Here is a 56,651-nt window from a genome sequence, read left to right on the forward strand (position 1 = left end):
ACCACCCGGCGGATGCCCTGCTGCCGCGCGGCTTCGAGCACGGTGTAGGTGCCGTTGATGTTGACGTCGAGGATCTGCCCCCACGGCTGTTCGAGGCTGTGCCCGCCGAGGTGGAGCACCGCGTCGACGCCCTCGCAGGCGGCGGACATCGCGGCAGGGTCGGTCACCGAGGCCCTGGTCAGCTCGACCTGCTCGCCCGGCGCGGCAGGCGGCAGGTCGGCGACGTCGAGCAGGCGCAGGACGCGGTCGGGCGCGGCGAGCCTGGGGCGCATCAGCGTCCCCACCCCACCGGCGGCTCCGGTGATCAGGATGCGTTCGGTCACTGGCGGAACCCTCCGGTCGGTGCGGTTGGCGAGGCTGGTGCCGGCGTGCGCTTGGCGCTACCGGCCGAACTGGCGCAGCAGCTCGGTGATCTGGCGGGCGGCGTCCAGCAGCGCGGCGATGACCTGCCGCTCGTGGTCGGCGTCGAGGCGGCCGAGCGGCACCGAGCAGCTCATCGCGTCGATGACGGGACTGCGGTAGGGCAGCGCGACGGCGAAACACCCGAGGCCGGGGGTGTTCTCCTCGCGTTCGTGCGCGTAGCCGACCCCGCGGAAGGAGGCCAGCTGCTCGTGCAGCGCGGCGCGGTCGGTCACGGTGTTGGGGGTCAGCGCGGTCAGCTCGGCGGGCAGCAGCTGGTCGACCTCGGCGGCGCTGCGCTCGGCCAGCAGCGCCTTGCCGAGCGAGGTGGAGTGGGCCGGCAGGCGGCGCCCGACGCGGGAGACCACCCTGAGGTGGTGCTCGGACTCGCGGCTGGCCAGGTAGACGACGTCCGCGCCGTCCAGCCGGGCGAGGTGGACGGTCTCGTTGACCGTGACGCGCACCTGTTCCATCACCCGGATGGCGGCGCGCACGACGGGGTCGTGGTCGAGGTAGGACGTGCCGACCAGCAGGGCGCGCACGCCGATGCCGTAGGTGCCGCGATCCTGGTCGACCTCGACCCAGCCGCGGCCGACCAGCGTCTGCAACAGCATGTACAGGCTGGACTTCGGGTAGCTCAGCTCGCGGTGCAACTCGGTCAGGGTCAGTCGTCGTTCGGAGGAGGACAGCACCTCCAGCAGTTCGACGGTCCGGTCCGCGGACTTCACCGCCGCAGGCCGGCTGGGGGCCGGGTTCTCGCCAACCGCTTCGGCCACCGCGTCCTCCTGGATAGCTCTGGTTTCCTGGCCGGAAGTGGATCTCTCCGGCGGAAATCTGTGCCTGACGTCCTTGACAGCGTGCAGTGGCGATTCTTACAGTCCTGCATCAGGTTCACAAGTACGACCCCCGTTCGCAGATGTGAAAGAACCTGCCGGGTGGGGACAGTGGCGGTGACGGTGCTCGACACCGTCAACACAGACGTGGGATCGGCGGCTAGTGGCGGCGGTGCCGTCGACACCCACACCGTGAGGCGGCGCCGCCGGCGCCGCCTCACGGGCCCGCCCTGCGTCGGCGAAGCCCTTCGTGCGCGGTGTCACCACAGGAGCGATCGAGGGACGATCGCCGGCAACTGATGAGGTCTGCAATGCAACTGGACGGTGTGCTGTTCTTTCCGGTCACGCCCTTCCATCCGGACGGCTCCGTCGCGGAGGACGTGCTTGCCGAGCACATCAAGCACGGGGTGGCGGCGGGTCCAGGCGGGGTGTTCGTCGCATGCGGGACGGGCGAGTTCCACGCCCTGGAACCCGAGGAGTTCGAGCGCTGCGTGCGGGTCGCCGTCGAGGCGACCGCGGGACGCGTGCCGGTGTTCGCCGGCGCGGGCGGCCCGCTGCCCACCGCGATCCGCTACGCGCGCGCGGCCGCGCGGGCCGGCGCGGACGGCGTGCTGCTGCTGCCGCCCTACCTCGTGACGAGCCCGCCGAGCGGCCTGGTGCGGTACGTGCGCGCCGTCGCCGAGTCCACCGACCTGTCGCTGATCGTCTACCAGCGCAACAACGCCGTGTTCACGCCGGAGACCGCGGTCGAGGTCGCCGAGCTGCCCACCGTCGTCGGCTTCAAGGACGGCATCGGCGACGTGGACCTGTTGCAGCGCATCGTGCTCGCCGTGCGGGCCGCGGTGCACAAGCCGTTCCAGTTCTTCAACGGCCTGCCGACCGCCGAGCTGACCGTGCCGGCCTACCGGGGCATCGGCGTCGACCTGTACTCCTCCGCGGTGTTCTGCTTCGCGCCGGACATCTCGCTCGGCTTCTACCGGGCCGTGCGCGACGGCGACGACGAGCTGGTCCGCCGCCTGCTCACCGAGTTCTACCGCCCGCTGGTCGAACTGCGCGACCTGGTGCCCGGCTACGCGGTGTCCCTGGTCAAGGCCGGCGTCCGGCTGACCGGGCTGGACGTCGGCGGCGTCCGGCCGCCGCTGGTCGACCCGACGCCGGAGCACATCGCCGCGCTGGAACGGATCACCTCGGCGGGCCGCGCGGTTCTTGGGGCGACCGCATGAAGATCACCGACATCACGCTGACACCGATCGCGTTCCCGGATCCGCCGCTGCTCAACTCGGCCGGCGTGCACGAACCGTGGGCGCTGCGCACGATCGTCGAGGTGCGCACCGACGACGGGCTGCTTGGGCTCGGCGAGACCTACGGCGACCTCGGCCACCTCGACCGGCTGCGCGCCGTCGTCCCCGGCCTGCTCGGCCTCGACGTGTACGCGCTCAACGCCATGCACCGCAGCGTCGCCGACGCGCTCGGCGGCGCGGTCGGCGCGGACCGGCACGGGCTCACTGGCGACGTCACCCCGGCCGGCACCGTCGACCGCGTCTACTCGCCCTTCGAGGTGGCGTGCCTGGACATCCAGGGCAGGGCGGCCGGCGTGCCCGTGTCGGACCTGCTCGGCGGCGCCGTGCGGGACCGGGTGCCCTACAGCGCCTACCTGTTCTACAAGTGGGCGGGCCACCCCGGTGCCGAGCCCGACGAGTGGGGGGCCGCCCTCGACGCCGACGGCATCGTCGCGCAGGCGCGCACGCTGATCGACCGGCACGGGTTCGGCTCCATCAAGCTCAAGGGCGGGGTTTTCCCGCCGGAGCAGGAGATCGAGGCCGTGCACGCGCTGCGGGCCGCGTTCCCCGGTGTGCCGCTTCGGCTTGACCCCAACGCGGCCTGGACAACGGAGACCTCGCTGCGGGTCGCCGACGAGCTGGCCGGTGTGCTGGAGTACCTGGAGGACCCGACGCCGACCATCGCGGGGATGGCGGAGGTCGCCGCCCGCTCGCCGATGCCGTTGGCCACCAACATGTGCGTGGTTGCCTTCGAGCACCTGCCCGAGTCCGTCGCCCGCGATGCCGTGCAGGTGCTGCTGTCCGACCATCACTACTGGGGCGGGCTGAGCCGGTCGCGCAACCTCGCCGCGATCTGCGACACCTTCGGCATCGGGCTGTCCATGCACTCCAACTCGCACCTTGGCATCAGCCTCGCCGGGATGACCCACCTCGCCGCGGCGACGCCGAACCTCAACTACGCCTGCGACACGCACTATCCGTGGAACGCGGCCGACGACGTCGTTCTGTCCGGCGCACTGTCCTTTGTGGACGGTGCGGTGCCGGTGCCGACCGGGCCGGGCCTCGGCGTCGAGCTGGACCGCGACGCGCTCGCGCGACTCGCGGAGAACTACCGGACCTGCGGCATCACCACCCGCGACGACACCGGCTACATGCGGCGCGTCGAACCGGGCTTCGAGAAGAGGCTGCCACGATGGTGACCAGCGTCGCCTACGCCTACCCGTGGGACCTGGTCGGCGATCCCGCCGCGGCGGAACGGATCGCCGGGATCGGCGCGGACGCCGTCGCGCTCGCGGCGTCCTACCACACCGTCCGGGCGGCGACCCCGTTCCACCCGGCGCGCAGGGTGGTCGACGCGCGGCACGCCGCGCTGTACGTGCCGATCCGGCCGGAAGCCTGGCGGGGCAACCGACTCGTGCCGGCCCCGCCGTCCTGGGTCGACGGCGACGACCCGTTCGGCGCGGCCGCGAGCGCGCTGCGCGCGGTCGGCAGGCCCGTGTACGCCTGGACCGTGCTCACCCACGCCAGCCGCCTCGGCGACGCGCACCCCGAGCTGACCGTGCGCAACGCCTTCGGCGATCGATACCCATACGCCCTGTGCCCGAGCAACCCCGACGTCGTCGAGTACTGCCGGACACTGGTCGCCGAGATCGTCCACTGTGGACAGCCGGACGGCATGGTGCTGGAGGCCTGCGGGCAGCTGGGCTTCGTGCACGGTGGGCACCACGAGAAGACCGACGGCGCGGACTGGACCGCCACCCAGCAACAGCTACTGTCCCTGTGCTTCTGCGCGGCGTGCGAGCGCCGGTATGGCGACGCCGGCATCGACCCGGCGGAACTGCGCGCCGCCGTCCGGGCCGCGGTGACCGACGGACGTGCCGACAGCGTGCCCGAGGCGCTGGGGGAGGAGCTGGCCGCCTCGGTGTCCTCGGTGCGCGCCGAGGTGCTGCGCCACCTGCGCCAGACGCTCATCGGCGAGATCCGCGCGCTCGCGCCGGGAACCAGGATCGTGCTGCACGCCTCGGCCGACGAGTGGGCCACCGGCCCGTTCGCCCCCGTGGCGAGCGACACCGGCGGCGAGGTCGACGCGCTGACGCTGACCTGCTGGCCCGGCCCCGAGCGCAGCGTCCCCGCGATCCGCGCCCTGCGCGAGCTGGTCGGGCCGGACGCGCGGATCGCCGGCTACCTGCTCGCCCTGCCGCCCCGCCCCGTCGACGGCGCGGCCCTACTGGCGGAGCTGCTGCGCTACCGAGCCGAGGGCATGGCCGAGTTCCACCTGTACCACGCAGGCCTCGCCTCGGTGGACCGGCTGGCCGCGATGCGGAACGCGCTCGCCGGACTACGCGATGCAACCTGAATCCGTACGAACCACGTCCTTGGCGCATGAGACGCATAGGAACCGTTGTAGGCGCCGGCATGCTGCTGCTCCTGGCAACCGCCTGCGCGAACCCACAGGCCACGGGGAGCGGCGCCGGATCGGGTCCTGAGCTGACCACGCTGCCCGGCGCGTCAGCCACCTCGACCAGCCCGCCGGCGAGCACGCTGCCGATGCCGGTCGACCCGATCAAGCCCAAGCCGCCCAACGGCGGAAAGCCGGTGCCCGCCGCGCAACTGGACCTGGCCGCGCTGCCGACCGACTACCCGAAGAGCGTGTGGATCGAGGGTGACGGCACCGTGCTCGGCCTCACCGGCCAGGAGGGCGGCTGCTCCAAGGTCAGGGCCGACCTGACCGAGCAGACCGACACGGTCGTCCGCGTGCACCTGGTGGAGACCTCACCCGTCGAGACCCGGCCCTGCACGATGGACCTGCGCTATCCGCCGCTGACGGTGCACCTGGCCGCGCCGCTCGGTGCCAGGACGGTCGCGGTCACCGTGAGCGCCGAGAAGAAGTGACCAGATGTCGAGCAACCCGTTGCCCGTCGAGTTCCGTCCTCGGGGCATGAGACCGTCGCTGAGGTTCGGAATGCTCGGGGCCGCCGTGGCGGCGGGCGTGCTGACGCTGTCCGCCTGCGGGCCGACGACCCAGGTCGGCGGGCCCGCGGTGCCCACGATCTCCAACCCGGCAGGCGGCTCGTCCAGCACCGCGCCGCCCGCCAACAGCCCGGCCCCGCCGACCTCAGGCAGCGTGACCGCGCCGCCCTTCAGCCCGCCGCCGCGCAACACGCTGCCCATCCCCACCACCGAGCCTGCCCCGGCCCCGCCCGCGAGCGGCCCGCCGCCCAACGCGGGCCCGGTGCCGCCCAACGAGGTGGACGCGAGCGGCCTGCCGGCCGGCACCCCGCACGACGTGTACACGGAGAACGGCGGCCGCACGGTCGGCCTGGTCGTCGAGCAGTCCGGCTGCCGCGAGGTGCACGGCGAGCTCGCCGGCGAGTCGGCGGGGAAGATTCAGCTGGTGCTGGTCACCGTGGATCGCAGCGGGCACGGCATGTGCCCCCAGTATGTCCGCTCGGTCCGCGTGAGCGTCGACCTGACCGCGCCGCTCGGTGAGCGCGTCGTGGTCCTCACAGTCCGAACCGACCGCGCCAACTGACCACTGGCGCGATGTAGGGCCCAGGACGGCGGGGCGTCCTGGGCCCTACAACAACGTTTCTGGACTCCGCGCTAGCGGCGGAAGGCGATCTGGAGCGTCGGCGCGGAGGACTCGGCGAAGAAGTCGTTGCCCTTGTCGTCGACCACGACGAACGCGGGGAAGTCCTCCACCTCGATCTTCCAGACGGCCTCCATGCCGAGTTCGGGATACTCCAGCACGTCGACCTTCTTGATGCAGTCCTGCGCGAGCCGCGCCGCGGGACCGCCGATCGAGCCGAGGTAGAACCCGCCGTGGCTCTGGCACGCGTCGGTGACCTGCCGCGACCGGTTTCCCTTCGCCAGCATCACCAGCGAGCCGCCTGCCGCCTGGAACTGCTCGACGTAGGAATCCATCCGGCCTGCCGTGGTCGGGCCGAACGAGCCGGAGGCGTAGCCCTCCGGGGTCTTGGCCGGGCCCGCGTAGTAGACGGGGTGGTCGCGCAGGTACTGCGGCATCGGCTGCCCGGCGTCCAGCAGTTCCTTGATCTTGGCGTGCGCGATGTCGCGCGCCACCACCAGCGGACCGGTCAGCGACACCCGCGTCTTCACCGGCAGCGCGGCCAGCGTCGCCCTGATCTCGTCCATCGGCCGGGTCAGGTCGATGCGCACGACCTCCTCGGACAGCTCCTCGCCGTGCACCTCCGGCAGGAACCTGGCGGGGTCGCGCTCCAGCTGCTCGATGAACACGCCGTCCGCGGTGATCTTCGCCTTGGCCTGGCGGTCCGCCGAGCAGGACACGGCGATGCCCACGGGGCAGGACGCGCCGTGCCTGGGCAGCCGGATCACCCGGACGTCGTGGCAGAAGTACTTGCCGCCGAACTGCGCGCCGATGCCGAACTGCCTGGTCATCTCCAGCACCTGCTGCTCGAGGTCGACATCGCGGAACGCGTGGCCGAGCTCGGAGCCCTCGGTCGGCAGGTTGTCCAGGTACCTGGCCGAGGCCAGCTTCGCCGTCTTGAGGTTGAACTCCGCCGACGTGCCGCCGACCACGATGGCCAGGTGGTAGGGCGGGCAGGCGGCCGTGCCGAGGCTGCGCAGCTTCTCGTCGAGGAACCTCGCCAGCCGCGTCGGGTTCAGCAGCGCCTTGGTCTCCTGGTACAGGAACGTCTTGTTGGCGCTGCCGCCGCCCTTGGCCATGAACAGGAACTCGTACTTGGGCTCGGTGCCCGGCGCCGCGTACAGCTCGATCTGGGCCGGCAGGTTGCTGCCGGTGTTGCGCTCGTCCCAGAAGGTCATCGGGGCCAGCTGCGAGTACCGCAGGTTCAGCTCCTGGTAGGCCTCGAAGATGCCGCGCGACAAGGCTTCCTCGTCCTGGCCGCCGGTGAGCACGGACTCGGTGCGCTTGCCCATCACGATCGCGGTGCCGGTGTCCTGGCACATGGGCAGCACACCGCCCGCCGAGATGCAGGCGTTGCGCAGCAGGTCCATCGCGACGAAGCGGTCGTTGCCGCTCGCCTCGGGGTCGTCCACGATCGCCCGCAGCTGGGCGAGGTGTGAGGACCGCAGCAGGTGCTGGATGTCCTTGACGGCTTCCTTGGCGAGCGCGGTCAGCGCGGCAGGTTCGATCTCGAGGAACCGGCGGCCGGCGGCCTCGACGACCTTGACACCATCCGGCGTGACCAGCCGGTACTCGGTGTGGTTGTCCTGGCCGAGCGGCAACACGTCGGTGTACTGGAACGTGGTGGGCACGTCGCGGGCTCCCTTGCACGCGGTGGGTTCCACCGGACGTTACCGGTACGCCGAGAGACGAAGTCACCGGACGGCTGTGATCCCCATCCGATTTTCCGATCGTCCGCGGAAGGAGCCCGGATATACGGAAGGCCGGGCCCGCCCCCGACGGCCCCGACCTTCCTCAGCGGGCGACTACGGCACTTGGAGCACCGCCCTAGCCGCTTGGCTTCAGTGCGCAGGTTGAGTACGCACAAACTGTCGTGACCTGGGTCACAAGTCAATGCGGCTGTACGGGTGAACCTGGTGGGGCCGCCTGCCCGAGGCGGCCCCGACCCGCGTTCGTCTCCCCGCGTTCGTCCCTGCCGACGTCAGCTCGCGTAGGCGCGCAGCCGCTCGGCGCGGTCCCCCTGCCGGAGCTTGGACATGACCTCGCGCTCGATCTGGCGGACCCGCTCGCGGGACAGCCCGAAGCGCTTGCCGATCTGGTCAAGCGTCCTTGGCTGGCCGTCCTCGAGGCCGTAGCGCAGCCGGATCACCCACTGCTCCCGCTCGTCCAGGGTGGCCAGCACGCGGCGCAGGTCGTCCTGGAGCAGACCGGAGATCACGGCGCTCTCGGCGTCGGTGGCCTCGCCGTCCTCGATGAAGTCACCGAGCGGCGCGTCCTCCTCGGCGCCGACCGGCATGTCCAGGCTTACCGGGTCGCGGGCGTGGTCGAGCAGGTCGGCGACCTTCTCCGGGGTCAGGCCGACCTCCTTGCCGATCTCCTCGTGCGTCGCCTCGCGGCCGAGCTGCTGGTGCAGGTCGCGCTTGATCCTGGAGATCTTGTTGACCTGCTCCACCAGATGAACGGGAAGGCGGATCGTTCGACTCTGATCAGCCATTCCACGCGTGATGGCCTGACGGATCCACCACGTCGCATAGGTCGAGAACTTGAATCCCTTGGCGTAGTCGAACTTCTCCACCGCGCGGATCAGGCCCAGGTTGCCTTCCTGGATCAGATCGAGCAGCGGCATTCCGCGACCGGTGTAACGCTTCGCCAGCGAAACAACGAGTCGAAGATTCGCTTCCAACAGGTGGTTCTTTGCGACGTGGCCATCCCGGATGAGCGCGCTCAGTTCGGAGCGCCGCTTGGGGGCGAGCCGTTTCGCGGTCTCCAGCATGTGTTGGGCGAAGACACCTGCCTCGATCCGCTTGGCGAGCTCGACCTCTTCGGCTGCTGTGAGCAGGGCGGTCCGCCCGATGCCGTTCAGGTAGACTCGAACCAGGTCGGCTGCTGGTCCCTGCGCGTCGAGATCGCCCTCGGCGCTGACCTCGGGGTCATAGGTCTGTGGGACGGTCATGATGCTCCCTCCCCCTTGTCACGGGCTGGCGTGCGGTCGCGTCACACACCTACGCGGCGCTGCGCGGCGTGCCATTCGGCGCTCGGCCATCCCCGTGCGGGATACCCTCGCCGTCTGGCTGGACACTGGGGAAACGAGTTCGAATCACAATTCGTTCCCGTGTCCCCGATCTGGAGACGTCGCAGCGGTCACAGCGGTTGCTCGAGGAATCCTGAGGATTGCCTGAGAGGGACTCGGGTCACAACGTTCCGTGGTCGAGCGGGCTCAAACCTCGATGATCAGAGTGAACGGTCCGTCGTTGACGCTGTGCACCGACATGGCGGCGCGAAACCTCCCGGTTTCCACCCGAGCGCCCCGTTCCCGCAGCTCCCGAACCACCGCGTCAACCAACGGCTGCGCGTCCTCCGGCGGGGCCGCCGCCGTCCACGACGGACGGCGGCCCTTCCTGGTGTCGCCGTACAGCGTGAACTGGCTCACCACCAGTAGCGGGGCGCCGAGTGTGGCGCAGGACTCCTCGTCCCGCATGATCCGCGCCTCGTGCAGCTTGCGGGCCATCGTGGCCGCCTGCGCTGGCGTGTCCTCGCGGTGCACGCCAAGCAGCACCAACAGTCCCGGCTCGGCGATGGCCCCGACCACCTCGTCGTCCACGGTGACGCTCGCCTCGGTGACCCGCGCCGCAACGGCCCTCACAGCTGCCTCCCCATCGCAGTGGTCCGCGTCACGACGCGGCGACCCAGTCCGCCGGCAGCAGCATGCCGTGCCGCACCAGCTCCCGGACCATCGGCACCGCGGCGGCCGCCAACGCGTCCGCCGACTGGTCGTGCGCGAAGGCCAGCAGCGACACCAGGTCGAGCAGCGGCAGCGCGCCCCGACAGCCCGCCAACAGCGCGGCCGCCAACTCGTCGACCTCCTGCTGCCAGCCGGGCCCGTCCGTCCGGTGCAGCCTGCGCACCACCGAGGACCAGCCCTCCGCACCTGGCTCGGACACCTCCTCGAGGAGCACGGTCGGCGGCACGGTGAAACTGGTGGCCAGCAGCTGCTCCGGCGAGCCGTTCGCGCGCAGCCATGCCACCCGGTCCAGCCAGGCGGCCGACTCGGGGCCCAGCGGGTCGTCGTAGGCGTGCCGCAGGTCCTCGCAGACCAGCTCGGGATGCCGCGCGTCGGTGCGGCGCAGCGTCACGAAGCCGAAGCCGATGCCCTCGACGTTGTTGGCGGCGAACCAGTCCAGCCACGCCGACGCCTTCTCCCTGCCCTCGGCGGACCGGGGATCCACCCCGGCGTCGCGCAGCCAGGTGCCCACGTACAGCGCCGGGTCGGCCACGTCCCGCTGCACGAACCAGGCGTCGACGCCGCCCCTTGGCAGCCAGGCGGAGACGCGGTCGGACCAGTCCTGGCCGCGCACGTGCAGCCACGAGGCCAGCAGCTGGCCGACGCCGCCGTCGGCGAGGAACGACGGCAGCTGCCGCACGACGAGCGCGCTGGCGTCGTCGCCCCCGAGGCCGGAGTCGCGGTAGACGTAGTCGACCCTTGGCGGGCCGACCACGAACGGCGGGTTGCACACGATCTGGTCGAAGCGGCGGCCTGCCACCGGCCCGAACCACTCGCCCCTGGCCAGTTCGACGTCCAGCTCGTTGAGCCGGAACGTGCCGGCGGCGAGGGCGAGTGCGCGCTCGGAGACGTCCGTTGCGGTGATCCGGCCCGCGTGCCGGCTCGCGTGCAGGGCCTGCACACCGCAGCCGGTGCCGAGGTCGAGCAGGGTGCCGACGGGCCGCCGCGAGGTCGCCCTGACCAGGCTCAGCGAGGCGTGCCCGACGCCGAGGACGTGATCGGCCGGGACCGGGGCGCCCTGCCTCAGGTCGGCGTCCAGGTCGGAGAACACCCACCAGGAGCCCTCCTCGTCGCCGTGCGGGCGCACGTCCAGCCCGGCGCGCAGGGCGTCGCCGTCGGCCACGACCAGCTCGGCGGCGACGGCGTCCTCGATGGACAGCGGGCCGAGCGCGGCGCGGACCGCCTGCGCAGGCTCGGCGTCGCCGAGCAGGAACAGCCGGATCAGCGTGCCGAGCGGACCGCCGTCCCGGCTCGCCCTGCGGGCGGCCTCCGGCTCGCCCCGGCCGAGCGCGGCGTGCGCCTGGGTGCCGAGCAGGTCGACGACGCCGTCCGCGTCGTAGCCGGTGGAACGGAACGCGTCGCGGAGCCGGTCGCAGAACGCCGGTGAAAGATCAGGAACCACGGTGTTGAATGCTCGCACCTCTCGGCAGAACGGGCTCACCCACACCCCGCCGACCCGTGGGCCCGCCCGACCCGGCGCACGAGCGGCCGCGAGACGCGGTCAGGGGGTGCGGCGCGCGCTGATCGCCAGGGCGATGGCCATGGCCAGCCGCTGGTCCGGGTCGTCAAGGGGCACGGTCGTCACCTCGGCCATCCGCGTCAGCCGATACCGCAACGTGTTCGGGTGCACGGCCAACTCCTTCGCCGCCTGCCGCACATCGCCCTGCGCCGCCAGCCAGGCACGCAACGTGGCCGCGTACTGCGTGCCGTTCTCCCCGTCGTGCAGCAGCAGATCCGCCACCGGCCCGCGCACCGGCAGCCGCCCCGTGTCGGCCGCCGCGGCCAGCCGGTGCAGCAGCACCTGCGCCCACGCCTTGTCGTACACCAGCGGCTCGCCAGCGCCCGAACCCGAGAAACCCGAGAAGCCCGAGAAGCCCGAGCCCGCCGCCTGCAACGCGAGGCACTCGTCGGCCTCCAGCCGGCTGGTCGGCAGCCCGGCCGCGTCCGCGCAGCCGCCGATGCCGGCCAGCACGGTCGCCTCCGCCGGCAGCTCCCTGGCCAGCGACCGCACCCAGTCCATGGCCTGGACCGCCTCCTCGTCGCACGGCACCACGGTGTAGAGCACGTTGCCGAACAGCGCGCTGCGGCCCGGCCGCGACCAGCCGAAACCCGCCGTGGCCCGCTCGAACGCGAGCAGCGCGGCGCCGTGCTCGCCCTCCCCGGCGTGCGCCTGCACGGCGATGACCCGCAGGTCGGTGGTCGGCAGGCCGAGCCGGGTCAACACCGCGGGCGCGCCGACGGTCGACTCCAGCAGGCTGATCACCAGGTCCGCCTCGGCCTGCCGCTCCAGGTCCGCGCTGGCCCTGGCCCGCAGCAGGTGCAGCGCGGCGGTGCGGGCCCCGTCCACCAGGGCCGCCGTCCGCTGCGGGTCGACCGGCCCGTCCACCTCGACCCACACCGAGCCGAGCAGTTCCCGACCGGCCCGCACGGCGGCGACCAGCCTGCTGCCCAACGCCTCGGTCAGCTGCGGCACGAACAGCGGCTCGTCCGAGGTGGCCAGGTGCCCGAACACGCCGTGCTCGTCCTGCACGCGCCGGACCTCGTCGGGCACCCGCCTGCCGAGGATCGTCTGCACCCGCACGGGATCCACGTCCTGCTGCCGATAGGAGTACGCCAGCACCCTGGACTGCTGGTCCTCGATCGTCACCGGCCCGCCGACCACCGCCGCGATGGCGTCCGCCAGCGCGAACAGGTCGCCGGGTCCCTCCGCGCACCCCTGCCGCTGGCCGCCGAGGACGAGCGTCTGCGCGACGTTGACCAGCTGACTCCACGGCACCTCGGGATCCACCAGCAGCACCGCCGCGCCGGAGCGCCTTGCCGCGGCCAGCACGCGCTCGTCCAGCGGCGGGTGGCCGTGCAGCACGACCGCGGCGGCCCTGGTGTTGCCGACCAGCCGCGCGGCGGCGGAGGCCGAGCCGGTGCCGAGCCCGAGCAGGACGTCGTCGTGGGCGGCGGTGGTGGACTCGGCGGGGTCGTGCAGCGCGACGCCGCGCAGCTCGACCTCGCGGCCACGCGGCGCGCACGACAGGTGCGTGCCAAGGCTGCCGAGCACGTCGACAAGCCGATCCAGGGCGACCATTTTCGCTCGCTCACCAGTACTGGGCGGTATCGGGCGAATCGTAACTGCACGCCGGGCGGACCTGGTCGAGATCGACACTCCGGGGCGGTGTTGGATGTAACCCGACGGTGGGATGATGAACGCGGAGGTGGTGTCGTGAAGAACCCCGAGTCGGGCGACACCCCGGTGCTGATCACCGAGGCCGAGCCCTCGTACAACGATCAGCACGCGGCGCGCAAGCGCAAGTACGCGATCATCATGGGCGCGCGCATCCCGTGCCTGGTGCTCGCGTTCGTCTTCATCCAGACCTGGTGGCTGGCTCTGGCGTTCCTGGTCCTCTCCGTGCCGCTGCCGTGGATCGCGGTGCTGATCGCCAACGACCGGCCGCCGCGCAAGTCCGAAGAGGTCAACCGGTTCCGGGCGGACCAGCAGCGCAAGGCGTTGGAGGCTCGCGAGCACCCGGTCATCGACGGCTGACCGAATTCCGTCGACCGCTGACCGAATTCCGCCTGCCGCATTCGGGCAATGACGTTTGCCCGAATGCGGATTCGGTTCGCGAGGGGTCACACAGGGCCGCCCGTTCGCGCAGCACGAGCGCACTCGCTTATGTCCGGCTTATACCGTTCGCGTGTAATATTTGCGCGACCCGCGAACGGAGCAGCCACAGTGCGCGTACTGATAGCCGAGGACGAGGCGATGCTCGCCGACGCGATAGCGGAGGGTCTTCGCCGGATCTCGATGGCCGTCGACGTCTGCCACGACGGCCAGGCAGCGCTGGACCGGCTGTCCGTCAACGACTACGACGTCCTGGTGCTGGACCGCGACCTGCCGACCGTGCACGGCGACGACGTCTGCCGCAGGCTGATCGCCGACAGCCGGGACGTCCGCGTGCTGATGCTCACCGCCGCGGTCGGCATCAGGGATCGGGTCGCGGGCCTCGGCCTCGGCGCGGACGACTACCTCACCAAGCCGTTCGCCTTCGACGAGTTGGTCGCCAGGATCCAGGCGCTGGCCAGGAGGTCGCGGCCCGCGCTGCCGCCGGTGCTCGAACGCGGCGGCGTCACGCTCGACCTGCCACGGCACCAGGCCGCCCGCGACGGACGGTTCCTTCCGTTGTCGCCCAAGGAGTTCGCCGTGCTGACGGTGCTGATGCGGGCCGAAGGCACCGTGGTCAGCGCCGAGCAGCTGCTGGAGAAGGCGTGGGACGAGCACGCGGACCCGTTCACCAACGCGGTCCGGGTGGCCGTGATGACGTTGCGGCGCAAGCTGGGCGACCCGCCGATCATCGAGACGGTGTCCGGCGTCGGCTACCGCTTCGCGCCATGAGGCGCCGTCGCCGGTCCATCCGCGTGCGCGTCGCGGTCCTGATGGCGGTGGTGTTCCTGCTCGGCATCGGTGTCGGCTGCACGCTGCTGGCCGTCATGTTGGCGCCCAGGATCACCGAAGGACTGACCTTCGCCTACACGACGGCCAGCCGCGTCCTGACCTTCAGCCAAGTCTCCTCGGTGGGCTTTCTGGCGGGCGCGCTGCTCGGCGCCGCGCTCGCGGCGTTCCTCGGCTGGCTGTTGGCCGGCGTCCTGCTCCGCCCGCTGTCCCTGATGACCGCCGCGACCGCGCGGCTGAATCCGCAGAGCCTCGGCCAGCGCGTCAGTTTCACCAGTAACAGCAAGGAACTCGGCGAGCTGGCCGGGTCCGTCGACGCGATGCTCGACCGGCTGGCCACCGGCTTCGACAGCCAGAGTCGCTTCGTGGCCAACGCGTCGCACGAGCTGCGCACCCCGCTCGCGGTGCAGCGCACCCTGGTTGAGGTCGCCATGCAGGCGCCGGACGCGAGCCAGGATCTGCGCAGGCTCGGCGCGCAACTCCTGCTGGTCAACGAACGAAGCGAGCGCATGATCGAGGGGCTGCTCGCGCTGGCGGTGAGCGACAGGGGCATCACCGGCAACGCTCCGGTCCGGCTCGATCAACTGGTGCTCGGCGTGCTGAACGACTACCGGGAAAAGCTTGCCGCCCAAGGCATCGAGCTAACCCACGCGCTTGACGAACGGGTCGTCGCTGGCGATTCCGCGCTGCTGGAGCGACTCGTGGTCAACCTCGTCGAGAACGCCATCAAGTACAACGAGCCCGGCGGCTGGATCCACGTCAGGGTCGGCGACGAGCCTGCCCTGATGGTGCACAACTCGGGGCAGCGCGTGCCAGCCGAGGCCGTCTCCCGGCTGTTCGAGCCGTTCCGCAGGCTGACCAACGACCGCACCGACCACGGCGGGGGAGCGGGCCTCGGCCTGTCGATCGCGCGCTCGATCACCGACGCGCACGGCGGCGGCATCGGCGCAGTCCCCGGCGATCACGGCGGACTGCGCGTGGAGGTCATGCTGCCGGCCGCGTCCCTGTGACAAATCTCGCCGCACAAACCTCGCCAAAAAAGTCTGACCGCACTGTCGCCGACGCGTTCCCGCCCTGGCGAAGGCCTTTTTCGGGCCGCCGCATAAGGGCGAGATAAGCGCTTTCGATTATCCGCCCGAAATGCCCACTTCGTTATCACTGTGGGCATGACCATGACGCACGACGAATACCTCGGCATGCGGCGGTTTCCCGCCCTGGACGGCGTGCGCGCGATCGCCGCGCTGCTCGTCGTCTTCTTCCACTACGGCGGCCCGGGCGCGCTGTCGGGCTGGATCGCCGTGCAGGCGTTCTTCGTGCTGTCCGGGTTCCTGATCACCACGCTCGCCCTGCGCGAGGAGTCCCGCACCGGCCGGCTCTCGCTGCGCTCGTTCTACCTGCGCAGGGTGTTCCGCATCCTGCCCGTCTACGCGGTGATCCTCGCCGGCACGACCGTGGTGTTCGCGCTGCGCGGCGAGTACGCCAGCAGCGGCCTCGCCGAGGCCATGCCGCTGCACCTGACGTTCTTCAACGAGCTCGGTGGCGCGAACCCGTTCGGCCAGGCGTGGTCCCTCGGCGTGGAGCAGAAGTTCTACCTGTTCTGGCCGCTGCTCGCCTTCGCGATGCTGCCAACCGTCCCGGCGCGCGCGGTGACGCGCGGCTGGTTCACGGCGGCCGCGCTGGTGCTGTCCCTCGCGCTGGTCCCGGCGACCAACGGCGTGTCGGTGCACTACTTCTCGCTGCTCGCCGGCTGCCTGCTGGCCGTCCTGATGCACCAGCCCAAGGGCTTCGCCCTCGTCCGGCCGCTGACCTCACCGGTCGCCAGGGTCGTCACCCCGCTCGTCTTCGTCGCGGCCCAGCTCGCCGTGCGGCCGGCCGGGGCGTTGTTCGGCAACTGGCAGTCGGTGGTCCCGTTCTACTCGCTGGCCGTGGCGCTGATGCTGCCGGCCCTGCTCACCCCAGGCAGGCTCTCGCGGGCCCTCTCCTGCCGCCCGGTCGCCTTCGTCGGCGAGCGCTCCTACTCGCTCTACCTGATCCAGGCGCTGGCGGCCGTCACCGTCACCACCGTCCTGCCCGAGCTGCGCGGCCTCGCCGAGGCAACCGCCGTCGCCCTGCTGGCGCTGCTCCTCGCGACCCTGCTGCACCGCTCGGTCGAACTGCCGATGATCCGACTGGGCCGCAGGCTGACGGCGGTACGGACCGCCGCGCCCACGTCCGCTCAGCGCGGCTGCGCCCCGACCCCGCGCACCGCGTTCGCCCCAGCGCGCGTCCCGGCCAGCAGTGCGTCGGCGCGCGAGGCGCCGCCGAGCCACGCGGTCAGCAGGCCTGCGTTGAAGGCGTCGCCCGCGCCGGTCGAGTCGATGCACTCGGCCTGCTCGGCCGGCACCGACACCAGGCCGTCCTGATCCACCCAACTGGCGCCGCGCTCGCCGGCCGTGACCGCGACCGCGCCGACGACGCCGAGCAGCCCGGCGGCCGAAGACGGCTCGGTCGAGCCGGTGAGCGCGTGCAGCTCATCAGTGTTGGGCAGCAACAGGTCCACGCCGCGCACCGCGTCGAGGAAGTCCCCGGCGTCGGTGATCAGTCCGGCCGACTGCGGGTCGACCGACGTGGTCAGCCCGGCCGCGCGCGCCGCGGCGAGAACGGCCAGCCCGGCGGGCCGCGAGGACGCGTCCAACAGCACGTAGCCGGACAGGTGCAGGTGGCTCGCCGTGGCGAGCAGGCCGGGATCGAGGTCGGACGGCGAGAAGCGCGCGTTCGCGCCCCGGTCGGGCAGCATGCTGCGCTGCCCGGTGTCGTCGACGAGCACCACCACGCAGCAGGTCGCCGCGTCGGGGTCGACCGCGAACGCGCAGCGGACACCGGCCGAGGTCAGCTCGGCGTGCACCTGGCGGCCCGCGGAGTCCGCGCCGACCCTGGCCACCAGCACCGGGCGCGCCCCGCAGCGCGCCAGCCAGGCCGCGGTGTTCGCGCCAGCGCCGCCCGGCTCGATCGTGACGCTGGCGCGCGAGTCGCCGCCGTGCACGATCGGGCCGGCGTGCCGGGCCACGACGTCCAGCCCGGCGTCGCCGACCACCACGACGGAACCGGGTGTCGTCACCCGCGCAACCCGGCGAGCGCGACCGCCGACTCGGCGGCCAGCTTGGCGTTGCTCAGCACCAGCGCCTCGTTGGCGTCCAGGCTCGCGCCGCCGCTGCCGGAGTGGAAGTGCTCAAGCAGGACCGGGGTGACGTCCTTGCCGTGCACGCCGTCGCGGCGCAGCAGGTCGAGGCCCTCGTCAAGTAGCCGGTCATGCAGCACGCGGTCCACCTCGTGCTCGGCGGGGACCGGGTTGGCCAGCAGCACGCCGGAGGTGCCGGGCACCCGCGCGCGGTGCGCGGCGACCACGGCGGCGACCTGCTCGGGGCTGTCCACCCGCCACGGCACGTCGAACTCGGATTCGCGCAGGTAGAAGGCGGGGAACCGGTCGGCCCGGTAGCCCAGCACCGGCACGGACCTGGTCTCCAGCAGTTCGAGGGTGGCGCCGATGTCGAGCACCGACTTGACCCCGGAGCAGACCACCAGCACCGGGGTGGTGGCCAGCACGTCGAGGTCGGCGGACACGTCCCAGGAGGTCTGCGCGCCCCGGTGGACGCCGCCGACGCCGCCGGTGGCGAACACGCCGATGCCGACCGAGTCGGCCAGCGCAGCCGTGCTGGCGACGGTCGTGGCGCCGTCCAGCCCGAGGGCGAAGGCGGGCCCGAGGTCCCGACGGGACAGCTTCACCAGCCCGGCGTCCGCCGCGCACACCCGGTCCAGCTCGTCGCCGCTGAGCCCGATGGTCGGCGTGCCGGCGAGCACCGCGATCGTGGCCGGCGTCGCGCCGGCGGCGCGCACCACGTCCTCGAGCCGAATCGCCACCTCGCGATTGCGGCCGGGCGGCAACCCGTGCGCGAGCAGCGTGCTCTCCAACGCCACCACCGGCCGGCCCTCGGCCAGGGCGTCGGCTACTTCCTCAGCGATCCTTGTCGTCACAACCGTGCATCATGCATCACCCGACCGGACGAACTGTCCCGCCGGGGGAGGTGATCAGGCATCATGGAACCCGTGAGCACTTCCACCTTGACGAATCCGGACACCGAGACTCGGCCGGAAGGCACGGACACCACCGGGGACGACTCTCCGAAGATGTTCCACTACGTGAAGAAGGCCAAGATCGCCGAGAGCGCGGTCATGGGCACTCACGTGGTCGCGCTGTGCGGCGAGGTCTTCCCGGTGACCAAGTCGCCGAAGCCGGGCTCCCCGGTCTGCCCGAAGTGCAAGAAGATCTACGACAAGCTGCCGTCCGGCGGCGACGCCTGACCTGTGCGGACACCCGCTGATCCGGCTCCTCGCGCCGGATCGGCGTGTGTCGCCGTGTCGCTAGGCGGTCGCGGCGAGCGTCGGCCACACCAGACGAATCTTGGTGCCTCGGCCGAAGAAGCGCTCCGCTCGCTCGACGGAGGGGAAGCTGCACTGCAAGCTCCCATCCGAGGCGATCGTGTGGACCTGCCGCTCGAACGCCATGCCCCAGGCGACGATCGAGGCGTCCTCGAACTCGCCCTCTTCTTCGACCACCGCGAACAGCCGGGGCGCGCAGAAGGTGACCAGTTCCTCCGCCAGCTCGGCGAACCTCTCCTCGGTCAACGACACGCCCGTTGCGCCAGCGCCCCCGTCGCCTTCGCCTGCCGTGTCATTCATGTCGACCTCCCGGTGTCGTGTGGCCCGAACGGGTACTGAGCGCGGGCGATAGGGTCTCGTGACCTTGATCGATGTGCTGCCAGTCACATCATCGGTGATGTAGATGCTAAATTTCGGTTCAACAAGCCGGAAGTCCCTGATCGAGTGACTGCGAGGTCGTGCGTGGTTGAGGCGTCGAGCCCCACGGTGTGGCGGCGATGGCTGGCCTTTGAACTGACCCGGCTGCGGCAGGAAGCCGGTCTGGATCAGAAGGCCGTGTCGAAGGCGCTGCGGTGCACGGTCGGCAAGGTGTCCTACATCGAGACCGCCGAGCGCCCGGTGGTGCTGCGCGATCTCGATGAGGTGTTGCTGCCGCTCTACAACGTGCCCAAGGACCGCTGGCCCACCTACCTGGACGCAGCAAAGCGCTCCAGGCAGAAGGGATGGTGGGAGAGTCACGGGCAGGCAAGCCTGCCGAGCTGGTTTTCCCTGTACGTCGGTCTTGAGCAGGGCGCGGCCCAGATCCGGACGTATGAGGGGCAGTTCGTTCCGGGTCTCTTGCAGACGCGGGACTACACCGAAGCTGTACTTCGTCGCAGCACGGCTGAGCGTGCCGACTCGGAGATAGAGCGACTTGTTCAACTTCGCATGGCCCGGCAAGACGCCTTGGTGCGCGAGCCTGATCCGCTGCGGTTCTGGGTCGTGCTGGACGAAGCGGTTCTTCGACGTGTGGTCGGCAGCCCGTCAGTCATGCGATCTCAGCTTCGACATCTCGTCGATGCAGTACGACATCCGAAGATCACAGTGCAGGTACTGCCGTTCGCGCACGGCGCGCATCCGGGCATGACCGGGTCGTTCTCCATCCTGGGGTTCCAGTGGCCGGCTGATCCTGGAGTCGCGTTCGTTGAGTACCGGTCCGGTGCGCTCTATCTGGAACAGTCCCACGAGATCGAGGCGCACACGGTGGCGTTCGAGCATCTGTGCGCTCTTGCCCTGACACCGGATGACTCTGTGACAATGGTCGAAAACGTCGCGGAGGAGTACTCGTGATCTGGCGTAAGTCGAGCTTCAGCTCAGACCAAGGCGGCAACTGCGTGGAGGTCGCGGCGTTGGCCGACGGCCTCATGGCGGTGCGCGACAGCAAGGCGCCCGAGGCCGGCACGGTGACCTTCACCCGGGCTGGAATGGCGGCCTGGATCGACGGGATCAAGGCCGGGGAGTTCGACGGCCTCACCTGATCCGGGGCTCGGGAATCATCGGCAGGGCGTTGGGGCGGAGGAAGGCCCTCGCCACCTCCCGTACCTGCCGGCCCGGCACCGGCACGAGCCGCCAGCGAGCGCAGACGGTCGCCACGGCGGTCGTCAGCTCGGCCCAGGCGAAGCCGTCGCCGATGCACTTGTGGCCCCCGGCGCCGAAGGGGATGAACCGGGCGCGGCCCCAGTCCTTCGCCTCCGGCGCGAGCCACCGGTCCGGGTCAAAGCGCATCGGGTCGGGGAACAGGTCGGGGTCGCGGTGCAGGGTGGGCAGGCTGATCAGCAACTCGGTGCCCGGCCGGATGGTGACGTCCCCGAGCCGCACCTCCTCGACGGCCCTGCGCATCAGTAACCACACCGGGGTGTGCAGGCGGATGGCCTCGGTCAGAACCCGGTCGACGTAGGGGAGCCTGGCCAGGTCCGACGTGGTGACCGGCCGGCCAGCCAGCACGGTGTCGACCTCCTCGTGCACCCGGCGTTCGGCCTCGGGATGCCGGGCCAGTTCGTGGAACACCCAGGACAGCGCGGTCGCGGTCGTCTCGGTGCCCGCCATCAGGATGTTCATCACCTGCGTGCGGACCTCGGCGTCGCTCATCGCCGGAGCGGCTGGGCCGGCAGCCCCGTCGGCGTCGGGCTCCACATCCCTCGCGGTCACCAGCATCGACAGCAGGTCGCCGTGGTCTGCGCCCGACGCCCGGTACGCGTCGACGACGCCGTCGACGACGGTCGTCAGGCGGTGCAGCGCGGCCTCGAACCGGCGGTTGCACGGCGTGGGCACGCGTTCCAGCAGCTCGCCTGGCAGCATCGAGCGTTTCGTGATCCCGTTGAGCACCGGGCTCAGCGACCGGCGGACCTCCGCCACCGCCGCCTGCCCCAGCTCGGCGCGGAACAGCGCCTTCGTGGTGACCATCAGGGTCAGCCGCGCCATCTCGCGGTCGACCTGCACGGGTCGGCCGGGCCGCCAGCCGGCGACCACCTCGGCGATCTCCTCGCGCATCACCTCGACGTACCCGGCGACGCGGTCGGCGTGGAACGCGGGCTGCATCACCCGCCGCTGCCGCATGTGGCTCGGTTCGTCCGCGGTGGCGAGGCCGTCGCCCAACAACTGGCGCGCCTTGGCGAACACCGCGCCCCGGCTGAACCTGTGCGCGTCGGTGACCAGCACCCGGCGGATGAGGTCGGGGGAGTTGACCTGGCAGACCGGGCGAGTCCCCAGATAGAACGCCACGACGTCGCCGCGCGAACGCAGACTCTGGAGAAACCCAAGGGGATCCCGGCCGAGCGACAGGGTGTGGCCGAGCACCGGCACGCGGCGCGGCGCGATCGGCACGTCCTGGATCGAGGTGGTCACGGCTCGGCCTCCCACTTTCGGTAGCGGAGCGGGCGACCCCGAACGGTCGTCAGGGCCGGCGAGCCACGGCGGCCAGCAGCGAGGCGTGCACCGGTAGGTCGGTGACGAGCCGCAGATGGTTGTCGGGCCGCCACTGCGAGGTGTACACCAAACCGGGCTCCGCCACCTCAAGATCGGCGAGCAGGCCGCCGATCCACTCCCGCGACCGCGCGACACCAGCGCTCGTGGTCGCCTTCGACAACTCGACCAGGCCCCTGACCTCCGAGGAGCCGACGCCCTCGTTGTCGGCGATGTGCGACAGCACCAGATAGCTGTCCGGCACGACCTCGTCGAGGTAACCGGCGACGGTGGCCTCGGCGACCTCCGCGTCCAGCACGTAGTGCAGCGAGGACGCCATGATCACCGCAACGGGCTCGTCGAGATCGAACAGCCGCCGGGTGACCGGATGGCCGAGCACGAGGTCGATGTCGCACATGTCCGCCTCGATGATGCCGGTGCCCTCGATCGTGGACAGGATCAGCTCGCTGTGCGCGACGGCCACCGGCTCCCGTTCCACATAGACCACGCGGCAACTCGGGTCGACCTCGCGGGCGATTTCGTGCACGCTCTTCGCGGTCGGCATGCCCGATCCGAGGTCGAGGAACTGCCGGACGCCTGCCGTGGCGCAGAAGTTCACCGCGCGGCTGAGGAACTGCCGGTTGTACCTGGCGAGGTCGCGGACCCATGGCATGGCGGCGATCGCCTGTTGCGCGACCGCGCGGTCGGCGGCGAAGTTCCAGCCACCGCCGAGAAGATAGTCGTAGATGCGGGCCGGGCTGGCCCGATCGAGGTCGACGTTGGACGGCACCCAACTGGCCTGGCTGCTCACAGCCCACGTCCCATCGGATCGGGGTTCACACCACCGGACAAGACACACCACGCTAGTGCGCGCCGTCGAGGCGGCGACAGGAGTATTACCCGTGTGGCGGACCGCTATCACCCGATCGATATGGTCACTCAGGCGGTTGTAGGGTGCACCCTCCGTGTCACGCTGCCAGTCCCGAGAGGATGCACCGTGCAACCGCTCAGAACCCTTGCCACCGCACTGATCGTCGTGCTGGCCGGTGCGATCGTCGCGTCGCCCCAGGCGATCGCGACCACCACACCGGACACCACCTGTTCCGAGACCAGCCTGCCGGTTTCCCTTGGCCTGCTACCGGAAACCGTGCACGGGCAGCTCTGCCTGCCCGCCGGCGACACACCGAGGACCGTGCAGCTGCTCGTGCACGGCGGCACCTACAACAGCCAGTACTGGGATCTTCCCTACGATTCGGGCAGTTACTCCTACCAGCGCGACATGGCCGCCAACGGGCTCGCGACCTTCGCCGTCGACCTGCTCGGCTCCGGCCGGAGTTCGCAGCCGCTGAGCGCGCTGGTGACCGGAACGAGCCAGGCGTCCGTTGTGCACCAGATCGTCGGAAAGCTCTGTGCCGGCGCGGTTTCCGGCCTTCGGTTCGATCGCGTCGTGCTGGTCGGCCACTCGATGGGCTCGGGGGTCGCGGTGCTGGAGGCCGCCACCTACCACGACGTGGACGGCGTGATCCTCACCGGCATGTCGCACTCGATGAACCTGTTGGCATTGACCAACATCTTCGTGCAGGGCGTCCGGCCCGCGTTGCTGGACCCGGAGTTGTCCCAGCGCGGCGGCGATCCCGGTTACGTGACAACGATGCCGGGCACGCGCGGCCTGTTCCACGATCCCGGTGTGGTTGATCCCGGCGTGCTGGCTGCGGACGAGGCCACCAAGGACCAGGTGCCCGCGACCGTCGTGCCGGACCTGTTGACGCTGGCGTTCGTGAGCCCGTTGTCCCGAGCCATCACCGTGCCGGTGCTCATCGCCAACGGCGACCGCGACGGACTGTTCTGCGCCTTCACCTGTTCGAGCGAGGAGTCGTTCCTGGCAGCGGAGAACCCCTACTTCTCCCCGGACGCCCACCTCGAGGTGCGGCTGGTGCCGCAGGCCGGGCACGCCGTGGCGCTGGCCATCAGCGCGCCCGACTACCGCGCGGACGTCCGCGACTGGCTGAGCATGCACTTCGCCGGCTGACGGCCCGCGTCACCCGCCGCCGGGTTCATCGCGGGCGGACTGCTCACCACTCGACCGCTCCCCGACGGGCTGCCCGCTGCTCGGCCGCCCGTCGGGGAGTGGCGACTCGCGGCGCAACGGCAGGGTCTGCTTGGTGTCGGCGGGGGACGGAGCACCGCCGAGGTCGGCCCCGCTTCGCCCCTTGTGCCGCGTGCGGTGGTGCTCGGTCCTGATCCGCTCGGCCGCCCGCTCCATCTCTAATCGGCGCCACCTGCGGCGCTGCCGCCGGGTCATCCTGGCCGGCCACATGTCCTCGATGGCGCTGTTGAAGTACGCGCCGATGACGATCGCCAGCCCGATGAAGAACGCGAACAGCAGGAACGCGATCGGGGTGGCCAGCGCGCCGTAGGTGTAGCCGGTGGTGGTGATCCACGAGATGTACAGCCGCAGCCCGATGGACGACAGCAGGAACACGACCATGGCGAGCGCCGCGCCCGGTACGCCCCGGTGCCACGGCAGCTTGCGCGGCAGCGCCAGCTTGTACAGCGAGGCCAGCGCGATCACCAGCAGCACGGCGATCGCCGGGTAGTAGAACATCCCGACCCATTGGATCACCGTGGGTTGCCATGAGTCGGGGAAGAACTTGGGCAGCAGGTCGGGACCGAGCGCGAGCACCGGCAGGCCGATCACCGCCAGCACGAGCCCGACCATGTACAGCAGCAGCGAGAAGATCCGCTGCCAGACCTCGTTGCGCACCCCGTACTGGTCGTGCGCGACGGTGATCGCGTCGACGAACGAGGACATCGCGGACGAGCCAGCCCACAGCGAGATCACGAACCCGATCGAGACGATCTCGCCCTTGCCCTTGGTGAGGATGTCGGACACGGTCGGCTCGATGATCCCCTTGACCACTGAGTCGCTGAAGATCGTCCGGCAGAATGCGATGATCTTGGCCTGAACCGCGTGCACGACCTCTGGTCCGAACCAGTCGCCGACGAAGCCGAGGCTGCCAAGCAGGCCGAGCAGCAGCGGCGGCAGCGAGAGGGTCTGCCAGAAGGCCGCCTCGGCCGCCTCGGAGAAGATGTTGCCGCCCCACGCCTTGGACAGCGTGCGCGCGAAAAGCCGCAGCGGTCCCCGGCGCATCGGGGGCGGCCCTTCCTCGGGCGTGCTGCGTTCCGGGTTGTCGGTGTGCGGACCCATCGCGCCCCCAAGCATGCGGCATGCCCGTTCGAACCACGGCACCAACCCGGTCGGGCGGGGTCGTGTCGCGTCGCACACCGCGTCCTGGCCCGCGCCGGCTCCGCGCAACAGGTAGGCTCGTGGCCGCCCTCACCGGGCTCCCGTCGACGTCGCGGGGCCGGGCACACGTGGGGGCATTTGTGTGTTCGCGACCCGGTGATCAGCGGAGGAAGGAGCTTCGAGTCCGTGGCCCAGCCCGACTCCATGCCCCCACCCTCGCGTCCGCTTCGTGCCTGGCAGCGCAGGGCGCTGACCAAGTACCTGGCGGCCAAGCCGAAGAACTTCCTCGCGGTGGCGACCCCCGGAGCAGGCAAGACGACCTTCGGGCTGCGGGTGGCCGCCGAGCTGCTCGCCGACCGGACGGTCGAGGCGATCACCGTGGTGACGCCGACCGAGCACCTCAAGCACCAGTGGGCGGCCGCGGCGCACGAGGTCGGCCTGCCGATCGACTCGAACTTCCGCAACACCGCTGGCGCGACCTCGCGCGACTACCTCGGCGTCGCGGTCACCTACGCGCAGGTCGCCGCGCATCCGACGCTGCACCGGGTGCGGACCGAGAACCGCAAGACGCTCGTGCTGCTCGACGAGATCCACCACGGCGGTGACGCGAAGTCCTGGGGCGACGCGATCAAGGAGGCGTTCACGCCTGCGGTCCGCCGGTTGGCGCTGACCGGGACGCCGTTCCGAAGCGACGACTCGCCGATCCCGTTCATCGACTACGAGCCCGACAGCGCCGGGGCGATGCGCAGCAGGGCCGACCACTCCTACGGCTACTCCGACGCGCTGCGCGACGGCGTGGTGCGGCCCGTGATCTTCCTGGCGTACTCCGGCGAGGCGAGCTGGCGGACCAGCGCGGGCGAGGAGTTCACCGCGCGGCTCGGGGAGCCGCTGACCCAGGAGCAGACGGCCCGGGCGTGGCGCACGGCGTTGGACCCGTCCGGCGAATGGGTCCCTTCGGTGTTGATGGCCGCCGACATGCGGCTGACGCAGCTGCGCAACGACGGCATGCCGGACGCCGGTGGTCTCGTGATCGCGACCGACCACGAGACGGCGAAGGCGTACGCGAGCATCCTGCACCGCACGACCGGGCACGAGCCCGTCGTGGTGCTCTCGGACGACCCGAAGGCGTCGGGCCGCATCGCGGAGTTCGGCGAGTCGCAGGACCGGTGGCTGGTCGCGGTCCGGATGGTGAGCGAGGGCGTCGACGTGCCGAGGTTGGCCGTCGGTGTCTACGCGACGAGCGCGTCGACGCCGCTGTTCTTCGCCCAGGCCGTCGGCCGGTTCGTGCGGCGGCGGAAGGTCGGCGAGACCGCGAGCGTGTTCCTGCCGAGCGTGCCGGTGTTGTTGCAGCTGGCCAGCGAGCTGGAGGCGCAGCGGGACCACGTGCTCGGCAAGCCGCACCGGGAGAAGGACGGCTGGGACGACGAGCTGCTCGCCGACGCCAACCGGACCAAGGACGAGCCCGGCGAGGAGGAGAAGGCGTTCACCTCGCTTGGCGCCTCGGCCGAGCTGGACCAGGTGATCTACGACGGTTCGTCCTTCGGCACGGCGGCGCTCGCCGGGACCGAGGAGGAGCAGGAGTACCTGGGGCTGCCCGGCCTGCTTGAGCCGGACCAGGTGCGGGCGCTGCTGCGGCAGCGGCAGGAGCAGCAGCTGGTCTCGGTGGCCAAGCGCAAGGCGGAGACGAAGCCGGACGCGCCGGCCAAGGCGGCCCGGCCGGCGAGTGTCCAGGAGCAATTGTCGAGCATGCGCCGGGAGCTGAACAGCCTCGTCGCGCTGCACCACCACCGGACCGGCAAGCCGCACGGCAAGATCCACAACGAGTTGCGCGGCTACTGCGGCGGCCCGCCCACCGCGATGGCCAGCGTCGAGCAGCTCGAAGAGCGGATCGCGACCATTCGTTCCTGGTGACTCGTTCCCGGTGACGTGTTCCTGGTGACGCCGTGCGCGGCTCGCCCGGGGCGTCCGCGCGCCGCGCACAGCCGGCTGGTTGCGCCGCTCCCGAAAGGCTGAATCGCGAACGAGTGATCGATGTGTCCGTCGATGCGCCCGGTCGGCGCAACCAGTCACGCACGGTGACTGTCTTACTCAAGCAATGTAAGTAGATGACAGGTCGGTTACCTCGCCGTTGCCGCATTGTGCTGTCAAATTCGAGCTTTATCGATACAGTGTGGTTCCGGTCACCCCGTTCGGAGGCATACGTTGTGCGCCACAACATTTTCCCGGCCTCGGAGCGTGACCCGTGGCCGCTCGGTAGTAGCGAGTAGCGAAAGGGATGGCCATGCGCAGCAAGCCCCTCGCCCTCATCGCCGTAGGCACGGGCCTTGCCCTTGCCATGACGGCGTGCGGCAACAACAGCTCAGGCGGCGGATCCGGTAGCTCGGGCACCAGCTCGGCCGGGTCAAGCGGCGGTGTCAAGGTCGGCGTGATCCTCCCGGAGACGGCGAGTTCTGCCAGGTGGGAGGGCTTCGACAAGCCGCTCCTCCAGAAGGCCATGCAGGCCAAGGGCCTCGACCCGGACATCCAGAACGCCCAGGGTGACGTCCAGAAGTTCACCACCCTGGCCGACGGCATGATCAACAACGGGGTCAAGGTCCTGGTCATCTCCTCGATCAACAGCGAGGTGGGTTCCGCGGTCGCCAAGAAGGCCGAGGCCCAGGGCATCCCGACCATCGACTACGACCGGCTCAACCTCGGCGGCTCGTCGAAGTACTACGTGTCCTTCGACAACGTGAAGGTCGGCGAGCTCCAGGGCCAGGGCTTCGTCGAGGGCATGACCAAGCTCGCCGCCGGCAAGAAGCCGGCCGAGGTCATCGAGATCGAGGGCGCGCCGACGGACAACAACGCGACCCTCTTCCACGACGGCCAGGAGAAGGTCCTCAAGCCCAAGTACGACGCGGGCGACTACAAGCTCGTCCAGAGCAAGCCGATCGACGACTGGGACAACCAGAAGGGCGGCCAGGACTTCGAGCAGATCCTGACCGGCAACGGCCAGAAGGTCGACGGCGTCGTCGCCGCCAACGACGGCCTCGCCGGCGCGGTCATCACCGTCCTGAAGAAGTACGGCCTGAACGGCAAGGTCCCGGTCACCGGTCAGGACGCCACCCCGGACGGCCTCAAGGCCGTGCTCACCGGCGACCAGTACATGACCGTGTTCAAGCCGATCGACCAGGAGGCCAACGCCACGGCCGAGCTGGCCGCCGCGCTCGCCAAGGGTGACACCGCCGCCGCCGACAAGCTGGCGAACGCGACCGTCCACGACCCCAACGGCAACCGCGACGTCAAGTCCGCCCTGTCCACCCCGATCCTGATCACCAAGGACAAGGTCAAGTCCGTCATCGACGCCGCCTTCGTCAAGGCGTCCGACGTCTGCACCGGCGACATCGCCGCGATCTGCACCCAGCTCGGTATCAAGTGACTCGCCGTTCTGCCTGAATAACCCGCCGCGGCGGGGTGCCTGCCCCCGACTCGCACCCCGCCGCGGCATCCACCTGTTCACATCTGGAGGAACGCCGTGAGTGAGCCGATTCTCGAGCTGCGCGGCATCAACAAGAGCTTCGGTCCCGTCCACGTGCTGCACGACGTCGACTTCACCGTCAGGGCCGGTGAGGTGACCGCGCTCGTCGGCGACAACGGCGCCGGCAAGTCGACGCTGGTCAAGTGCATCGCCGGCATCTACCCGACCGACTCGGGCGAGGTGCTGTTCAACGGCGAACAGACGCACATCCACGGTCCGAAGGAAGCGTCCAACCTCGGCATCGAGGTCGTCTACCAGGACCTCGCGCTGTGCGACAACCTCGACATCGTGCAGAACATGTTCCTCGGCAGGGAACGCGGCAGGGCCGGTCTGCTCGACGAGTCCGACATGGAGCAGGCCGCGCGCAAGACGCTGACCTCGCTGTCGGTCCGCACGGTCAAGTCGGTCCGCACCCCCGTCGCCTCGCTCTCCGGCGGCCAGCGGCAGACCGTGGCCATCGCCAAGGCCGTGCTGTGGGACAGCAAGGTCGTGCTGCTCGACGAGCCGACCGCCGCCCTCGGTGTCGCGCAGACCCGCCAGGTCCTCGACCTGGTGCGCCGCCTCGCCGAACAGGGCCTCGGCGTCGTCCTGATCAGCCACAACATGAACGACGTCTTCGAGGTCGCCGACCGCATCGCGACCCTCTACCTGGGGCGCATGGCGGCCGAGCTGCCGACCAAGGACGTCACGCACAGCCAGGTGGTGGAGCTGATCACCGCGGGCCGCTCCGGCGACCTCGGCATCGCCCGCCCCGAGAACGCCGTGGTGTGACCCCGCTCAGGGCCACCACTTGACCGCCGCATCTCCACCAGAGCTTGTTCGACACCCGTGAGGACCCGAGCATGACCGACACACCGACCGGTACGACCACCGGCGAGAAGGCCGCCGACAAGAGCGGCGGCGGCACGGCCCAAGCGGCCATCTCCGACTTCGGCATCGACACCACCTCCCGCTCGACCGGCGAGGCGCTGCGCGACTACGTCGCCCGCGTCAGGGGCGGCGAACTCGGCTCCCTGCCGGCCCTGCTCGGCCTGGTCGTGCTGCTGGTCGTGTTCAGTTCGCTGTCCGACAACTTCCTCACCCTCGGCAACATCGCGAACCTGCTGGCGCAGGGCGCCGGCAAGACGGTCATCGCGATGGGCCTCGTCTTCGTGCTGCTGCTCGGCGAGATCGACCTGTCCGCCGGCACCGCGTCCGGCGTGGCCGCCTCGGTGATGGCGCTGCACCTGGTCAAGAGCGGCAACCTGCTCGGCGGCATGGGCAGCACGGTGTTCTACCTGTTCTGCGGCATCATCGCGCTGGCGATCGTGTTGGCCGCCTGGATGCGGCTGTGGATCGGGGTCGCGCTGTCCGCGGTGGCCCTGCTGATCGCGCTGATCGGCCTGCCGGCCAACCCGTGGACCGAGATGCTGCTCGCGCTGTGCGTCGGCACCGCCATCGGCTGCGTCACCGGCTTCCTCGTCGCGAAGGTGCGGATCCCGTCCTTCGTGGTGACGCTCGCGCTGTTCCTGGCCTGGGGCGGCGTGATCCTCCAGTTCATCGGCCAGGGCGGCACGCTCGGCCTGCGCGACGACACGCTGTTCAAGGTCGCCAACGGGAACCTGAACACTGCGGCGAGCTGGGGCCTGTTCGTCATCGCGGCCGGCGGCTACGCCGCCGTCGTGCTCAGCCGGCACTTCACCCGCCTGCGCAAGGGCCTGGTGGCCCAGCCGACCGCCATGGTCGCCGCGAAGGTCGCCGTCGTGGTGGTGCTCAGCGCCGTGGTGACCTACCTGCTCACGCTCAACCGCTCGCACAGCGACCTCGTGAAGATCTCCGGCGTCCCCTACGTGGTGCCCATCGTGTTGGTGCTGCTGGTGATCGGCACCTTCGTGCTGGACCGCACCCGCTACGGCCGGCACATCTACGCGGTCGGCGGCAACCAGGAGGCCGCGCGCAGGGCCGGCATCGACGTGCCCAAGATCCGGATGAGCGTGTTCGTGATCTGCTCGTCGGTCGCGGCGCTCGGCGCGATCATCTACTCCTCGAAGGTCGGCTCGGTCGACCCGAACGCCGGCGGCGGCAACACCCTGCTCTACGCGGTCGGCGCCGCCGTCATCGGCGGCACGTCGCTGTTCGGCGGCAAGGGCCGGGTCAGCAACGCCGTGATCGGTGGCGCGGTGCTGGCCACCATCGACAACGGCCTCGGCCTGCTCAAGCAGCCCGCCGCGGTGGTGTTCGTCATCACCGGTCTGGTCCTGTTGCTTGCGGCTAGCGTTGACGCACTGTCTCGGCGCCGTGCGGCGGTCGCCAGCCGCTGACCACGAGCGAGGAACAAACCAGGTGACGACCACGCCAACCTCGGGTACCCGACCGGACGAGATCCGCAGGCACAACAGGACGGCGTTGCTGCGCCGTCTGCATGTGGACGGGCCGTGCACCCGGGCGGCGTTGGCCACGGAGCTCGGCCTCAACCGCAGCACGATCAAGGCGCTCGTGGACGGTCTCGCGTCCGCCGGGGTGGTGGCCGAGCGCGTGCCGGCGCAGCGCAGCGGCGCGGGCCGCCCGTCGCTGCTGGTGCTGCCGCAGCCGCACGCGGCCGTGGTGCTGGCCATCGACGTCCGCGTCGAGCAGGTGTCGATGGCGATGGTCGGCATCGGCGGCGAGATCCTCGGCCGGCACAGCTGGAACCTGCACCGCAAGAGCCGCGAGCCGGGCGAGGTGATCACCCACATCGCCGACTCCAGCCAGCTCCTCGCCGACGAGCTGTCCGTCGACGTGGTCGGGGTCGGCGTCTCGGTGCCCGGCGTGGTCCGCAGGGCGGATGGCCAGGTGCACGAGGCGCCGAACCTCCAGTGGACCGACGTGCCGCTCGGCAAGCGGCTCGCGGCCGTGCTCCGCAAACCGGTGCAGGTCGGCAACGACGCCGAGCTCGGCGCGCTGGCCGAGCACGTCAGGGGCGCGGCGCGCGGCGCGGCCGACATGGTCTACGTGTCGGCGGACGTCGGGGTCGGCGGCGGGGTGATCTCCGGCGGCTCGCCGCTGCGCGGCACCGGGGGCTACGTCGGCGAACTCGGCCACATGGTGATCCGGCACGACGGCCGGCAGTGCTACTGCGGCTCCCAGGGCTGCTGGGAGACCGAGGTGGGCGAGCCGGCGCTGTGCAGGGCGCTGGCCCTGCCGGAGGGCTCCCCGCGCGGCGCGGTCGTCGCGGAGCTGCGGTCGCTTGCCGAGGAGCCCGGCGACCCGGCCGGCGTCGAGCACCGCCTCGGCGACTTCACCTACTGGCTGTCGCTCGGGCTGGTCAACGTGGTCAACATGCTCGGGCCCGAGCTGGTGGTGCTCGGCGACCTGTTCGCCTCGCTGCCGACGGAGGTCGTCGAGCGGGCCAGCGCGACGGTGCACCAGCGCAGCCTGGTCAGCAGGGCGGTCGGCGGCACCAGGATCGTCATCTCGACGCTCGGCAGGGACGCCAAGCTGATCGGCGCGGCCGAACTCGCCTTCGAACCCGTCCTCGGCACCGTCTAACCGGCCCCAGACACGCCGCTGGCCGGGTGGGAGAGTCCACCCGGCCAGCGTGTCGTTTGAGGGCTTCGGTTCGCCCGTGTGGCGTCTCAGCCCTGCTGCAGCTCGGCAGCGAGCTCGCGCAGCTTGTTCCCGTGCTCACGGGCGTGGTGCCCACAGAACAGGAGCTCGCCCCCGGAAGGGAGCACGGCGCGAACCTGAGCGGCGGCCCCGCAGCGGTCGCAGCGGTCGGCAGCGGTCAGATCGGGGCGGGTGAGCGTGGTGGTCATGGAAATCTCCCTCCGTCCCAGCACCGGGGATCGGTGCCATTTGACTAGCTGCGACCACAGCGCCCTGGCTGGTCCGCGGTGCTCGCTGCTTCCACTCTTGCAGACGCTTGAGCGTTCGTCAGTGTTCCCGAGGGCGTGGCGATCGCGGTCACGTTTGTTTTACCCACTTGCAGCACATCCGGACCCGACTGCCCGAACGGTTCGGCTTTTCGCCACTACTTTCCGCAGTCATGGCGAGGGCATGGGACGCGCGCGGCCGGGCGTCCGGCGGGCGTCCCGTACCGCCGTCCGGCCGGATTCGGCGGCCGCGTCCGCCGCGTTCCGTTGCCCCGGACGCGGCGAGACATCGAGCGGCCCGGCACCCGGCGCGCGCCGAAAATGGTGTTCTGCCAGGACATTCCGGGTGCGGTGGCACGAGACCGCGGCGCGCGGACGCGCGATCATGGTCGGTGAGCGCGCCGGCCGTGCGCCGTTCGGTCGAACACGGAGCGTGTCGGCGCGAGCGGTGATCGTGATCGCCGGCGACTCCGGCGCGGGCGGGCGCGCGATCGCCGAGTGGATCCGACCGCTGGACCCCGTGGTCACCCATCGTCTCCGTCAAGCCCGTGCAATGTGTGATCCGTCACGTTCTGGACGCCCCGAAGTCACCGCGAATTCAGCTCAACGCGTAACAACGCGAAAGGCCCGTTCCGGACAGAACGGGCCTTTCGCGGATGACCGATTTAGTCGAGGTAGTCGCGCAGGACCTGCGACCGCGACGGGTGCCGCAGCTTCGACATCGTCTTCGACTCGATCTGCCGGATGCGCTCGCGCGTCACGCCGTAGACCTGGCCGATCTCGTCCAGCGTCCTCGGCTGGCCGTCGGTGAGGCCGAAGCGCAGCCGCACCACGCCGGCCTCCCGCTCGGACAGCGTCGCGAGCACGGACTGGAGCTGGTCCTGGAGCAGCGTGAACGACACCGCGTCGACCGCGACGACCGCCTCGGAGTCCTCGATGAAGTCACCGAGCTGGCTGTCGCCCTCGTCGCCGATGGTCTGGTCGAGCGAAATGGGCTCCCGGGCGTACTGCTGGATCTCCAGCACCTTCTCCGGGGTGATGTCCATTTCCTTGGCGAGCTCCTCGGGCGTCGGCTCGCGGCCGAGGTCCTGGAGCAGCTCACGCTGTATGCGGCCGAGCTTGTTGATGACCTCGACCATGTGCACCGGGATGCGGATGGTCCTGGCCTGGTCGGCCATGGCTCGCGTGATCGCCTGCCGAATCCACCAGGTGGCGTACGTGGAGAACTTGTAGCCCTTGGTGTAGTCGAACTTCTCGACCGCGCGGATCAGACCCAGGTTGCCCTCCTGGATCAGGTCGAGGAACGCCATGCCGCGACCGGTGTAGCGCTTGGCCAGCGACACCACGAGACGGAGGTTGGCCTCCAGCAGGTGGTTCTTGGCGCGCTCGCCGTCCCGCACGATCCAGCGCAGGTCGCGCCGCATCTGCGGGGTCAGCTTCTCGTTCTCGTCCTCGGACCGGCGCACCCGCTCCGCCGCGTAGAGGCCGGCCTCGATCCGCTTGGCGAGCTCGACCTCCTCCTCGGCGTTGAGCAGCGCCACCTTGCCGATCTGCTTGAGGTAGGCGCGGACGGAGTCGGCCGACGCGGTGAGCTCGGCGTCCTTGCGGGCCTGCCGCAGGGCCTCCGACTCCTCCTCGTCCCAGACGAAGTCGCCCTCGCCCGGCTTGGCGGTCTCCTCGGCCTCCTCCGGCTCGTCAGCCACCGGCTCGTCGACGAGGTCGACCTCGACGTCGGCGAGATCCTCGGCGCCGGGGGCGTCAAGCTCGTCGGGCTCGTCGCCCTCGGCGGACTTCTTCGCCTTGGCGGGCGCTGCTGCGCCCTTCGCGGCCGGCTTCTTCGGGGAAGCCTTCGCCGTCTTGCCAGCGGCCTTGGCCGCCGTCGCCGGCTTCTTCGCCGCTGCCGGCTTGCGCGCCGAGCTGAGCTCCTCGGCCTCCGCGCTGCCCGGCGTCTGCGTGGTCGTCTTGGCGGCGCTCGCGGCGGCGGGGCTGGAGCGTCGGGTTGCGGTTTCTGCGGCTGCCACGTACGCCCTTTCGCGACTGTCGATCACGGCAAACCGAAGGACGCGAACTTCGGTCGCCAGAGTTCGGGGGGAGAACCCGCTGGCCTTACCGCCGCGGGCACCGTTCCATTGTAACGACGTCAACCGTCAATCGTTGCGCCCCGCAGCCCTTCTGCCCGTCCGGATCTGCATTGTGCCTGCTAGATCGCGTCCGGCAAATTCTGGAACGACCCTGATCAGTGATCAATACCGTGGATCGCGGCGGCTGCGGCGCCGACGATGCCCGCGTCGTTCTTCAGCGTCGCGGCCACCACCTCGGTGCGTACTTCGAGCAACGGGAGCCACTTCTCGGCCTTCTTGCTGACCCCGCCGCCCGCGATCACCAGATCGGGCCAGATGAGGTCCTCCAACGCCTGGATGTAGCGGGACACCCTGGGCGCCCACTCCTCCCAGGACAGGTCCTTGTCCTCCTTCACCGAGGCCGCCGCGCGCTTCTCGGCGTCGTGCCCGTCCACCTCGAGGTGGCCGAACTCGGTGTTCGGGAGGAGCTTGCCGTCCAGGAACACCGCGCTGCCGATGCCGGTGCCGAAGGTGAGCAGAACCACCGTGCCTGACCGGTCGCGACCTGCGCCGAAGCGCACCTCGGCAAGGCCGGCGGCGTCCGCGTCGTTGAGCACCACGACGTCGGTCCGCTCGCGCCCGAGCCGTTCGGCGAACAGCGTGGCGGCGTCAAGGTCGATCCAGTGCTTGTCGATGTTCGCCGCGCTCAGCGCCGTGCCCCGCTTGACCACGCTGGGCAACGTGACGCCGATGGGGCCGTCCCACCCGAACTTCTCGACGATCTCGGCGACCACGTCGGCGACCGCGTCCGGGGTGGAGGGCTGGGGTGTGGCGACGCGCAGCCGCTCGCCGTCCAGCTCACCGGCCGTCAGGTCGACCAGACCACCCTTGATGCCCGAGCCACCGATGTCGATCCCGAACCCGCGGGTATTGCCCATCCCCGTGGTCCCTTCCTACTCGATTCAGTTCCGTGGTTTCGGAGACCCTAGCTTGGTGTGGTCCGATAGTCCCGTGCGAGTGCCTGAAGCGAAACCGGTGGACACCGACCCGCGCGCCCTGCTGGCCGTGGCCGTGCTCGTGGCCACCGAGGCGGCCGTGCTGGCGCGGGACAGCCGGCAGGCAGCGGTGGGCGAGGTGGACACCAAGAGCACCGAGACCGACGTGGTCACGGCCGCGGACAGGGCGGCGGAGCGGCTGGTCCGCACCCGCCTCGCGGAGCTGCGTCCCGGCGAGGCCGTGCTCGGCGAGGAGGAGGGCGGCGGCACCGCGCTCGACGGGCTCCGCTGGGTGGTCGACCCGATCGACGGCACGGTGAACTACCTGTACGGCTTCCCCTGGTACGCGGTGTCCGTCGCCGCCCAGCTCGACGGGGTCTCGGTGGCCGGGGCCGTGGTCGAGCCGGTCAGCGGGCGGGTCTGGACGGCGGCGCGGGGGCACGGCGCGTGGCTGGACGACGCGCCGCTGCACGTGTCGGCGGCGACCCGCCTCGACCTGTCACTGGTCGGCACGGGCTTCGCCTACGCCGCGGAGCGGCGGGCGCGGCAGGCCGGCGCCGTGGCGCGGCTGCTGCCGAGGGTGCGCGACATCCGCCGGGCCGGCGCGGCCTCGCTCGACCTGTGCGCCGTGGCGGCCGGCTGGCTGGACGCCTGCGCCGAGCACGGCCTGAACCGCTGGGACTGGGCGGCCGGCGCGCTGATCGCCGAGGAGGCCGGCGCGGTGGTGTGGCTACCCGGCGACCTGCCCGAACTGGGCGCGGACCTCACGATGGCCGTGACGCCGGGAATCGCGGCCGAGCTGCGCGCGGCCATGCTGGAGTCGGGCTTCGGCCAGGTCTGACCCAAGGCCCGCGTCGAGTGTCCTGAAGGGTCCCTTCAGGACCCCAGCGAGCGCGTTGGCCGGGTCAGCAGTGGACGTCGTGGGCGGCCTGGAGCAGCGACGGCGCCACCGAGGGGTGGCTGCTGGCGTCCGCGAGCTGGCCGCCCTGCTGGTTGGGCTGCTTGGCGGCCTGGCTGGAGAGCTGCTCGAGGACCTGCCGCGCGTTGGTGCTCGCCTTCACCTCGTCGAACTTCTTGCCGACGGCGAGGTCGACCGTGGCGTCCTGACGGTCGTCGCTGATCAGCTCGGTGCACGGCTCGACAAGGCTGAGCGTGCGGGCGGCGGCCGCGCCGTTCGGGCCGAACCGGATCTGGCCGCGGCAGCCGAGGTCGGCGGCCGTGTAGATCGGGTCGTTGTCCGGGTTGGCGGCCTGCTGGAAGCCCAGCTCGGTGAGGGTCGTGGCGGCGAAGGTGGCCGCGTTGCGCTGGGTGCTCGCGTTCAGCACGCGGAAGTGCACGTCGACTGGCGCGGCCGGATCGGTCTTGTCCAGCGCGGTGTGGCCGAGCGCCTGGCCGAGCTTGGGCTGCGGGGTGCCGGGGGCCGCCGGGGTTCCGGAGGGAGCCGCGCTGGCCGGCGCGCTGCCCGGCGTGTTGCACTTGATCGCTTCGTCGACGTTGTTCGCCTTGTCCAGCACCTTGACCCAGACGAAGACCGCGACGACGCCGAGGATGAGGAACACCACCAGGGCAGGCAACGGTCGGCGTCTCCGATACCGAGACTGTCCGCTACTCCCAGTGACGCTCGCGGGACCCACGTCCGCCGTCCTCCCTGGCGTTGCGCCGCTCGTGTGCTGTTTCACGCGTTGTTGTTCTCTTGTGTTCTTCGCCTTGATCAGCCTAGGCGTTCCCGCCGGATCCTGCGGCTCGAGGGGGGCTTGTGTCGCGGTAGCCCCGTGCGATCGGGTGGCTGCGGACAGTCAGTGCCGTCGTTTGCATCGCATCACGTCCCCCGCCTGTCGGGCAAGCCCGTCGACCAGGGTATCGGGCCTGCGTACGTGGGTTGTCTCACCCATTTGCACGCTTAAGGGTGACCCGGTACCCGAGGTCTTGCGCGGTGGGCTACCCTCTCGGCGCTCCAGGCACCGACGAGCCGGCTGGTAGAGGGATTTCCAGGGGGTTGCGGTTCGGCGGTGGGAGCGAGACCTCCATCACTTCGGATGGAGGGCACAAACCGGGGCGCTTGGACGTTGTCCAGCGGCACGAACAGTCTCCGTTGACCGCAGGGGTGAAAGAAGATGGCGACCGACTACGACGCTCCGCGTCGCAGCGAGGCCGATGAGCTCGCTGAGGACTCCCTTGAAGAGCTGAAGGCGCGGCGTAATGAAACGCAGTCCGGCGTGGTCGACGTCGACGAGGACGCGACTGCGGAGAATTTCGAACTACCAGGTGCGGACCTGTCGGGCGAAGAACTCACCTTCAAGGTGTTGCCCAAGCAGGCCGACGAGTTCACCTGCTCCAAGTGCTTCCTGGTGCACCACCGCAGCAGGCTTGCGGAGGAGCACAACGGGCAGTACGTGTGCCGGGACTGCGCCTGAGCAGCCCGTCACGCACCGCACTGCCTCGCTGGGCGGCCACCTGTCAGGTGGGCGCCCAGCGTTGCGCTGTGGCGCGCTCAGGCCGCCGCACGGGCGCCTGAGCGGGTCACAGCCCGATTGACGTCACCGCCGGACGCACTAGTGCCGGCCCGAGTCCCGAACGAGCCCTCAGCGCCGGTTGAGTCAGTGCCGGTTGATCAGGGCCGCCAGCCGGTCCGCGGCCCGGACGCTGAACACCCAGTAGGGCGTCGGGTCGTCCGGGTCGGCGACCTGGACCCGGACGATCGGGCCGACCCAGCCCCGGTGCGAGACGAACGCCGTCGGCTCCAGCTCCGGCCCGAGCGCCTTGCGCTTGTCCTTCGCCGAGATCACCTCGGCCTCGCCGAGCAGCCGCAGCGGCATGTGCGCGTCGCCGACCCGCAGCTCGCCGTCGCGGACCTCCACCTTCTGCCGCCCGAGGCGCAGCAGCACCAGGAGCACCAGCGGCACCGTGACCAGGTATGGCAGCCAGGATCGGACGCCGTGGAAACCCATGTGGATCTCGGCCGCGAGCAGCACGGCGGCCAGCAGCGGCAGCGGCCACGCCCACCACGGCACGTAGAGGCGTTCCGAGAAGTCGGGCTGTGCGTGGTTGGTCGCGCCGCCGCGAGTAGCGGCCGCACCTGCGCTGTCGGTCACGGGGTCAGGGTAATCTCGCGCGCCGTGTCCAGCGTGGAGGTCCTCCTGTCCCGGCTCGATCCGGGCATCCCACTGCCCTCGTACGCCCGACCGGGTGATGCCGGCGCGGATCTGGTGACCACGGTCGACGTGGTGATCGAGCCGGGTGAGCGCGCCGTCGTCGGCACCGGGGTGGCGATCGCGTTGCCCGAGGGCTTCGCCGGCTTCGTGCACCCAAGGTCCGGGCTGGCGGCCAGAGTGGGGCTGAGCGTGGTCAACACGCCGGGAACCATTGACGCCGGGTACCGGGGCGAGATCAAAATCTGTCTGATCAACCATGATCTGCGGGAGCCCGTCGTGCTGACGCGCGGCGACCGGATCGCGCAGCTCGTGGTGCAGCGTGTCGAGCATGCGGTGTTCCGGGAGGTCGGCTCCGTCGCCGAGCTGCCGGAGTCCGAACGCGGCGCGGGTGGGTACGGCTCGACTGGCGGGCACGGTGTGCTCGCGGCCCAGGCACCAGCAGGGGCCCGGCAGGGGACGACGGAGGGGTAGGGGCGATGTTCGGAAGGCGCCGTAAGCGCGGGCGGCACTCCGCGAACAAGGAACTCGGGCGGGCCACCGCGCAGCAGGACGAGTTCGGCGACGACGAGGCCGAGCTGGAGACCGGGGGCGACGGGCCGTACGACGAGCCCGAGGCCCCCAACGACGGGCTGTCCAGGCTGGACCTCGGCTCGATCAGGGTGGCCGTGCCGGAGGGCGCGCAGCTCCAGGTCGAGATGGACCCGTCGGGGGCGGTGCGGGCCGTGCACCTGATCACCACCGGCGGGCAGCTGACGGTGAGCGCGTTCGCCGCGCCGAAGACCGGCGGGCTGTGGCGGGAGGTCAGCGAGGAGCTGGCCACGCAGCTCAGGGACGACGGCGCGAAGGTCGTGCGCGAGCGCGGCGAGTGGGGCGACGAGCTGTCCGCGAGGGCCAACAACGCCGCGCTGCGGTTCGTCGGCGTCGACGGCCCGAGATGGATGCTGCGCGGGGTCGCGGCCGGCCCTGAGGAACTGGCCGACTCGACCGCCGACGCGCTGCGCGACCTGGTCCGCAACACGGTCGTGGTGCGCGGCAACCAGCCCATGCCGGTGCGCACGCCGCTGCCCATCGAGCTGCCGGACGCCATCGCCAAGCACATCGCGCAGGCCCAGGCCGAACAGGGCTGAGCGGGAATGTCATGAAGGGACCCTGCACGACGGTGGGTGTCGTGCAGGGTCCCTTCACGACACCCCGGCGCGGTGCCGGGCTGCGCTGAGCCAGGCGAGGAGGGCCGCGCGGCCGAGGGCTTCGCGGTCTGCGGCCATCGCGGCCAGGGTGGTGCGGCGCGCGACCGCGTTCGGCAGCGCGGCCGCCCAGACGTCCGCCTCCTCGGCCGGGTGCACCGGGTCGTCCGAGCACGCGGCGATGCCGGCCGGCACGTCCAGGCCGCGCAGGTCGGCGAGGTCCGGCCCGGGGTAGGCCGCCGCGGCGCGCAGCGAGGCCGCCAGGCCGTCGCCGTGCCGCGTCCAGGCCCGGTGCAGCTCCGCGCTCAGCCAGCCAGCGACCCCCTCGGTCGACGCGCGCAGCGTCGCGGCGAGGCCGTCCCGCTCGATCGCCGCCGCGCTCGCCCTGGCGGCCCAGGCGGCCGGCGCGTCCGAGGGGGCCGGGCCGTGCCACGCCGGGAGGGCCGCCAGCAGGCCCGCGCACCGGTCCTGGTTGCGCACGGCCCAGTTCGCCGCCACGTGCGCGCCGAGTGAGATCCCGCCGACCAGCACCGGACCGCGCTCGGCCGCCGCGTCCAGCGCGGCGAGGTGGTGCCGGACGAGGTCGACGCCGGGCACCGGGGCCGGCGCGGTCAGCGGCAGCCCGAGCGCCAGCAGCGGCCCGGCGAACACGGCCCGGACGAACACCTCGTCCGAGCCGGTTCCCGGGAGCAGCACGACGTTCTCGACCGCTCGGCGCAAGATCCCGTTGTTCACGTACACGATCCTGCACCGGATGACGACCGGTTTACGCGGACCCGGCTACCCTGGCGAGTGGACGGGCCACGGAGCTGTGGCCCCGAGCGCACAGGAGTCGGGATGGGCAGCACCGGAGGCGGTTACTGGCGCCGCCTCGTTCGCCGGCTTACCAGCGACGTGAACGAGCTGGACGCCGCCGATCTGTCCCGAAAGGCCGAGGCTGTCGGGGCGATGAAGGCGTGTGACTGTCAGTCTGGCGAGGAGGTCACCGTGCTCGGTCGGGTACGCAGCGTCGAGCTGTGCCCGAGGAACGCGGCGGCGACGCTGGAGGCCGAGCTGTACGACGGCACCGAGGGAGTCATGTTGGTCTGGCTCGGTCGGCGCAAGATCGCCGGCATCGAGCCGGGCAGAACGATCAAGGCCCGCGGCCGGATGGCCGTGCGCGAGGGACGCAAGGTGCTCTACAACCCCTACTACGAATTGCAGACGACTTCGTGACCCAGGACGGTCAGAGTGCTGCCGCCGAGGCGGAGGACGCCTCCGCCATCGGTGGCGACAAGAACGACAAGGATGAGCCGCAGCCCACGATGCTGGAGCAGATGGGCGGCATCGGCGGCCTGGTCTACTCCTCGGTCCCGGTGCTCGTCTTCGTGCTGGTCAACTCGCTGACCAGCCTCCAGCCGGCCATCTGGAGCTCGATCGGCAGCGCCGTGGTGATCGTGGCGATCCGGCTGGCACGCAAGGAGTCGTTGCAGCCGGCGATCTCCGGGTTCTTCGGTGTGGCCGTCGCCGCGTTCATCGCCTATCGGACCGGCTCGGCCAAGGGCTTCTTCCTGTTCGGCATCTACGCGAGCCTGATCTACGGCGGCGCGTTCCTGCTGTCGATCGTGGTGCGCTGGCCGCTCGCCGGCACCGTGTGGTCGTTCCTCAACGGCACCGGCACGGCATGGCGACGGGACAAGTTCGCCAGGCTCGGCTACGACCTCGCCACCCTGACCTGGGCGCTGGTCTTCGGCGCCAGGTTCGTGGTGCAGCGGTGGCTCTACGACAGCAACCAGGTCGGCTGGCTAGCCTTCGCCAAGATCGCGATGGGCTACCCGCTGATGGCCGTCGCGCTGCTCGTCACGGTGTGGGCGGTGCGCAGGGCCGACCGGCGGTTGCAGTCGCTCGAGGAGACCGCCGAGGCCGAGAACCGGGCCGCCGAGGCGCGGTTCAGCACGGCCCCAGCGGCCGAACTGCCCGAGGCCCGCTAACCAACGCTGGACACGAGGCCGTCGAGGTAGGCGTCGAGCCGCCCGTCGGTGGCCGTGTCGCCAGCCCAGCCGATGTAGCCGTCCGGCCGGATCAGCAACACCGCGCTCGTGCCGGGCGCGACGCAGTACGCGCGGCCCGCATGGCCCTCGGCGTCCACGACGTCGCCGGACGGCGCGATCACATGCCCCCGCACCAGCTTCGGGTGGCGCGCGGCCACCTCGGCGACCGCGTCGGCGTGCCGGGAGCCGAAGGCCAACAGCGTGAAGTGCGGGCCACGGAAGAGATCGAACAGGCGCAGCGGGCTGCCGTCGGCGGCCAGGCACGGCGCGTCCGGGGCGCGGTCGCCCGCCAGGACGGACCCCGGCTCCGCGCGCTCCTCACGGGCCAGCGGGCCGCCGCGATAGGTCAGGCCGAGCTGTTGCAGCGCGGGGTCGTCGCGGCGGTGCGCGTCGGGCTCGCGGTTGACGGCCTTGTGGTGCAGCGTCGAGCTGATGCCGAGCACGGCCGCGGCCACCGGCAGCCGCTCGGCCTCGTAGCTGTCCAGGAGTTCCGCCGGCGCGCCGGCCAGCACGGCGGCCAGCTTCCAGCCGAGGTTGTAGGCGTCCTGGACACCCGTGTTGAGGCCCTGCCCGCCGGCCGGCGAGTGCACGTGCGCGGCGTCGCCCGCGAGGAACACGCGGCCGACGCGGTAGCGGTCCACCATCCGGATGTTGGCCCGGAACAGCGTGATCCAGGACGAGTCGAGCAGCGTGATGTCGGTGCGGCCGGTGGCCGCGTCGAGGGTCTTCTGTAGCGCGGCCAGGGTCAGCTCGGGGGTGGCCTCGCCGTGCACCGGCGCGGTGAACTGGAAGGAGTCCGTGCCGGGCAACGGGCACAGCCCGACGCGGAAGGTCCGGCTCTCCGTCTCAGGCCAGACGTGCCAGTGCGACCGGCTCAGGCCGTCGACGGTGACGTCGGCGACCAACATCCGGTGCGTGTCAAAGGTTTCGCCCTCGAAACCGACGCCGAGGGTCCTGCGGACCGCGCTGTGTCCGCCGTCCGCGCCGACCAGGTAGCCGACGCGGACCAGCTCGGGCACGCCGTCGTGGACCAGCGTGGCCAGCACGCCGTCCGCGTCCTGCTCGAAGCCGGTCAGCTCGGTGCCGAACTCGACGTGGCTGCCGCCGAACTCGGCCAGCCGGTCCCGCAGCAACTGCGTGGTGCGCCACTGCGGGAGCATCCACGGGTTGGGGTGGGGGACGTCCGGGGTCGGCTCGCGGTGTTCGATCATCCGGCCCTCCCACACGACGTCCTCGCCCCGGTGGGCGCGGATGTCCGGGTAGTCGCCGCCCGCGGCCCGCACGCGCTCGATGATGCCGAGGTCGTCGAACACCTCCTGGGTACGTGGCTGGAGCCCTCGGCCCCGCGAGCCGACGGCCGGCGAGCCGGATCGCTCCACGATGCGGCAGGCGACTCCCCGCCTGGCCAGGTCGCAGGCCAGGGTCAGCCCGGTCGGCCCGGCGCCCACGATCAGCACGGCAACGTCGTTCATCTAGGGTCTCCTAGTGGCTGAATCTAAGTTCAGTGAATTTAGATTCAGTCTTGCTGACTGTTACCGTCCCGTCAAGGAGCGGGGGAGGGCGTGATGACGGGCATCCGGAAGCTGCGGGCCTCGGAGACCGAGGCCGCCCTGAAGGACGCCGCAAGGCGGGTGTTCGCGGCGCGCGGCTACCTGAACACGAAGATCACCGACATCACGGCGGAGGCCGGCCGGGCGGCTGGGTCGTTCTACAACCACTTCGCCGGCAAGGAGGAGCTGCTCGAGGCGCTCCTCGCCGACCTGATCGCCGGCGTCGACGCGACGATCCCCGAGGACCACCCGAGGAACTTCGCCGACCGCGCCGCGGTGCGCTGGCACGTCGAGAACTTCTGGCGGTTCTTCCGGGCGAACCGGTCCGAGATGGTGGCGCTGCGCCAAGCTGCCATGGTGGACGAGCGCTTCGCCGCGCGGGCCAGGCAGTTGCTCGCGGAGGACGTCCGACACCTCGCCGGGCACATCGAGCTGGCCAGGGACTCCGGAGTGGTCCTGCCGGGCGACCCGCTCGTGGTCGCGTCCGCGCTGTCGGGCCTGATGTGGGAGTTCGCCTACACCTGGCTGGTGTCCGGTGGCGCGGAACTGGGCAGGGAGCTGTCGGACGACGAGGCCGTCGAGACGCTGACTTCCCTTGTGCTGCACGGTATCGCCGGCCCCGCCGACGATGTCGCGGGAGGACCCGCGTAGCGCGGTCAGGCCTTGACGGCGGCCAGGAAGGCGCTGAAAGCCTTGGGGGAGAAGAGTAGGAAGGGACCGGGGAAGGCGTCGACAAGCTCGTCGCCACCCTCACCCAGGCACGGCAGCGCGCGCTGGCCCGGACTCAGTAGCCCAGCACGCGGTAGCCCAGAAACCAGTAGCCCAGAACTCGGCAGCCCTGAACTCAGTAGCCCAGCGCGGTCCGGATCTCCTGCTCGACGTCGGCCGCCGCCACGAACAGCAGCTCGTCGCCGGCCTCCAGCGGGTCGTCCGGCTGCGGCACGATCACCCGGCCACCCCTGAGGATGGTCACCAGCGCCGCGTCCCTCGGCAGCGTCAGCTTGCTCACCCGCTCCCCGGCCAACGGGGTGTCGTGCGGCAGCGTGATCTCCACCAGGTTCGCCTGCCCCTGGCGCAGCGTCATCAGCCGAACCAGGTCGCCGACGCTCACCGCCTCCTCGACCATCGCGGCCAGGATCCTCGGCGTGGACACCGCCACGTCCACGCCCCACGACTCGGTGAACAGCCACTCGTTGCTCGGCACGTTCACCCTGGCCACCACGCGGCGCACCGCGAACTCGGTCTTGGCCAGCAGCGACACGACGAGGTTCACCTTGTCGTCGCCGGTGGCCGCGATGACCACCTCGCACAGCTGAAGACCCGCCTCCTCCAGCGAGGACACCTCGCACGCGTCGGCGTGCACCCACTCGGCCTGCTCGACGGTGTGCGGCTCGAAGTGCGCGCGATCCCGCTCGATCAGCATGACCTGGTGCCCGCCGGCGAGCAGCTCCTGGGCGATGGAACGGCCGACCGCACCCGCTCCGGCAATCGCGATCCGCATCAGTGGCTCTCCTCTGGCGCCTGCGCCGCTGCGGCGGTGACCTCGGTGATCGTGCCGGACAGCGCGGCGACGTAGATCATGTCGTCCGCCTGGACCATCGAACCCGGATCGGGCAGCACGCCGGTGCCGAAGCGCATGATGAACGCCACGCGGCAGCCGGTGGCCTCCTGCAACTCCGAGATCGGGCGGCCGACCCAGTCCTCGTGCACCGGCAGGTGGATCACCGCGACCGAGCCGGACGGGTCCCGCCACGCGGCCGCGCCGCCGTCGGGCAGCAGCATCCGCAGGAACCGGTCCGTGGTCCACGGCACCGTCGCGACGGTCGGGATGCCGAGCCGCTCGTACACCTCGGCGCGCTTGTGGTCGTAGATGCGGGCGACCACGTGCTGCACGCCGAAGGTCTCCCTGGCGACCCTGGCCGAGATGATGTTGGAGTTGTCCCCGCTGGAGACCGCCGCGAACGCTCCCGCGCGCTCGATACCCGCCTCGACCAGCACCTGACGGTCGAATCCGTTCCCGACCACCTGCTGCCCGTGGAACTCGCTGCCCAGCCGACGGAACGCCTGGGCGTCCTTGTCGATCACGGACACCTGATGGTCAAGGCGCTCCAGGGACTTGGCCAGGGACGTGCCCACCCGGCCGCAACCCATGATCACCACGTGCACGACATTCCTCCTTGCTGATGCGCGCAGCACCGTACCTGCTGCCGTTCCGCCCGAGGGGGCGGGATCCCGTCAGCGGGTAGGCGTCAGCACTGCCGTGCGCGACCGCCGGATCCGACGTTACAGATCATCGGGGCCGAAACTACAGATCATCTGTCCGAAACGGGGGCCGGACCGCATACCCTCTGCTCTCGTGTCGAAGTTCGCTACCGCGATGAAGCGCCTGCTGGTCGGACAGCCGTTCCGCAGCGACCGGCTGGCCCACACGCTGTTGCCCAAGCGCATCGCGCTGCCGGTCTTCGCCTCCGACGCGCTGTCCTCGGTCGCGTACGCGCCGGAGGAGATCTTCGTGACCCTGTCGATCGCGGGGATCGCGTCGTTCACGCTCGCGCCCTGGGTCGGGCTGGTCATCGTCGTGGTGATGCTGGCGGTGGTCGCGAGCTATCGGCAGAACGTGCACGCCTATCCGAGCGGCGGCGGCGACTACGAGGTCGCCACGGTCAACCTCGGGCGGCACGCGGGGTTAACCGTGGCCAGCGCGCTGCTGGTGGACTACGTGCTCACGGTCGCGGTGTCGATCTCCTCCGCCGCGGCCAACATCGGCGCGGTGGTGCCGTTCATCGCCGAGCACAAGGTCGCCTTCTGCGTGGTCGCGATCGTGCTGATCACGGCGATCAACCTGCGCGGCATCCGCGAGTCGGGCAGCGCGTTCGCGATCCCGACCTACGCGTTCATGATCGGCATCTTCGTCATGGTCGGCTGGGGCTTCTTCCGCTCGTTCGTGCTCGGCGACTCGGTGCGCGCCGCGAGCGCCGGCATCGAGATGCACGCGCAGAACGACCACCTGATGGGCTTCGCCTTCATCTTCCTGGTGCTGCGGGCGTTCACCCAGGGCTGCGCGGCGCTGACCGGCGTCGAGGCGATCAGCAACGGCGTGCCGGCCTTCCGCAAGCCCAAGTCGCGCAACGCCGCGTCCACCCTGCTGATGCTCGGCCTGATCTCCGTGAGCATGTTCATGGGGATGATCTACCTGGCCAAGGCGACCGGCGTGGTGATCGCGGAGAACCCGTCGGAGCAGCTGGTCAACCCGCCTGCGGGTTACCAGCAGAACACCCTGGTCGCGCAGCTCGCCCAGGCCGTCTTCTCGGACTTCCGGCCCGGCTACTTCTTCGTCACGCTGGTGACCGCGCTGATCCTGGTGCTCGCCGCGAACACCGCCTTCAACGGCTTCCCGGTGCTCGGCTCGATCCTGGCCCAGGACCGCTACCTGCCCCGCCAGCTGCACACCAGGGGCGACCGGCTGGCGTTCAGCAACGGCATCCTGTTCCTTGCCGCGTTCGCGGTCGTGCTCGTGGTGGCGTTCGGGGCCGAGGTCAGCAAGCTCATCCCGCTGTACACGGTCGGCGTGTTCGTCTCGTTCACGCTGAGCCAGACCGGCATGATCCGGCACTGGAACCGGCTGCTGCGCACCGAGACCGACCCGTCGGCGCGCAGGCGGATGCGCCGCTCGCAGGCGATCAACGCGTTCGGCCAGATCATGACCGGATCCGTGCTGGTGATCGTGCTGATCACCAAGTTCACCAAGGGCGCGTGGATCGCGATCGCCGCGATGGCCGCGATCTTCGCACTGATGACGGCGATCAGGAAGCACTACGACCGCGTCTCCGCCGAACTCCAGCGGATGGGCGACGAGCCGACCATCCTGCCCTCCCGCAACCACGCGATCGTGCTGGTGTCCACGCTGCACCTGCCGACGCTGCGGGCGCTGGCCTACGCCAAGGCGACCAGGCCGGACGTGCTTGAGGCCGTGACGGTCAACGTCGACGACGCGGACACCAGAAAACTGGTCGCCGAATGGGACAAACAGGACTTCCGTACGCCGCTGAAGGTGATCGAGTCCCCGTACCGGGAGATCACCAAGCCGGTGCTCGACTACGTGAAGCGGGTGCGCTCCAGCAACCCCCGGGATGTGGTCACGGTGTTCATCCCGGAGTATGTGGTTGGCCGTTGGTGGGAGCAGCTGCTGCACAACCAGAGCGCGCTGCGCCTCAAGGGCAGGCTGCTGTTCCAGCCCGGCGTCATGGTGACCAGCGTGCCGTGGCAGCTCGCCTCCTCGGCGAAGGTGCACGACAGGTCGGTCGTCGCGCCCGGCGCGGTGCGGCGGGGCCTGGACACCCAGGCGGACGGCCGCGAGGCGCTGGCGGCGAAGAGTGAAGCAGTGCAGAGCCAGACAGCGAAGACCCAAGCAGAGAAGAGCGACAAGTCTTGACGGATCCGGACACCCTGGACTGGACCGGGCGACGGTTCGAACTCGAGATCGGCGCGGTGGCGCACGGCGGCCACTGCGTCGGCCGGTTCGACGGCAGGGTGGTGTTCGTCCGGCACGCGCTGCCGGGGGAGCGGGTGCTCGTCGAGGTCACCGAGGACCGGGGCGGCTCGTTCTGCCGCGCCGACGCCGTCGAGGTGTTCCAGGCGTCACCCGACCGGGTCGAACCGGCCTGCCCGGTGGCCAGGCCGGGGGAGTGCGGCGGCTGCGACTGGCAGCACGCGTCCTGGCCAGCCCAGCGCGCGCTCAAGGCCACCGTGGTGGCCGAGCAGCTGCGCAGGCTCGCCGGTGTCGAGGTCGACGTGCTGGTCGAGGAGCTGCCCGGCGGGCCGCTCGGCTGGCGCACCAGGACCCGCCTCGCGGTGGACGGGCAGGGGCACGCCGGCTTCCGCGCGCACCGCAGCCACCGCGTCGTGCCGATCGCGGACTGCCCGATCGCCCTGCCAGGCGCGCTGGACGACGTGCTCGCCGCGCAGTGGCCGCCCGGCGCCGAGCTTGAGGTCACCCGCGACGGCGGCGGCGAGGTGCACGTCAGCGAGTTGCCGCAGGTCAGGCCCACCAGACGGCGCGGGGCGCGGGTGCCGGTGAAGCCGAAACCGCACCGGGTGTCCGGCGGCGGGACGGCCGTGGAGCACGCCGCGGGCCGGGACTGGCGGCTGGCCGCGCACGGCTTCTGGCAGGTGCACCCCGCCTCGGCGGACACCCTGGCGTCGGTCGTCGCCGACTGGGCCAAGGCCAGCCCCGGCGCGGACGCCTGGGACCTCTACGGCGGCGTCGGGCTGTTCGCCTCGGTGCTCGCCGAGCAGGTCGGGGTGACCGGCTCGGTGCTCGTGGTCGAGTCCTCCCGGCGGGCCGTGCAGGACGGCTCGGCCGACCTCGCCGACCTGCCGCAGCTGAGCTGGCGCGCCGGCCGCGTCGAGGACGTGCTCGGCTCGCCCGAGCTGGCCGAGCAGCGGCCGGAGGTCGTGGTCCTCGACCCGCCGCGCAAGGGCGCCGGCCGGGCCGTGGTCGACGCGATCGCCGCGCGCGGGCCCGCCAGGGTCGTCTACGTGGCGTGCGACCCGGCCGCGCTGGCCAGGGACGTCGCCGGGTTCGCCGGGCACGGCTACCGGCTCGCCGCGCTGCGCGCCTTCGACGCGTTCCCGATGACCCATCACGTCGAGTGCGTGGCGCTGCTCACCTCGTAGTGCGGTGTCCGGGGACGCCTGTCGGGTCCTTCCGGGCCCAGGTCGCGCCTCGCGGCGTTGCCGCCACGCCCCCATCCAACAACGGGATGAGGACGTGGCGTCGCCTTGCGAGGCACGACCTGGATCCCGGAATCACCCCAACAACATCCCCGGACACCGCACTGGCCAACCTGAACCCCTGCACGGGCGTCTCACCTGTGTGGGTTTCCGGGGCGCGATACCGCGCCAGGGCTCTCAGGATGGTCTCCGTAGACTGTCTGGAATTGGTAAAGCCCGGCATCCCAGGTGAGGTGGAGCGGTGACGCTGCTGGAGTCCGTGCACGGACCGGCTGACCTGAAACGGCTGGAGCACGGCGAGCTGGTGCAGCTCGCCGACGAGATCCGCACGTTCCTGGTGGACAAGGTGGCCCGCACCGGCGGGCACCTTGGTCCGAACCTCGGCGTGGTCGAGCTGACGTTGGCCGTGCACCGGGTGTTCGACTCGCCGCACGACCGCGTGGTGTTCGACACCGGCCACCAGAGCTACGTGCACAAGATCGTCACCGGCCGGCGCGACGGCTTCGACCACCTGCGCCAGCAGGGCGGCATGTCCGGCTACCCGTCGCGCGCCGAGAGCGACCACGACGTCGAGGAGAACAGCCACGCCTCGACCGCGCTGTCCTACGCCGACGGCCTGGCCAAGGCGTTCCAGCTCACCGGGGCCCGCCGGCACGTCGTCGCGGTCGTCGGCGACGGCGCGCTCACCGGCGGCATGTGCTGGGAGGCGCTGAACAACATCGCCGCCGACAAGACCAGGCCCGTGGTGATCGTGGTCAACGACAACGGCCGGTCCTACTCGCCGACCATCGGAGGCCTCGCCAACCACCTCGCGTCGCTGCGGCTGCGGCCCGGCTACGAGCGGGCGTTGGAGAGTGGCAAGCGCGCCCTCCAGCAGACCCCCGTGGTCGGCAAGCCGCTGTACGCGGCGCTGCACGCGGCCAAGCGCGGCATCAAGGACGCGCTCAGCCCGCAGGCCATGTTCGAGGACCTCGGCCTCAAGTACTTCGGCCCGATCGACGGCCACGACCTGCCGGCGCTGGAGTTCGCGCTGCGCAGGGCGAAGCAGTTCGGCGGACCGGTGATCGTGCACGCGGTGACCCGCAAGGGCAACGGCTACGCGCCGGCCGAGAACCACGAGGCCGACCAGATGCACACCACCGACGTGATGGACCCGGCCACCGGCAAGCCCGTCGGCGCCAAGAAGGCCACCTGGACCTCGGTGTTCGCCGACGAGATGGTCAGCATCGGCGGGAAGCGCGACGACGTGGTCGCGATCACCGCGGCCATGCTCGGGCCGACCGGCCTCGAGAAGTTCGCGCGCGCCTACCCGGAGCGCTGCTTCGACGTCGGCATCGCCGAGCAGCACGCGATGACCTCGGCGGCCGGCATGGCCATGGGCGGCCTGCACCCCGTGTTCGCCGTGTACGCGACGTTCCTCAACCGGGCGTTCGACCAGCTGCTGATGGACGTGGCCCTGCACCGCCAGCCGGTCACGGTGGTGCTCGACCGCGCCGGCATCACCGGCCCGGACGGCGCCAGCCACCACGGCATGTGGGACCTGTCGATCCTCGGCGCGATCCCGGGCATCCGGATCGCCGCGCCGCGCGACGCCGGCAGCCTCCGCGAGGAGCTGCGCGAGGCGGTCGCCGTTGACGACGGCCCGACCGTGCTGCGCTACCCGAAGGCGGCCGTCGGGCCGGACCTGCCCGCGCTGGAGCGGCTCGGCGTCGTGGACGTGCTGCGCAGGCCGAGCGTCGGCGAGTACACCGACGTGCTGCTGGTGGCCGTCGGGGCGTTCGGTGAGCTCGGGCTCGCCGCCGCCGACCGGCTGGCCGACCAGGGCATCGGCGTGACCGTGGTGGACCCGCGCTGGATCACCCCGGTGCCGGCCGACCTGGTCGAGCTGGCCGCCGCGCACCGGCTCGTGGTGACCATTGAGGACGGTGGCCGGCACGGCGGTTTCGGGTGGGCGCTCGCGGCCGCGCTGCGCGATGCCGGAGTGGACACTCCGCTGCGTGATCTCGGTGTGCCGCAACGGTTCCTGGACCACGGGACCCGGGAGCAGGTGCTCGCCGAGATCGGCCTGACCGCGCAGGACGTGGCGCGTCGGGTGACCGAGTGGACGGTCGGTTCGCCGGCCGAGCGGGCGACCACGGTGACCCAGGAGGTCGCCGCCGTCGACAAGCAGGACCGGCGTTGACCGGGGTCGGAGTCGACCCTGTGGCACGGTGGTGAGAGTTCCTAACACGGTGGCGTTCGATCAGGGAGCGGCGTCCAGGTGGATGAGCTGCAAGGCGAAGGAGGGAGCCATGACGGAGTCATGGTGACCGACGACAACGCCGCAGATCGTTCGCCTGGGCGTCGCGAGCCGAACAGTCATCGTGTTAGGAGCTCTGAGTGCGGATTTTGGTAGTTGAGGACGAAGAGCCGTTGGCCGACGCGGTCGCGCGGGGCCTGCGGCGTGAGGGCATGGCCGTCGACGTCGCCTACGACGGCGACTCCGGCCACGAGAAGGCGACCATCACCCGGTACGACGTGGTGGTGCTCGACCGCGACCTGCCCGGCATGTCCGGCGACGAGCTGTGCAAGGAGATCGTCCGGTCGGGCGCGCTGACCAGGGTGATCATGCTGACCGCCAGCGGGACGATCGAGGACCGCGTCGAGGGGCTGTCGCTCGGCGCGGACGACTACCTCGCCAAGCCGTTCGCCTTCCCCGAGCTGGTCGCGCGGGTGCGCGCGCTGGCCCGGCGGGCGACGCCGGCGACGCCGCCGGTGCTGGTGGCCCAGGACGTCGAGCTGGACCCGGCCAAGCGCACTGTGCAGCGCGGCGGCGAGCTGGTCGAGCTGACCCGCAAGGAGTTCGGCGTGCTCGAGGTGCTGCTCGCGGCAGGCGGCTCGGTGGTCAGCAGCGAGGAGCTGCTGGAACGGGTCTGGGACGAGAACGCGGACCCGTTCACCACGACGGTCCGGGTGACCGTGATGACCCTGCGCAAGAAGCTCGGCGACCCGGGCATCATCGACACCGTCGTCGGTTCGGGCTACCGGGTCACCAGCGCGGGTCGCCGCGCCGCCACCGACAGCTGACCCGTGCGGATCCGGCGGGGCCCCGGGCTCCGGGCACGCATCACGCTCCTGGCGACCGGCCTCGTCGCCGCCGTCAGCGGGTTGCTGCTGTGGCTGGGCTGGGTGCTGGTCGGCGAGGTCGTCGCCGGCGTGCCGGTGCTGCCGGCCGGCAGCGTGGTCCGGGTCGACGGCGTCGACTACGACGCGGCCAACGTCGGCGCGGCGCTGCGGGACCAGGCGCGGGAGCACGTGCTCCGGTCGGGCTCGGTCGCGTTCCTGTGCGTGGTGCTGGCGGCCGCGGTGCTGGCCTGGACGGTCACCGGCCGGGTGCTGCGCCCGCTGCACGAGGTGACCGGGACGGCCCGCAGGCTGTCCGCCGAGTCGCTGGCCGAGCGCATCGGCATGGCCGGCACCAATGACGAGGTCACCGAGCTGGCCGCCACCTTCGACGCGATGCTGGACCGCCTCCAGGGCGCGTTCGAGTCGCAGCGCAGGTTCGTCGCCAACGCCAGCCACGAGCTGCGCACCCCGCTCGCGGTGATCCGGACCGAGCTGGAGGTGACCCTGGCCGACCCGGACGCGGACGTCGAGGAGCTGCGGCGGATGGCCGGCGTGGTGCGCTCCGCGGCGGAACGGGCCGAGCAGCTGGTCAGCGCGCTGCTGTTGCTGGCCCGCACCGACGGCGTCGGCCTCGCCGTGCGGGAGCCCGTCGACGTGGCCTCCGTGGTCGCCAGCGCGTGGCGCGCGGTGCGGGCCGAGGCCGACGGTCGGGCCCTGCGGGCGGAGTTCCAGGTGCGCCCGGCGCCCGCGGTCGGCGATCCGGCCCTGCTGGAGCGCGTCGCCGGCAACCTGCTGGAGAACGCCGTGCGGCACAACGTCGACGGCGGCTGGATCGATGTGCGCCTCGACAGCGGTCCCGAGTGGACGGTGTTGATGGTCGTGTCGTCCGGTTTTCTGGTTTCACCCGATCGAGTGGATGATCTCTTCGAGCCGTTCCGGCGCGGGGGCGTCGACCGCACCGCGCACTCCGGCACCGGGCTCGGGCTGTCCATCGTGCGGGCCGCCGTGGCTGCCCACGGGGGGAGGGTCCACGCGGAGCCCGTCCCAGGTGGCGGGCTCGCGGTCACTGTGTACCTCCCAACTGTGCCCTAACAGGCAGACTCGTATGCGTGTGGAAAGTTCCCACGTCAGACGTGGCAATCTCACGGTGTGGGCAACTTCTCACCGAATGTTGTCGTAGCTGTCCGACAAGAAACACTTCCGCTGAATGCTGGGAAGTGATGGGCTGAACGGGTATTGGGGAGGTCCAGGGGGGCTTGGACCGCCTGACTACAGGGGGGCAGTGGATGAGAGGCGTCATTGACGAGCAGCCTTCGGGCCGGGGTGCGCGGGTGGGACCGGCCATCGGGTGGTGGGCCGAGGACATCGCCGTGGGCACCGACGTGTTCCCCGGGGGCGCCGCGCAGAGATCCACCGCCGTGTCCCGAACCCCGGTGGGTGGGCAGGCCCTGGATCCGTGCCAAGGTGGTGGGTCCGGTGGCCCGCGAGCAGGAGGGGGCCCGATGACGCTTCCCACGATCAACGAGGTGCCCAGCGCGACGGAGCTGCTGCCAAGCCCGTCGCTGCTGCCCGTCTCGCCGCTCGGCTCCGCCGCCACGAACTCCCGCCCGCACCAGGCCGACGGCGCGGTCGACGCGCTCGTTCGCCGGGTCCTCACGCAGCCGGAGGAGGGCAGGGACGGGCTCGTCGCGCCCGCCGTCGCGGGCGACCAATGGGCGACCGACCGCTTGCTCGGCTCGATCCGTCCCCTGGTGGTGCGCTACTGCCGGGCCCGCGTCGGCCGGCAGGAGCGGTCCTTCGCCTCGGCGGACGACGTGGCCCAGGAGGTGTGTCTCGCGGTGCTGACGGCGCTGCCCAGCTACCGCGACCAGGGCAGGCCGTTCCTGGCGTTCGTGTACGGGATCGCGGCGCACAAGGTGGCCGACGCCCATCGTTCCGCGGCGCGGAACCGGTCCGAGCCGGTGCCCGAGGTGCCGGACGCCCCGGTGCTGGAGGCCGGTCCAGAGCAGCGAGCCATGCAGAGCGAGCTGTCCGAGCGGATGGCGCAGCTGCTGCGGGTGCTGCCGGACAAGCAGCGAGAGATCCTGCTGCTGCGGGTCGTCGTCGGGCTGTCCGCCGAGGAGACCGCCGATGCGGTCGGCTCGACCCCCGGCGCGGTACGCGTCGCGCAGCACCGGGCGTTGACCCGGCTGCGCAAGACGCTGGTGCCGGAGGACATGTTCTAGCGGGTCTTTCCCGGTTACCCGTCGACGTTCTCGCGCCGCCAGGCCGGCTGGACGTCGTCGGGTCGGCCGGTCTTGGCCGGGTCGCGCTCCACGAGATCGCCGAGGACGTCGTCGATCCGCGCGAGCAGCTCCCCGTCGAGGCGGACGCCGGACGCGACGGTGTTGTGGCTGACCTGTTCCGGCCGCGACGCCCCGATGATCGCCGAGGCGACGTTGTCGTTCTGGAGCACCCACGCGACGGCGAGCTGCGCCATGCTCAGGCCCGCGTCGGCCGCGATCGGGCGGAGCCGCTGAACCGTGGCCAGCAGGGTGTCGGACATCGCCCTCGAGATGAACCGGCCGCCCCGCTCGTCGGTGGCGCGCGAGCCTGCGGGGACCGGTGTGGCCGGCAGGTACTTGCCGGTCAGCACGCCCTGGGTGACCGGCGAGAAGACGAGCTGGCCGATGCCGAGGCGTTTGGCGGTAGGCACAACCTGCTGCTCGATCACGCGCCACAGCATCGAGTACTGCGGCTGGTTGGAGACCAGCGGGACGTTCAGCTCGGCGGCGAGCTGGTGCGCCCGGTCGAGCTGGTCGGCCGTCCACTCGGACACTCCGATGTAGAGCGCCTTGCCGGCGCGGACGATGTCGGCGAAGGCCAGCATCGTCTCCTCGAGCCGGACCGAGGGGTCGAAGCGGTGGGCCTGGTAGAGATCGAGGTAGTCGGTGCCGAGGCGGCGCAGCGACTGGTTGATCGACTCCATGATGTGCTTGCGGCCGAGGCCCCGGTCGTTCGGTCCGTCGCCGACCGGGAAGTACACCTTGCTCAACAGCTCGAAGGACTCGCGCCGCAGCCCGCTGAGCGCCCGCCCGAGGACCCGCTCCGCCGCGCCGAGCGCGTAGATGTCGGCGGAGTCGAAGGTGGTGATCCCGGCCTCGATCGCCGCCCGGACGCACTTCACGGCGACGTCCTCCTCGACCTGGCCACCGTGGGTCAACCAGTTGCCGTAGGCGATCTCACTCACCGACAGCCCGCTGTTGCCCAGTCTCCGATGTTCCATGCGTCCCAACCTACTGACAAACCCGCAATCCATTGTCCTGTTTGAATTCTCCGGATGTTCTAGTTCGACTGGAATTGGGCTGGTAGGGGGCTCGCGAAGTCGCCGTGGAGACGTAGATCACGCCAGTCGTGGCATTCGTGCACCGCCCCCAGTGTCCAATCGGGCCGAGAACCACCGGTAGTGGCCGGTGATTCCACGACTGGGGCCAGGAGGGTGAATGTGACACCGTGTCGATAACGCGCTGCCGTCGACGTCCGACCACACCCACGTGGCCACATCGCACAGTCGACAACCGCACGCCGTCGCGCGCTGGTGGTGGCGCGCGCCGACCTGGTCCCGCCTGCTGGTCTCGCTCGGCGGCGGATTCGTGGTGGTGGCGGTGCTGGTCGGGACCCTCGGTCCCACCGTGCCGGTGCGCCGGACGTCAAACCAGGCGCCGGAGGACACGACGGTTGCCGCCGCAACCCCAAGCGCCACAACGGTGAGCGCGCCGACCACCTCGCCACCGCCGGCCACGACAACGACGATGGCACCTCCCGCAGCCACCGCCACCTCCACCACGACGTCGATCCCGCCGCCACCGCAGCCGCCGCCGCGGACCACCGCGTACACACCGCCAGCGCCGCCACCGACCACGGAGGAACCCGCACCGCCGCCCCGGATCGTCGGCGTGCACCCGGGCGCGTTCTGCTCGCCCGACGGCGCTCTCGGCGTCACCTCGGATGGCACGCTGATGGTGTGCGGCACGACCGCGACGGACAAACGCGACAGGTGGCGGCGCGCGTGACCATCCGGCTCCAGGACGGCAGCACGCCGCGCGGCCTGTGTCAGAACGGGATCATTCGGACCACCGGCTGGTTGCAGATCGGTTCGTGGGCCGTCAGTTCCGGGCTGTGGGCGGCGCTCGCCGGTTTCTTCCTGTTCCTGCCCATCAGCTACGACCTGCCCTGGGTGTCCTGGCTGTTCGCGGCCGTGGGTTTCGGGGTGTGGAAGTACTACACGACCGGGCTGCGGCCGTGTTCCAGGGCGGTCAACCTGGCGCCCTGCGCGGCGCCGGAGTTGTTGCCGGGACAGCACTTCCGTCTGTACGGCTCCGCCGGCCCGGTCGGCGAGGTCGAGATGTTCGAACTCCAACCGGACGGCTGGACGCGGATCTGGCTGACCGGCGGCGAACAACTCGTGCTCGCACCGGAACGGCAGGTGTGGCCGGTGCGACTGCGCAACTGAGCGGCAGACTCGGCTTGATTGACCTCCAGTGCTGCGGT

Annotated in this window: 54 protein-coding genes and 2 pseudogenes (1 of these 56 only partly in view); 33 read left to right on the top strand and 23 right to left on the bottom strand. The window is 71.0% G+C overall.

Features of this window, described 5'->3' with window-relative positions:
- Both F0L68_RS29475 and F0L68_RS29480 read right to left on the bottom strand, forming a co-directional pair.
- A protein-coding gene (locus F0L68_RS29475) for an NAD-dependent epimerase/dehydratase family protein (RefSeq protein ID WP_149853100.1) crosses the window boundary here: on the bottom strand, positions 1–323 show its beginning. It extends 502 nt beyond the left edge of the window; only the first 323 of its 825 coding nucleotides appear in the window; its start codon is at positions 321–323; the stop codon falls past the left edge of the window.
- Positions 324–380: 57 nt separating this feature from the next.
- Positions 381–1,175 carry an IclR family transcriptional regulator gene (locus F0L68_RS29480; RefSeq protein WP_149853101.1) on the bottom strand — a complete coding sequence of 265 codons (795 nt, stop codon included), beginning with the start codon at positions 1,173–1,175 and terminating at the stop codon, positions 381–383.
- A 368-nt stretch (positions 1,176–1,543) separates the two neighbouring features.
- Here F0L68_RS29480 and F0L68_RS29485 point away from each other — a divergent pair, with 368 nt between their 5' ends.
- Genes F0L68_RS29485 through F0L68_RS29505 form a run of 5 tightly spaced genes read left to right on the top strand, consistent with a single transcriptional unit; the run spans position 1,544 to position 6,044 of the window.
- Positions 1,544–2,455 carry a 5-dehydro-4-deoxyglucarate dehydratase gene (locus tag F0L68_RS29485; protein ID WP_149853102.1) on the top strand — a complete coding sequence of 304 codons (912 nt, stop codon included), beginning with the start codon at positions 1,544–1,546 and terminating at the stop codon, positions 2,453–2,455.
- Positions 2,452–3,711 carry a glucarate dehydratase family protein gene (locus F0L68_RS29490; RefSeq protein WP_149853103.1) on the top strand — a complete coding sequence of 420 codons (1,260 nt, stop codon included), beginning with the start codon at positions 2,452–2,454 and terminating at the stop codon, positions 3,709–3,711. Before F0L68_RS29485 ends, F0L68_RS29490 begins: the two co-directional genes overlap by 4 nt.
- Positions 3,705–4,868, top strand: coding sequence for a hypothetical protein (locus F0L68_RS29495; RefSeq protein ID WP_149853104.1), 1,164 nt, complete (start codon positions 3,705–3,707; stop codon positions 4,866–4,868). Before F0L68_RS29490 ends, F0L68_RS29495 begins: the two co-directional genes overlap by 7 nt.
- Before the next feature lie 59 nt (positions 4,869–4,927).
- Positions 4,928–5,404 (top strand): hypothetical protein, encoded by a 477-nt coding sequence (locus F0L68_RS42725; RefSeq protein ID WP_223199243.1) that lies wholly within the window; start codon positions 4,928–4,930, stop codon positions 5,402–5,404.
- 46 nt (positions 5,405–5,450) lie between these two features.
- Entirely contained in the window at positions 5,451–6,044 is a 594-nt protein-coding gene (locus F0L68_RS29505; RefSeq protein ID WP_149853105.1) for a hypothetical protein, read from the top strand.
- A gap of 71 nt (positions 6,045–6,115) precedes the next feature.
- Here the strand turns inward: F0L68_RS29505 and F0L68_RS29510 are convergent, their stop codons facing one another.
- The 5 genes from F0L68_RS29510 to F0L68_RS29530 form a co-directional block, all read right to left on the bottom strand.
- A complete protein-coding gene (locus tag F0L68_RS29510) occupies positions 6,116–7,771 on the bottom strand; it encodes a fumarate hydratase (RefSeq protein ID WP_188316895.1) in 1,656 nt (551 codons plus the stop codon).
- Positions 7,772–8,121: 350 nt separating this feature from the next.
- Positions 8,122–9,093, bottom strand: a complete 972-nt coding sequence (locus F0L68_RS29515; protein WP_149853107.1) for a sigma-70 family RNA polymerase sigma factor — start codon at positions 9,091–9,093, stop codon at positions 8,122–8,124.
- Between the two features lie 264 nt (positions 9,094–9,357).
- Positions 9,358–9,783, bottom strand: a complete 426-nt coding sequence (dtd, locus tag F0L68_RS29520) for a D-aminoacyl-tRNA deacylase (RefSeq protein ID WP_149853108.1) — start codon at positions 9,781–9,783, stop codon at positions 9,358–9,360.
- 28 nt (positions 9,784–9,811) lie between these two features.
- Positions 9,812–11,323, bottom strand: coding sequence for a DUF7782 domain-containing protein (locus tag F0L68_RS29525; RefSeq protein WP_149853109.1), 1,512 nt, complete (start codon positions 11,321–11,323; stop codon positions 9,812–9,814).
- A gap of 99 nt (positions 11,324–11,422) precedes the next feature.
- The gene (locus F0L68_RS29530; RefSeq protein WP_149853110.1) at positions 11,423–13,000 is read right to left on the bottom strand and encodes a PucR family transcriptional regulator; all 1,578 of its coding nucleotides are present in this window, start codon (positions 12,998–13,000) and stop codon (positions 11,423–11,425) included.
- Between the two features lie 135 nt (positions 13,001–13,135).
- Between F0L68_RS29530 and F0L68_RS29535 the strand changes: the two genes are divergently transcribed.
- The 4 genes and pseudogenes from F0L68_RS29535 to F0L68_RS29550 form a co-directional block, all read left to right on the top strand.
- Positions 13,136–13,456, top strand: coding sequence for a DUF3099 domain-containing protein (locus F0L68_RS29535; protein ID WP_149853111.1), 321 nt, complete (start codon positions 13,136–13,138; stop codon positions 13,454–13,456).
- Between the two features lie 189 nt (positions 13,457–13,645).
- Entirely contained in the window at positions 13,646–14,305 is a 660-nt protein-coding gene (locus F0L68_RS29540; protein WP_149853112.1) for a response regulator transcription factor, read from the top strand.
- Positions 14,302–15,372 carry a sensor histidine kinase gene (locus tag F0L68_RS29545; protein WP_223199244.1) on the top strand — a complete coding sequence of 357 codons (1,071 nt, stop codon included), beginning with the start codon at positions 14,302–14,304 and terminating at the stop codon, positions 15,370–15,372. The genes F0L68_RS29540 and F0L68_RS29545 overlap by 4 nt, the downstream gene beginning before the upstream one ends.
- 186 nt (positions 15,373–15,558) lie before the next feature.
- A pseudogene (locus F0L68_RS29550) lies at positions 15,559–16,491 on the top strand (acyltransferase family protein); the annotation flags it as partial.
- An 86-nt stretch (positions 16,492–16,577) separates the two neighbouring features.
- Here the strand turns inward: F0L68_RS29550 and F0L68_RS29555 are convergent.
- Positions 16,578–17,459 (bottom strand): carbohydrate kinase family protein, encoded by an 882-nt coding sequence (locus F0L68_RS29555; RefSeq protein WP_149853113.1) that lies wholly within the window; start codon positions 17,457–17,459, stop codon positions 16,578–16,580.
- A complete protein-coding gene (locus F0L68_RS29560) occupies positions 17,456–18,373 on the bottom strand; it encodes a pseudouridine-5'-phosphate glycosidase (RefSeq protein ID WP_149853114.1) in 918 nt (305 codons plus the stop codon). Before F0L68_RS29560 ends, F0L68_RS29555 begins: the two co-directional genes overlap by 4 nt.
- Before the next feature lie 63 nt (positions 18,374–18,436).
- On the opposite strand from F0L68_RS29560, the gene F0L68_RS29565 reads away from it, so the two are divergent.
- Positions 18,437–18,700, top strand: coding sequence for a DUF3039 domain-containing protein (locus F0L68_RS29565; protein WP_149853115.1), 264 nt, complete (start codon positions 18,437–18,439; stop codon positions 18,698–18,700).
- Between the two features lie 60 nt (positions 18,701–18,760).
- Here the strand turns inward: F0L68_RS29565 and F0L68_RS29570 are convergent, their stop codons facing one another.
- On the bottom strand, positions 18,761–19,078 hold the full coding sequence (locus tag F0L68_RS29570; protein WP_149853116.1) for a hypothetical protein: 318 nt from the start codon (positions 19,076–19,078) through the stop codon (positions 18,761–18,763).
- 162 nt (positions 19,079–19,240) lie between these two features.
- Here F0L68_RS29570 and F0L68_RS29575 point away from each other — a divergent pair, with 162 nt between their 5' ends.
- Entirely contained in the window at positions 19,241–20,107 is an 867-nt protein-coding gene (locus tag F0L68_RS29575; protein ID WP_149853117.1) for a helix-turn-helix domain-containing protein, read from the top strand.
- The gene (locus tag F0L68_RS29580; protein WP_149853118.1) at positions 20,104–20,295 is read left to right on the top strand and encodes a DUF397 domain-containing protein; all 192 of its coding nucleotides are present in this window, start codon (positions 20,104–20,106) and stop codon (positions 20,293–20,295) included. Before F0L68_RS29575 ends, F0L68_RS29580 begins: the two co-directional genes overlap by 4 nt.
- Here the strand turns inward: F0L68_RS29580 and F0L68_RS29585 are convergent.
- Both F0L68_RS29585 and F0L68_RS29590 read right to left on the bottom strand, forming a co-directional pair.
- Entirely contained in the window at positions 20,288–21,661 is a 1,374-nt protein-coding gene (locus tag F0L68_RS29585; RefSeq protein ID WP_188316896.1) for a cytochrome P450, read from the bottom strand. The genes F0L68_RS29580 and F0L68_RS29585 overlap by 8 nt on opposite strands.
- 49 nt (positions 21,662–21,710) lie before the next feature.
- Positions 21,711–22,529 (bottom strand): SAM-dependent methyltransferase, encoded by an 819-nt coding sequence (locus tag F0L68_RS29590; RefSeq protein WP_188316897.1) that lies wholly within the window; start codon positions 22,527–22,529, stop codon positions 21,711–21,713.
- 186 nt (positions 22,530–22,715) lie between these two features.
- On the opposite strand from F0L68_RS29590, the gene F0L68_RS29595 reads away from it, so the two are divergent.
- Complete coding sequence (locus tag F0L68_RS29595) at positions 22,716–23,747, top strand: alpha/beta hydrolase (RefSeq protein ID WP_223199245.1); 1,032 nt, start codon at positions 22,716–22,718, stop codon at positions 23,745–23,747.
- 9 nt (positions 23,748–23,756) lie between these two features.
- Here the strand turns inward: F0L68_RS29595 and F0L68_RS29600 are convergent, their stop codons facing one another.
- A complete protein-coding gene (locus F0L68_RS29600; protein WP_223199246.1) occupies positions 23,757–24,926 on the bottom strand; it encodes a YihY/virulence factor BrkB family protein in 1,170 nt (389 codons plus the stop codon).
- Between the two features lie 243 nt (positions 24,927–25,169).
- Between F0L68_RS29600 and F0L68_RS29605 the strand changes: the two genes are divergently transcribed.
- The 5 genes from F0L68_RS29605 to F0L68_RS29625 all read left to right on the top strand — a co-directional run bounded on the left by F0L68_RS29605 (position 25,170) and on the right by F0L68_RS29625 (position 31,989).
- Entirely contained in the window at positions 25,170–26,876 is a 1,707-nt protein-coding gene (locus F0L68_RS29605) for a DEAD/DEAH box helicase (protein WP_149853169.1), read from the top strand.
- A gap of 370 nt (positions 26,877–27,246) precedes the next feature.
- Positions 27,247–28,383 (top strand): sugar ABC transporter substrate-binding protein, encoded by a 1,137-nt coding sequence (locus F0L68_RS29610; RefSeq protein WP_149853123.1) that lies wholly within the window; start codon positions 27,247–27,249, stop codon positions 28,381–28,383.
- Positions 28,384–28,479: 96 nt separating this feature from the next.
- On the top strand, positions 28,480–29,253 hold the full coding sequence (locus F0L68_RS29615) for an ATP-binding cassette domain-containing protein (protein WP_149853124.1): 774 nt from the start codon (positions 28,480–28,482) through the stop codon (positions 29,251–29,253).
- A gap of 71 nt (positions 29,254–29,324) precedes the next feature.
- Positions 29,325–30,782 carry a sugar ABC transporter permease gene (locus F0L68_RS29620; RefSeq protein ID WP_149853125.1) on the top strand — a complete coding sequence of 486 codons (1,458 nt, stop codon included), beginning with the start codon at positions 29,325–29,327 and terminating at the stop codon, positions 30,780–30,782.
- 22 nt (positions 30,783–30,804) lie between these two features.
- On the top strand, positions 30,805–31,989 hold the full coding sequence (locus F0L68_RS29625; RefSeq protein ID WP_223199247.1) for an ROK family transcriptional regulator: 1,185 nt from the start codon (positions 30,805–30,807) through the stop codon (positions 31,987–31,989).
- An 86-nt stretch (positions 31,990–32,075) separates the two neighbouring features.
- On the opposite strand, the gene F0L68_RS29630 is transcribed toward F0L68_RS29625, so the two are convergent.
- The 3 genes from F0L68_RS29630 to ppgK form a co-directional block, all read right to left on the bottom strand.
- Entirely contained in the window at positions 32,076–32,255 is a 180-nt protein-coding gene (locus F0L68_RS29630) for a DUF7455 domain-containing protein (RefSeq protein WP_149853126.1), read from the bottom strand.
- Positions 32,256–32,977: 722 nt separating this feature from the next.
- Complete coding sequence (locus tag F0L68_RS29635) at positions 32,978–34,333, bottom strand: RNA polymerase sigma factor (RefSeq protein ID WP_438672328.1); 1,356 nt, start codon at positions 34,331–34,333, stop codon at positions 32,978–32,980.
- A 215-nt stretch (positions 34,334–34,548) separates the two neighbouring features.
- The gene (gene ppgK / locus F0L68_RS29640) at positions 34,549–35,310 is read right to left on the bottom strand and encodes a polyphosphate--glucose phosphotransferase (protein WP_149853128.1); all 762 of its coding nucleotides are present in this window, start codon (positions 35,308–35,310) and stop codon (positions 34,549–34,551) included.
- A 97-nt stretch (positions 35,311–35,407) separates the two neighbouring features.
- Between ppgK and F0L68_RS29645 the strand changes: the two genes are divergently transcribed.
- Positions 35,408–36,208: an inositol monophosphatase family protein gene (locus F0L68_RS29645; protein WP_149853171.1), complete on the top strand. Its 801-nt coding sequence runs from the start codon at positions 35,408–35,410 to the stop codon at positions 36,206–36,208.
- Positions 36,209–36,272: 64 nt separating this feature from the next.
- Here F0L68_RS29645 and cei read toward each other — a convergent pair whose 3' ends face one another.
- Positions 36,273–37,046: an envelope integrity protein Cei gene (cei, locus tag F0L68_RS29650; protein WP_223199248.1), complete on the bottom strand. Its 774-nt coding sequence runs from the start codon at positions 37,044–37,046 to the stop codon at positions 36,273–36,275.
- Between the two features lie 435 nt (positions 37,047–37,481).
- Between cei and F0L68_RS29655 the strand changes: the two genes are divergently transcribed.
- Positions 37,482–37,781, top strand: a complete 300-nt coding sequence (locus tag F0L68_RS29655) for a DUF4193 domain-containing protein (protein WP_149853130.1) — start codon at positions 37,482–37,484, stop codon at positions 37,779–37,781.
- Between the two features lie 183 nt (positions 37,782–37,964).
- On the opposite strand, the gene F0L68_RS29660 is transcribed toward F0L68_RS29655, so the two are convergent.
- Complete coding sequence (locus F0L68_RS29660; RefSeq protein WP_149853131.1) at positions 37,965–38,459, bottom strand: DUF3093 domain-containing protein; 495 nt, start codon at positions 38,457–38,459, stop codon at positions 37,965–37,967.
- A 24-nt stretch (positions 38,460–38,483) separates the two neighbouring features.
- On the opposite strand from F0L68_RS29660, the gene dut reads away from it, so the two are divergent.
- Entirely contained in the window at positions 38,484–38,990 is a 507-nt protein-coding gene (gene dut / locus F0L68_RS29665; RefSeq protein ID WP_149853132.1) for a dUTP diphosphatase, read from the top strand.
- Positions 38,991–38,995: 5 nt separating this feature from the next.
- Entirely contained in the window at positions 38,996–39,646 is a 651-nt protein-coding gene (locus F0L68_RS29670) for a DUF3710 domain-containing protein (protein ID WP_149853133.1), read from the top strand.
- A 54-nt stretch (positions 39,647–39,700) separates the two neighbouring features.
- On the opposite strand, the gene F0L68_RS29675 is transcribed toward F0L68_RS29670, so the two are convergent.
- Positions 39,701–40,438 carry an alpha/beta fold hydrolase gene (locus F0L68_RS29675; protein WP_223199249.1) on the bottom strand — a complete coding sequence of 246 codons (738 nt, stop codon included), beginning with the start codon at positions 40,436–40,438 and terminating at the stop codon, positions 39,701–39,703.
- Between the two features lie 102 nt (positions 40,439–40,540).
- On the opposite strand from F0L68_RS29675, the gene F0L68_RS29680 reads away from it, so the two are divergent.
- Positions 40,541–40,918, top strand: coding sequence for an OB-fold nucleic acid binding domain-containing protein (locus F0L68_RS29680; RefSeq protein WP_149853134.1), 378 nt, complete (start codon positions 40,541–40,543; stop codon positions 40,916–40,918).
- Between the two features lie 89 nt (positions 40,919–41,007).
- Positions 41,008–41,673 (top strand): DUF3159 domain-containing protein, encoded by a 666-nt coding sequence (locus F0L68_RS29685; protein WP_149853173.1) that lies wholly within the window; start codon positions 41,008–41,010, stop codon positions 41,671–41,673.
- On the opposite strand, the gene F0L68_RS29690 is transcribed toward F0L68_RS29685, so the two are convergent.
- A complete protein-coding gene (locus F0L68_RS29690) occupies positions 41,670–43,205 on the bottom strand; it encodes an FAD-dependent oxidoreductase (protein WP_149853135.1) in 1,536 nt (511 codons plus the stop codon). The genes F0L68_RS29685 and F0L68_RS29690 overlap by 4 nt on opposite strands.
- A 93-nt stretch (positions 43,206–43,298) precedes the next feature.
- On the opposite strand from F0L68_RS29690, the gene F0L68_RS29695 reads away from it, so the two are divergent.
- Entirely contained in the window at positions 43,299–43,934 is a 636-nt protein-coding gene (locus F0L68_RS29695) for a TetR/AcrR family transcriptional regulator (protein ID WP_149853136.1), read from the top strand.
- Between the two features lie 193 nt (positions 43,935–44,127).
- Here F0L68_RS29695 and F0L68_RS29700 read toward each other — a convergent pair whose 3' ends face one another.
- Together F0L68_RS29700 and F0L68_RS29705 are read right to left on the bottom strand one after the other, a co-directional pair.
- On the bottom strand, positions 44,128–44,784 hold the full coding sequence (locus tag F0L68_RS29700) for a potassium channel family protein (protein WP_149853137.1): 657 nt from the start codon (positions 44,782–44,784) through the stop codon (positions 44,128–44,130).
- A pseudogene (locus F0L68_RS29705) lies at positions 44,784–45,485 on the bottom strand (potassium channel family protein); the annotation flags it as partial. The pseudogene F0L68_RS29705 and the gene F0L68_RS29700, both read right to left, overlap by 1 nt.
- A 154-nt stretch (positions 45,486–45,639) precedes the next feature.
- On the opposite strand from F0L68_RS29705, the gene F0L68_RS29710 reads away from it, so the two are divergent.
- The 6 genes from F0L68_RS29710 to F0L68_RS29735 all read left to right on the top strand — a co-directional run bounded on the left by F0L68_RS29710 (position 45,640) and on the right by F0L68_RS29735 (position 54,346).
- A complete protein-coding gene (locus F0L68_RS29710) occupies positions 45,640–47,715 on the top strand; it encodes an APC family permease (RefSeq protein ID WP_149853139.1) in 2,076 nt (691 codons plus the stop codon).
- Positions 47,712–48,959: a class I SAM-dependent RNA methyltransferase gene (locus F0L68_RS29715; RefSeq protein WP_223199250.1), complete on the top strand. Its 1,248-nt coding sequence runs from the start codon at positions 47,712–47,714 to the stop codon at positions 48,957–48,959. The genes F0L68_RS29710 and F0L68_RS29715 overlap by 4 nt, the downstream gene beginning before the upstream one ends.
- A 298-nt stretch (positions 48,960–49,257) precedes the next feature.
- Positions 49,258–51,198, top strand: a complete 1,941-nt coding sequence (gene dxs / locus F0L68_RS29720) for a 1-deoxy-D-xylulose-5-phosphate synthase (RefSeq protein ID WP_149853140.1) — start codon at positions 49,258–49,260, stop codon at positions 51,196–51,198.
- Positions 51,199–51,395: 197 nt separating this feature from the next.
- Entirely contained in the window at positions 51,396–52,082 is a 687-nt protein-coding gene (locus F0L68_RS29725; RefSeq protein ID WP_149853141.1) for a response regulator transcription factor, read from the top strand.
- Positions 52,083–52,085: 3 nt separating this feature from the next.
- Entirely contained in the window at positions 52,086–53,213 is a 1,128-nt protein-coding gene (locus F0L68_RS29730) for a sensor histidine kinase (RefSeq protein WP_149853142.1), read from the top strand.
- Between the two features lie 473 nt (positions 53,214–53,686).
- Positions 53,687–54,346 carry a sigma-70 family RNA polymerase sigma factor gene (locus tag F0L68_RS29735; protein ID WP_438672329.1) on the top strand — a complete coding sequence of 220 codons (660 nt, stop codon included), beginning with the start codon at positions 53,687–53,689 and terminating at the stop codon, positions 54,344–54,346.
- A gap of 14 nt (positions 54,347–54,360) precedes the next feature.
- Here the strand turns inward: F0L68_RS29735 and F0L68_RS29740 are convergent, their stop codons facing one another.
- A complete protein-coding gene (locus F0L68_RS29740; RefSeq protein WP_149853144.1) occupies positions 54,361–55,386 on the bottom strand; it encodes an aldo/keto reductase family protein in 1,026 nt (341 codons plus the stop codon).
- 268 nt (positions 55,387–55,654) lie between these two features.
- On the opposite strand from F0L68_RS29740, the gene F0L68_RS29745 reads away from it, so the two are divergent.
- Complete coding sequence (locus F0L68_RS29745; RefSeq protein WP_149853145.1) at positions 55,655–56,173, top strand: TMEM199/VMA12 family protein; 519 nt, start codon at positions 55,655–55,657, stop codon at positions 56,171–56,173.
- On the top strand, positions 56,170–56,613 hold the full coding sequence (locus F0L68_RS29750; RefSeq protein WP_149853146.1) for a hypothetical protein: 444 nt from the start codon (positions 56,170–56,172) through the stop codon (positions 56,611–56,613). Before F0L68_RS29745 ends, F0L68_RS29750 begins: the two co-directional genes overlap by 4 nt.
- Positions 56,614–56,651: the final 38 nt, after the last annotated feature.

It is taken from the genome of Solihabitans fulvus (assembly GCF_008386585.1).
In the GTDB taxonomy this organism is placed as follows: domain Bacteria; phylum Actinomycetota; class Actinomycetes; order Mycobacteriales; family Pseudonocardiaceae; genus Solihabitans; species Solihabitans fulvus.

Excerpts from the sequence above, each read along its gene's own strand:
- F0L68_RS42725 (WP_223199243.1), top strand. The coding sequence starts at position 4,928 with ATGCTGCTGCTCCTGGCAACCGCCTGCGCGAACCCACAGGCCACGGGG.
- F0L68_RS29530 (WP_149853110.1), bottom strand. The coding sequence starts at position 13,000 with ATGGTCGCCCTGGATCGGCTTGTCGACGTGCTCGGCAGCCTTGGCACG.
- F0L68_RS29515 (WP_149853107.1), bottom strand. The coding sequence starts at position 9,093 with ATGACCGTCCCACAGACCTATGACCCCGAGGTCAGCGCCGAGGGCGAT.
- F0L68_RS29690 (WP_149853135.1), bottom strand. The coding sequence starts at position 43,205 with ATGAACGACGTTGCCGTGCTGATCGTGGGCGCCGGGCCGACCGGGCTG.
- F0L68_RS29685 (WP_149853173.1), top strand. The coding sequence starts at position 41,008 with ATGCTGGAGCAGATGGGCGGCATCGGCGGCCTGGTCTACTCCTCGGTC.
- F0L68_RS29505 (WP_149853105.1), top strand. The coding sequence starts at position 5,451 with ATGAGACCGTCGCTGAGGTTCGGAATGCTCGGGGCCGCCGTGGCGGCG.
- F0L68_RS29700 (WP_149853137.1), bottom strand. The coding sequence starts at position 44,784 with ATGCGGATCGCGATTGCCGGAGCGGGTGCGGTCGGCCGTTCCATCGCC.
- F0L68_RS29610 (WP_149853123.1), top strand. The coding sequence starts at position 27,247 with ATGCGCAGCAAGCCCCTCGCCCTCATCGCCGTAGGCACGGGCCTTGCC.
- F0L68_RS29565 (WP_149853115.1), top strand. The coding sequence starts at position 18,437 with ATGGAACCCGTGAGCACTTCCACCTTGACGAATCCGGACACCGAGACT.
- ppgK (WP_149853128.1), bottom strand. The coding sequence starts at position 35,310 with ATGGGCAATACCCGCGGGTTCGGGATCGACATCGGTGGCTCGGGCATC.
- F0L68_RS29605 (WP_149853169.1), top strand. The coding sequence starts at position 25,170 with ATGCCCCCACCCTCGCGTCCGCTTCGTGCCTGGCAGCGCAGGGCGCTG.
- F0L68_RS29490 (WP_149853103.1), top strand. The coding sequence starts at position 2,452 with ATGAAGATCACCGACATCACGCTGACACCGATCGCGTTCCCGGATCCG.
- F0L68_RS29740 (WP_149853144.1), bottom strand. The coding sequence starts at position 55,386 with ATGGAACATCGGAGACTGGGCAACAGCGGGCTGTCGGTGAGTGAGATC.
- F0L68_RS29655 (WP_149853130.1), top strand. The coding sequence starts at position 37,482 with ATGGCGACCGACTACGACGCTCCGCGTCGCAGCGAGGCCGATGAGCTC.
- F0L68_RS29630 (WP_149853126.1), bottom strand. The coding sequence starts at position 32,255 with ATGACCACCACGCTCACCCGCCCCGATCTGACCGCTGCCGACCGCTGC.
- F0L68_RS29670 (WP_149853133.1), top strand. The coding sequence starts at position 38,996 with ATGTTCGGAAGGCGCCGTAAGCGCGGGCGGCACTCCGCGAACAAGGAA.
- F0L68_RS29600 (WP_223199246.1), bottom strand. The coding sequence starts at position 24,926 with ATGGGTCCGCACACCGACAACCCGGAACGCAGCACGCCCGAGGAAGGG.
- F0L68_RS29495 (WP_149853104.1), top strand. The coding sequence starts at position 3,705 with ATGGTGACCAGCGTCGCCTACGCCTACCCGTGGGACCTGGTCGGCGAT.
- F0L68_RS29545 (WP_223199244.1), top strand. The coding sequence starts at position 14,302 with ATGAGGCGCCGTCGCCGGTCCATCCGCGTGCGCGTCGCGGTCCTGATG.
- F0L68_RS29485 (WP_149853102.1), top strand. The coding sequence starts at position 1,544 with ATGCAACTGGACGGTGTGCTGTTCTTTCCGGTCACGCCCTTCCATCCG.
- F0L68_RS29620 (WP_149853125.1), top strand. The coding sequence starts at position 29,325 with ATGACCGACACACCGACCGGTACGACCACCGGCGAGAAGGCCGCCGAC.
- F0L68_RS29680 (WP_149853134.1), top strand. The coding sequence starts at position 40,541 with ATGGGCAGCACCGGAGGCGGTTACTGGCGCCGCCTCGTTCGCCGGCTT.
- F0L68_RS29695 (WP_149853136.1), top strand. The coding sequence starts at position 43,299 with ATGACGGGCATCCGGAAGCTGCGGGCCTCGGAGACCGAGGCCGCCCTG.
- F0L68_RS29570 (WP_149853116.1), bottom strand. The coding sequence starts at position 19,078 with ATGAATGACACGGCAGGCGAAGGCGACGGGGGCGCTGGCGCAACGGGC.